Origin of the sequence: Actinomycetospora rhizophila (genome assembly GCF_042657905.1) — a bacterium.
GTDB classification, from domain to species: domain Bacteria; phylum Actinomycetota; class Actinomycetes; order Mycobacteriales; family Pseudonocardiaceae; genus Actinomycetospora; species Actinomycetospora rhizophila.
This window is the reverse complement of sequence record NZ_JBHSKG010000022.1, coordinates 1-57,671: the sequence shown is the minus strand read 5'-3', so window position 1 is coordinate 57,671 and position 57,671 is coordinate 1. Positions and strand designations below refer to the sequence as shown.

The 57,671-nt window shown below is 75.4% G+C and carries 46 protein-coding genes, 3 tRNA genes and 1 other RNA gene (1 of these 50 running past the window's edge); 37 read left to right on the top strand and 13 right to left on the bottom strand.

The window, feature by feature from the left end; translation table 11 throughout:
* The 4 genes from ACFPK1_RS28855 to ACFPK1_RS28840 form a co-directional block, all read left to right on the top strand.
* Positions 1-1,689 carry the 3' portion of an ATP-dependent helicase gene (locus ACFPK1_RS28855; RefSeq protein ID WP_378024393.1) on the top strand. It extends 1,566 nt beyond the left edge of the window, so only the last 1,689 of its 3,255 coding nucleotides appear in the window; its start codon lies beyond the left edge, outside the window; its stop codon occupies positions 1,687-1,689.
* Entirely contained in the window at positions 1,686-5,111 is a 3,426-nt protein-coding gene (locus tag ACFPK1_RS28850; RefSeq protein ID WP_378024392.1) for an ATP-dependent helicase, read from the top strand. The genes ACFPK1_RS28855 and ACFPK1_RS28850 overlap by 4 nt, the downstream gene beginning before the upstream one ends.
* Positions 5,112-5,130: 19 nt before the next feature.
* The gene (locus tag ACFPK1_RS28845; RefSeq protein ID WP_378024391.1) at positions 5,131-6,111 is read left to right on the top strand and encodes a pirin family protein; all 981 of its coding nucleotides are present in this window, start codon (positions 5,131-5,133) and stop codon (positions 6,109-6,111) included.
* Positions 6,112-6,229: 118 nt separating this feature from the next.
* Positions 6,230-7,615, top strand: a complete 1,386-nt coding sequence (locus tag ACFPK1_RS28840; protein WP_378024390.1) for an FAD-binding oxidoreductase — start codon at positions 6,230-6,232, stop codon at positions 7,613-7,615.
* A 40-nt stretch (positions 7,616-7,655) separates the two neighbouring features.
* On the opposite strand, the gene ACFPK1_RS28835 is transcribed toward ACFPK1_RS28840, so the two are convergent.
* Together ACFPK1_RS28835 and ACFPK1_RS28830 are read right to left on the bottom strand one after the other, a co-directional pair.
* A complete protein-coding gene (locus ACFPK1_RS28835) occupies positions 7,656-8,063 on the bottom strand; it encodes a DoxX family protein (protein WP_378024389.1) in 408 nt (135 codons plus the stop codon).
* Positions 8,064-8,090: 27 nt separating this feature from the next.
* Positions 8,091-9,833: a gamma-glutamyltransferase family protein gene (locus ACFPK1_RS28830; protein ID WP_378024440.1), complete on the bottom strand. Its 1,743-nt coding sequence runs from the start codon at positions 9,831-9,833 to the stop codon at positions 8,091-8,093.
* Between the two features lie 188 nt (positions 9,834-10,021).
* Here ACFPK1_RS28830 and ACFPK1_RS28825 point away from each other — a divergent pair, with 188 nt between their 5' ends.
* The 7 genes from ACFPK1_RS28825 (at position 10,022) to nudC (ending at position 17,653) form a co-directional block, all read left to right on the top strand.
* Positions 10,022-10,429: a DoxX family protein gene (locus ACFPK1_RS28825; RefSeq protein ID WP_378024388.1), complete on the top strand. Its 408-nt coding sequence runs from the start codon at positions 10,022-10,024 to the stop codon at positions 10,427-10,429.
* Positions 10,426-11,823 (top strand): M20/M25/M40 family metallo-hydrolase, encoded by a 1,398-nt coding sequence (locus tag ACFPK1_RS28820; RefSeq protein ID WP_378024387.1) that lies wholly within the window; start codon positions 10,426-10,428, stop codon positions 11,821-11,823. The genes ACFPK1_RS28825 and ACFPK1_RS28820 overlap by 4 nt, the downstream gene beginning before the upstream one ends.
* Positions 11,824-11,852: 29 nt before the next feature.
* On the top strand, positions 11,853-12,824 hold the full coding sequence (locus ACFPK1_RS28815) for an SDR family NAD(P)-dependent oxidoreductase (RefSeq protein ID WP_378024386.1): 972 nt from the start codon (positions 11,853-11,855) through the stop codon (positions 12,822-12,824).
* A gap of 324 nt (positions 12,825-13,148) precedes the next feature.
* The gene (locus ACFPK1_RS28810) at positions 13,149-13,874 is read left to right on the top strand and encodes a hypothetical protein (RefSeq protein ID WP_378024385.1); all 726 of its coding nucleotides are present in this window, start codon (positions 13,149-13,151) and stop codon (positions 13,872-13,874) included.
* Between the two features lie 10 nt (positions 13,875-13,884).
* A complete protein-coding gene (locus ACFPK1_RS28805) occupies positions 13,885-15,204 on the top strand; it encodes a M16 family metallopeptidase (protein WP_378024384.1) in 1,320 nt (439 codons plus the stop codon).
* Positions 15,201-16,580, top strand: coding sequence for a M16 family metallopeptidase (locus ACFPK1_RS28800; RefSeq protein ID WP_378024383.1), 1,380 nt, complete (start codon positions 15,201-15,203; stop codon positions 16,578-16,580). The genes ACFPK1_RS28805 and ACFPK1_RS28800 overlap by 4 nt, the downstream gene beginning before the upstream one ends.
* A complete protein-coding gene (gene nudC / locus ACFPK1_RS28795; RefSeq protein ID WP_378024382.1) occupies positions 16,577-17,653 on the top strand; it encodes an NAD(+) diphosphatase in 1,077 nt (358 codons plus the stop codon). The genes ACFPK1_RS28800 and nudC overlap by 4 nt, the downstream gene beginning before the upstream one ends.
* Before the next feature lie 68 nt (positions 17,654-17,721).
* Here the strand turns inward: nudC and ACFPK1_RS28790 are convergent, their stop codons facing one another.
* The 4 genes from ACFPK1_RS28790 to ACFPK1_RS28775 are packed head-to-tail and all read right to left on the bottom strand — an operon-like array spanning position 17,722 to position 23,151.
* A complete protein-coding gene (locus ACFPK1_RS28790; RefSeq protein ID WP_378024439.1) occupies positions 17,722-17,967 on the bottom strand; it encodes a mycoredoxin in 246 nt (81 codons plus the stop codon).
* Positions 17,968-18,001: 34 nt separating this feature from the next.
* A complete protein-coding gene (locus tag ACFPK1_RS28785; RefSeq protein WP_378024381.1) occupies positions 18,002-21,310 on the bottom strand; it encodes a proline dehydrogenase family protein in 3,309 nt (1,102 codons plus the stop codon).
* A 36-nt stretch (positions 21,311-21,346) separates the two neighbouring features.
* Positions 21,347-22,186: an ABC transporter permease gene (locus tag ACFPK1_RS28780; RefSeq protein WP_378024380.1), complete on the bottom strand. Its 840-nt coding sequence runs from the start codon at positions 22,184-22,186 to the stop codon at positions 21,347-21,349.
* On the bottom strand, positions 22,183-23,151 hold the full coding sequence (locus tag ACFPK1_RS28775; protein WP_378024379.1) for an ATP-binding cassette domain-containing protein: 969 nt from the start codon (positions 23,149-23,151) through the stop codon (positions 22,183-22,185). The genes ACFPK1_RS28780 and ACFPK1_RS28775 overlap by 4 nt, the downstream gene beginning before the upstream one ends.
* Before the next feature lie 91 nt (positions 23,152-23,242).
* Between ACFPK1_RS28775 and ACFPK1_RS28770 the strand changes: the two genes are divergently transcribed.
* The 3 genes from ACFPK1_RS28770 to ACFPK1_RS28760 all read left to right on the top strand — a co-directional run bounded on the left by ACFPK1_RS28770 (position 23,243) and on the right by ACFPK1_RS28760 (position 26,571).
* Complete coding sequence (locus ACFPK1_RS28770) at positions 23,243-25,342, top strand: ATP-dependent helicase (RefSeq protein ID WP_378024378.1); 2,100 nt, start codon at positions 23,243-23,245, stop codon at positions 25,340-25,342.
* Positions 25,343-25,869: 527 nt separating this feature from the next.
* Positions 25,870-26,070, top strand: coding sequence for a hypothetical protein (locus ACFPK1_RS28765; RefSeq protein WP_378024377.1), 201 nt, complete (start codon positions 25,870-25,872; stop codon positions 26,068-26,070).
* Between the two features lie 198 nt (positions 26,071-26,268).
* Entirely contained in the window at positions 26,269-26,571 is a 303-nt protein-coding gene (locus ACFPK1_RS28760) for a WhiB family transcriptional regulator (RefSeq protein ID WP_378024438.1), read from the top strand.
* A 171-nt stretch (positions 26,572-26,742) separates the two neighbouring features.
* Here ACFPK1_RS28760 and ACFPK1_RS28755 read toward each other — a convergent pair whose 3' ends face one another.
* The 3 genes from ACFPK1_RS28755 to ACFPK1_RS28745 form a co-directional block, all read right to left on the bottom strand.
* Entirely contained in the window at positions 26,743-28,056 is a 1,314-nt protein-coding gene (locus ACFPK1_RS28755; protein ID WP_378024376.1) for an ABC1 kinase family protein, read from the bottom strand.
* A 38-nt stretch (positions 28,057-28,094) separates the two neighbouring features.
* The gene (locus ACFPK1_RS28750) at positions 28,095-28,394 is read right to left on the bottom strand and encodes a hypothetical protein (RefSeq protein ID WP_378024375.1); all 300 of its coding nucleotides are present in this window, start codon (positions 28,392-28,394) and stop codon (positions 28,095-28,097) included.
* Positions 28,395-28,501: 107 nt separating this feature from the next.
* Complete coding sequence (locus ACFPK1_RS28745) at positions 28,502-29,467, bottom strand: hypothetical protein (protein ID WP_378024374.1); 966 nt, start codon at positions 29,465-29,467, stop codon at positions 28,502-28,504.
* A 77-nt stretch (positions 29,468-29,544) separates the two neighbouring features.
* On the opposite strand from ACFPK1_RS28745, the gene ACFPK1_RS28740 reads away from it, so the two are divergent.
* The gene (locus tag ACFPK1_RS28740; protein WP_378024373.1) at positions 29,545-30,120 is read left to right on the top strand and encodes a M48 metallopeptidase family protein; all 576 of its coding nucleotides are present in this window, start codon (positions 29,545-29,547) and stop codon (positions 30,118-30,120) included.
* Here ACFPK1_RS28740 and ACFPK1_RS28735 read toward each other — a convergent pair.
* Positions 30,117-31,565 carry a zinc-dependent metalloprotease gene (locus tag ACFPK1_RS28735; RefSeq protein ID WP_378024372.1) on the bottom strand — a complete coding sequence of 483 codons (1,449 nt, stop codon included), beginning with the start codon at positions 31,563-31,565 and terminating at the stop codon, positions 30,117-30,119. The genes ACFPK1_RS28740 and ACFPK1_RS28735 overlap by 4 nt on opposite strands.
* A gap of 161 nt (positions 31,566-31,726) precedes the next feature.
* Between ACFPK1_RS28735 and ACFPK1_RS28730 the strand changes: the two genes are divergently transcribed.
* The 4 genes from ACFPK1_RS28730 (at position 31,727) to ACFPK1_RS28715 (ending at position 36,269) form a co-directional block, all read left to right on the top strand.
* A complete protein-coding gene (locus tag ACFPK1_RS28730; RefSeq protein ID WP_378024371.1) occupies positions 31,727-32,770 on the top strand; it encodes a YlbL family protein in 1,044 nt (347 codons plus the stop codon).
* Between the two features lie 199 nt (positions 32,771-32,969).
* On the top strand, positions 32,970-35,984 hold the full coding sequence (locus ACFPK1_RS28725) for a UPF0182 family membrane protein (protein WP_378024370.1): 3,015 nt from the start codon (positions 32,970-32,972) through the stop codon (positions 35,982-35,984).
* 71 nt (positions 35,985-36,055) lie between these two features.
* Positions 36,056-36,129, top strand: a tRNA-Met gene (locus ACFPK1_RS28720).
* Positions 36,130-36,195: 66 nt separating this feature from the next.
* Positions 36,196-36,269, top strand: a tRNA-Met gene (locus tag ACFPK1_RS28715).
* Positions 36,270-36,580: 311 nt separating this feature from the next.
* Here ACFPK1_RS28715 and ACFPK1_RS28710 read toward each other — a convergent pair.
* Complete coding sequence (locus tag ACFPK1_RS28710) at positions 36,581-36,949, bottom strand: DUF952 domain-containing protein (protein ID WP_378024369.1); 369 nt, start codon at positions 36,947-36,949, stop codon at positions 36,581-36,583.
* Positions 36,946-37,503, bottom strand: a complete 558-nt coding sequence (locus ACFPK1_RS28705; RefSeq protein ID WP_378024368.1) for a GNAT family N-acetyltransferase — start codon at positions 37,501-37,503, stop codon at positions 36,946-36,948. The genes ACFPK1_RS28710 and ACFPK1_RS28705 overlap by 4 nt, the downstream gene beginning before the upstream one ends.
* A 174-nt stretch (positions 37,504-37,677) precedes the next feature.
* Here ACFPK1_RS28705 and ACFPK1_RS28700 point away from each other — a divergent pair, with 174 nt between their 5' ends.
* Both ACFPK1_RS28700 and ACFPK1_RS28695 read left to right on the top strand, forming a co-directional pair.
* The gene (locus ACFPK1_RS28700) at positions 37,678-37,962 is read left to right on the top strand and encodes a YggT family protein (RefSeq protein ID WP_133827388.1); all 285 of its coding nucleotides are present in this window, start codon (positions 37,678-37,680) and stop codon (positions 37,960-37,962) included.
* Positions 37,963-38,062: 100 nt separating this feature from the next.
* On the top strand, positions 38,063-38,662 hold the full coding sequence (locus ACFPK1_RS28695; RefSeq protein WP_378024367.1) for a class I SAM-dependent methyltransferase: 600 nt from the start codon (positions 38,063-38,065) through the stop codon (positions 38,660-38,662).
* Between the two features lies 1 nt (position 38,663).
* Here the strand turns inward: ACFPK1_RS28695 and ACFPK1_RS28690 are convergent, their stop codons facing one another.
* Positions 38,664-39,599, bottom strand: a complete 936-nt coding sequence (locus tag ACFPK1_RS28690) for an alpha/beta fold hydrolase (protein WP_378024366.1) — start codon at positions 39,597-39,599, stop codon at positions 38,664-38,666.
* Between the two features lie 75 nt (positions 39,600-39,674).
* On the opposite strand from ACFPK1_RS28690, the gene ACFPK1_RS28685 reads away from it, so the two are divergent.
* The 16 genes from ACFPK1_RS28685 to ACFPK1_RS28610 form a co-directional block, all read left to right on the top strand.
* On the top strand, positions 39,675-40,910 hold the full coding sequence (locus ACFPK1_RS28685) for a glycoside hydrolase family 3 N-terminal domain-containing protein (RefSeq protein ID WP_378024365.1): 1,236 nt from the start codon (positions 39,675-39,677) through the stop codon (positions 40,908-40,910).
* 42 nt (positions 40,911-40,952) lie between these two features.
* Positions 40,953-42,125, top strand: a complete 1,173-nt coding sequence (locus tag ACFPK1_RS28680) for an acyl-CoA dehydrogenase family protein (RefSeq protein WP_378024364.1) — start codon at positions 40,953-40,955, stop codon at positions 42,123-42,125.
* Between the two features lie 14 nt (positions 42,126-42,139).
* Positions 42,140-43,249, top strand: a complete 1,110-nt coding sequence (locus tag ACFPK1_RS28675; RefSeq protein WP_378024363.1) for an acyl-CoA dehydrogenase family protein — start codon at positions 42,140-42,142, stop codon at positions 43,247-43,249.
* A gap of 82 nt (positions 43,250-43,331) precedes the next feature.
* Positions 43,332-45,461, top strand: a complete 2,130-nt coding sequence (locus ACFPK1_RS28670; protein WP_378024362.1) for an elongation factor G — start codon at positions 43,332-43,334, stop codon at positions 45,459-45,461.
* A 54-nt stretch (positions 45,462-45,515) separates the two neighbouring features.
* A complete protein-coding gene (locus ACFPK1_RS28665; protein ID WP_378024361.1) occupies positions 45,516-46,850 on the top strand; it encodes an MFS transporter in 1,335 nt (444 codons plus the stop codon).
* Positions 46,851-46,896: 46 nt separating this feature from the next.
* Positions 46,897-48,009 carry a peptide chain release factor 2 gene (prfB, locus tag ACFPK1_RS28660; RefSeq protein ID WP_378024360.1) on the top strand — a complete coding sequence of 371 codons (1,113 nt, stop codon included), beginning with the start codon at positions 46,897-46,899 and terminating at the stop codon, positions 48,007-48,009.
* Positions 48,010-48,067: 58 nt separating this feature from the next.
* Positions 48,068-48,757 (top strand): cell division ATP-binding protein FtsE, encoded by a 690-nt coding sequence (gene ftsE / locus ACFPK1_RS28655; protein WP_378024359.1) that lies wholly within the window; start codon positions 48,068-48,070, stop codon positions 48,755-48,757.
* A gap of 1 nt (position 48,758) precedes the next feature.
* Positions 48,759-49,655: a permease-like cell division protein FtsX gene (gene ftsX / locus ACFPK1_RS28650; protein WP_378024358.1), complete on the top strand. Its 897-nt coding sequence runs from the start codon at positions 48,759-48,761 to the stop codon at positions 49,653-49,655.
* Between the two features lie 18 nt (positions 49,656-49,673).
* Positions 49,674-50,186 carry an SsrA-binding protein SmpB gene (gene smpB / locus ACFPK1_RS28645; protein WP_378024357.1) on the top strand — a complete coding sequence of 171 codons (513 nt, stop codon included), beginning with the start codon at positions 49,674-49,676 and terminating at the stop codon, positions 50,184-50,186.
* Positions 50,183-51,112, top strand: coding sequence for an amidohydrolase family protein (locus ACFPK1_RS28640; protein ID WP_378024356.1), 930 nt, complete (start codon positions 50,183-50,185; stop codon positions 51,110-51,112). The genes smpB and ACFPK1_RS28640 overlap by 4 nt, the downstream gene beginning before the upstream one ends.
* 52 nt (positions 51,113-51,164) lie before the next feature.
* Positions 51,165-51,540: a transfer-messenger RNA gene (gene ssrA / locus ACFPK1_RS28635) on the top strand.
* A gap of 189 nt (positions 51,541-51,729) precedes the next feature.
* Positions 51,730-53,097, top strand: a complete 1,368-nt coding sequence (locus ACFPK1_RS28630; protein WP_378024355.1) for a protein kinase family protein — start codon at positions 51,730-51,732, stop codon at positions 53,095-53,097.
* Between the two features lie 83 nt (positions 53,098-53,180).
* A complete protein-coding gene (locus tag ACFPK1_RS28625; protein ID WP_378024354.1) occupies positions 53,181-54,485 on the top strand; it encodes an MFS transporter in 1,305 nt (434 codons plus the stop codon).
* Complete coding sequence (locus ACFPK1_RS28620; protein WP_378024353.1) at positions 54,482-56,077, top strand: cryptochrome/photolyase family protein; 1,596 nt, start codon at positions 54,482-54,484, stop codon at positions 56,075-56,077. Before ACFPK1_RS28625 ends, ACFPK1_RS28620 begins: the two co-directional genes overlap by 4 nt.
* A gap of 62 nt (positions 56,078-56,139) precedes the next feature.
* Positions 56,140-56,212 (top strand) — tRNA-Ala (locus ACFPK1_RS28615).
* A 213-nt stretch (positions 56,213-56,425) separates the two neighbouring features.
* Positions 56,426-57,671: cbb3-type cytochrome c oxidase subunit I (locus ACFPK1_RS28610; protein WP_378024352.1), on the top strand; the 1,246-nt coding region annotated here is incomplete at its 3' end.

The window sequence follows — 57,671 nt, the reverse complement described above, 5'->3', positions numbered from 1 at the left end:
GAGAAGAACCCGCTCGCGCTGCTCAGCCCGTCGGAGGCCGCGCCGCTGGGCCGGGTCGGCGAGCTCCTCACGGCGGCCGCGACGGCCATCGACGACGAGGCCTCGGTGCCCGACGTGCTGTGGGCGGTGTGGGACCGCAGCGGCCTGCAGAAGCGCTGGGTCGCGGCCAGCGAGCGCGGCGGGGTCACGGGTGCGCAGGCCGACCGCGACCTCGACGCCGTCGTCGCCCTCGTCGAGCGCGCCGCCCGGTTCGTCGAGGACCTGCCCGGCGGCACCGTCGCCGGCTTCGTCGCGCAGGCCGACGACCAGCGGATCCGCGCCGACACCCTCGCGCCCCGCGCCCCCGACGGCGAGGCCGTCGCCCTGCTCACCGCGCACGCCTCGCGGGGACGCGAGTGGGACGTCGTCGTGATCCCCGACGTGCAGGAGGGCGTCTGGCCCGACCTGCGGCGCCGCGGCACGCTGCTCGGGGTCGAGCGGCTCGTCGACGTCGCGGCCGGCGTCCCCGACGACCCCGCGGTCTCCGCGCAGGCCCCGCTGCTCGCCGAGGAGCGCCGGCTGTTCGCGGTCGCGCTCTCGCGGGCCCGGCGCGCGGTCCACGTCAGCGCCGTGGAGGCCGAGGACGTCACGCCCTCACGCTTCCTCGACGACGTCGACGGCGGGCCTGTCACCGACGACCCGGCGGAGGCCAATCGCCCGCGCAGCCGGCCCGGGCGCGCGCTGGTCCTCGCCGAGCTGGTCGGCGAGCTGCGCCGCGCGGTCACCGACCCCGACGCCGCCCCCCGGCAGCGCGAGCGGGCCGCGGCGGGCCTCGCGCGCCTCGCCGACGCCGGCGTGCCGGGCGCCGACCCCGACGAGTGGTACGGCCTGCTCGCCCCGTCCACCGAGGCGCCGCTGCGCCCGCCCGGCCCCGTCGCGGTCAGCCCCAGCGCGGTCGAGACGATCCTGACCTGCCCGCTGCGCTGGGCGCTGCAGACCCACGGCGGCGACGACGGCGACACGCTCGCCTCGGTCACCGGGTCGCTCGTGCACGCCCTGGTCCAGCGCGCGGCCGAGGGCGCCGACGCCCGCGAGCTCGCCGAGGCCCTCGACGTGGCGTGGGCGTCGGTCGACGCGGGCGCCCCGTGGTTCTCGCGGCGCGAGCTCGCCAACACCCGCCGGATGCTCGCGAGCTTCCTCACCTGGCGCGACCAGACGCGCGCCCAGCTCACCGAGGCCGCGGTCGAGCGGGCCCTGGAGGTCGATGTGGCCGAGGGCGTCCGGGTGCGCGGGCGGGTCGACCGCCTCGAGATCGACACCCACGGCCGCCCGGTGATCATCGACGTGAAGACCGGCAAGACCCCGATCTCGAAGGCCGACGCCGAGGCGCATCCGCAGCTCGCGGTGTACCAGCTCGCCACCGCGCTCGGGGCGTTCGCCGAGACCCTCGCCGGCCCCGACCGCACCGCGGCGCGCAGCACGCCGGGCGGGGCGCGGCTGGTCTACCTCTCGCGGACCGGCGGGGCGGCCAAGGAGCGTGCCCAGGAACCGCTCGACGACGAGGGCCTGGCCGAGTGGAGAGATCACGTCAGCGCCGCCGCCCGCGCCACCGAGGGCCCGCGCTTCGTCGGGCGCGAGAACGACGCGTGCCCCCGCTGCCCGGTGCGCACCGCCTGCCCGGTGCACGTCTCGGGGAGGCAGGTCCCGTGACGGTCGTGGCGCCACCGGAACTCATCGACCCCGTCGAGCTCGCCGAGCGCCTCGGCCTGCGCCGGCCCACCGAGGAGCAGGCCGGGGTGATCGGCGCGCGGTGGGAGCCCGCGCTGGTCACCGCCGGCGCGGGGTCGGGCAAGACCGAGACGATGGCCGCGCGCGTGGTGTGGCTGGTGGCCAACGGCCTGGTGCGCCCCGAGCAGGTGCTGGGCCTGACCTTCACGCGCAAGGCCGCCGGGCAGCTCGCCGACCGGGTCCGCCGCCGGCTGCGCGTGCTGGGCAGCTCGCCCCTGCTCGACGAGCTCGACCCGACTGGCGAGCGGCGCCTCGCCGCCCGTGCCGGCGAGCCGACGATCTCGACCTACCACGCCTACGCGGGCCGCCTGCTCACCGAGCACGGCCTGCGCCTGCCCGTCGACCCGGGCGCCCGGCTGCTCTCGCCCACCGCGTCCTGGCAGCTCGCCCACCGCATCGTGTCCACCTGGGCGGCCGACCTCGACACCGACCGGGTGCCGGCCACCGTCACCGCGCTGGTCCAGGCCCTGGCGGGCGAGCTCGGCGAGCACCTCGCCGACGCGGAGTCCCTGCGGGTCCACGCGGAGCGCTTCGCCCGTGCGGTCGAGGACGCCCCGCGCGCCAAGGGGCAGAAGGCGGCGCTGCCGCAGACGCTCGCGAACAAGGTCGCCGCCCAGCGCTTCCGCGCCGCGCTGCTGCCGCTGGTCGAGGAGCTCGCCGAGCGCAAGCGCGCCGAGCGCTGCCTCGACTTCGCCGACCAGATGGCCGCCGCCGCGCGCCTCGCCGAGGGGCACGAGGAGGTCGGCGAGGCCGAGCGCGCGGCGTTCCGCGCGGTGCTGCTCGACGAGTACCAGGACACCGGGCACGCCCAGCGCGTCCTGCTGCGCTCGCTGTTCGCCGGCGGGGACGGCGACACCACGGTCACCGCGGTCGGCGACCCCTTCCAGTCGATCTACGGGTGGCGCGGGGCGAGCGCGGCCAACCTCCCGCGCTTCGTCACGGACTTCCCGCGGGTCGCCCCGGACGGTGACACGGTCGCCGCCGCCCGCCACGGCCTGCTGACGAGCTTCCGCAACCCGCCCGAGGTCCTCGCGCTGGCCAACGGCGTCGCCGAGCCCCTGCGGGCGTCGGGCGTCCCGGTCGACGAGCTGCGGCCCCGGCCCGGCGCGCCCGCGGGGGACGTGCGGGTCGCGCTGCACACCGACGTCGAGTCCGAGCGCAGGTGGGTCGCCGACGCGATCGCCGACCGCTGGCGCGCCGCCGCCGACGCCGGCACCGAGCCGCCGACCTCCGCGGTGCTGGTGCGCCGCCGCGCCGACATGAGCGCGCTGGCCGCGGCGATGCGCGCCCGCGACCTGCCCGTCGAGGTGGTCGGGCTGGGCGGGCTGCTCGACGAGCCCGAGGTCCGCGACGTGGTGTCGGCCCTGCGCCTGGTGGTCGACCCGCTCGCCGGCGGGGCCGCGGTCCGGCTGCTCACGGGCGCACGCTGGCGCATCGGCGGCGCCGACCTCGCCGCCCTGTGGCGCCGGGCGCGCGAGCTGACCGCGCCCGCCGACCACGGACCGACCGTCAGTGACGCCGTGCCCGACCCCGTCGCCGCCGCCCTGCCCGGCGAGCACGCCGAGCGCGCCGGGCTGGTCGACGCGCTCGACGACCCGGGCCCGGCGGCGCGCTACTCGGCCGCCGGGTACGAGCGCCTCCGCCACCTCGCGCACGAACTGAGCATGCTGCGCCGGCGGGTCACCGCCCCGCTGGTCGACCTCGTCGCCGACGTGGAGCGCGTGCTGCTGCTCGACGTCGAGACCGCGGCGCGGCCGGGGCCCACCGGGCGGGCGCACCTCGACGCGTTCGCCGAGGTGGTCGCCGACTTCTCCTCCGGCGCGGCGGCCTCCGGCGGCACGGCGACGGTCACCGCCCTGCTCGCCTACCTCGACGCCGCCGAGGACGCCGAGGACGGGCTGACGCCCGGCGAGGTCGACGTTGCCGACCCGGCCACCGGCGGCACGCGCGTGCAGGTGCTGACGGTGCACGCCGCCAAGGGGCTCGAATGGGAGCTGGTGGCGCTGCCGCACATCGTCGACAAGGTGTTCCCGGCCTCGAAGCGCTCGGGGTCGTGGCTGACGTCGGTGGCCTCGCTGCCGGTCGACCTGCGCGGCGACCGCCCCGACCTCCCCGAGCTCGACCTCGACGACGCCGCCGACCGCAAGGAGATCCAGGAGCGGCTCGACGCCCACGAGCGGACCTTCGACGACCGCCGGCTCGTCGAGGAGCGGCGGCTGTTCTACGTGGCGCTCACCCGCTCCGAGCGCACCCTGCTGGTCTCCGGGCACTGGTGGGGCGAGACCGGCGACACCCCGCGCGGGCCCTCCGAGCTGCTCGGCGAGGTGGGCGAGCTGGTCGCGACCGGGCGCGGCGGGGTCGTCGACGTCTGGACCGAGCCGCCCGAGGAGGGCGCCGCCAACCCGATGGCCGAGGCGGTGCACGAGGCGGCCTGGCCGATCGACCCGCTCGGCGCCCGGCGCGCGGCGGTGGACGAGGGCGCGGCGCTGGTCCGCGCCGCCCGGGCGCGGCCGGAGCCACCGGGCGGGGACGACCCCGAGGGCTGGGCCGCCGACATCGAGGTCCTGCTCGCCGAGCGCGCCGCCGCCCGCGACCGCCACGCGCGCGTGCTGCTGCCCCCGCAGCTCTCGGTGAGCCAGCTCGTCGACCTCGCCGCCGACCCGGGCGCGCTGGCCCGCCGCCTGCGCCGCCCGGTGCCGCGCCCGCCCGACCCCCGCGCGCGCCGGGGCACCGAGTTCCACGCCTGGCTGGAGCGCTGGTTCTCCGCCACGGAGCTGCTCGCGTTCGACGAGCTCCCCGGCGCCGCCGACGAGGACGCCGACGCCGCCGCCGACCCCGCCGGGGCCGCGGACGCCGCCGAGCTGCGGGAGCGGTTCACCGCCAGCCGGTGGGCGACCCGGACGCCGATCGCGGTCGAGGTGCCGTTCGAGACCGAGGTCGCGGGCACGCTGGTCCGCGGCCGCATCGACGCCGTGTTCGCCGACCCCGACGGGGGCGCGACCGTCGTCGACTGGAAGACCGGTGGGCTGCCGCGCGACGAGGCCCTCCCGGCGCTGGCGGTGCAGCTGGCGGCCTACCGACTGGCGTGGTCGTCGCTGTCGGGCCTCCCGATCGAGCTCGTCCGGGCAAAGCTGCACTACGTGCGCCACGACCGGACCGTGAGCCCTGCCGACCTGCTCGACGCCGCCGGCCTGCGCGCCCTCGTCGCCGCCGTCCCCGAGGAGGAACGCGCCCCCGAGGGCGACCCGGAGCCGCCACCGGTCGCCGCCTCGCCGTACGACGGTGACGCCGACCCCGACCGCGACGACGGCCCGCCCCCCGACGTCGACCTCGACCCGCGCTGAGCGCGGGCATCATCGAGGGGTGAGCAACACCGAGGTGGCCCCGCCCGAGGTCGTGGGCACGCCGGGGCCGACGTCCGAGGTCGAGGTCCTGACGCCCCGCGCGGTGCCGCTGGGCGGGCCGCGGGCGATGACGGTGCGCCGCACGCTGCCGCAGCGCCGGCGGTCGCTGATCGGCGCCTGGTGCTTCGTCGACCACTACGGCCCCGACGACACCGCGGCCACCGGGGGCATGGACGTCCCGCCGCACCCGCACACCGGGCTCGCGACGGTGAGCTGGCTGTTCACCGGCGAGGTCGAGCACCGCGACAGCCACGGCGTCCACGCCCTCGTGCGCCCCGGCGAGCTCAACCTCATGACCGCGGGGCACGGCATCGCGCACTCCGAGGTCAGCACCCCCGGCACGACCGTCCTGCACGGGGTGCAGCTCTGGGTGGCGCTGCCCGAGGAGGCCCGCGACGGGCCGCGGGACTTCGCCCACCACGCCCCCGAGCCGGTCGCGCTGGACGGCGGCACCGCCCGCGTCTTCCTCGGGACGCTGGCCGGGTCGAGCTCCCCGGTCGCCACCGCGACCCCGCTGCTCGGCGCGGAGCTGCTGCTCGCGCCCGGCGCGCGGGTCGAGCTGGCGGTCGACGCGACCTTCGAGCACGGCCTGCTCGTCGACCGCGGCCGCGTGCGGTTCCGGGGCCGGCCCCTCGCGCCCGGCGAGCTCGGCTACGCGCGCCCGGGGCCGTCCACCCTCGAGATCACCGCCGGTGAGGAGCCCGCCCGTCTCGTGCTGCTCGGCGGCCCGCCGTTCGGCGAGCAGATCGTCATGTGGTGGAACTTCGTCGCCCGCAGCCACGACGAGATCGTGGCATTCCGCGCGGCGTGGGAGGCGGGGGAGCGGTTCGGCGGGGTCGACGGCTACGTCGGTCGCGACGGGCGTACCGGCGCGGCCGCCCGCCTGCCCGCGCCCGCGCTGCCCCACGCCACCATCCGCCCGCGTGGCAACCCCGAGTGACGACTCGCGGGCACGCGCTGTGACGACAGGAGCACGATAACCGCTCTTGTTGCACTCTCGGTAGCTGGCTACCGTCGAACATCCGGACGGGGACGATGTTCGACCACGGAGGGTGGCCATGACGGAGCTGGGTGTCCCGGGGGCGGCGCTCGCCACCGACGCGGCGCTCGCGGCTCTGCGCGGTGCCGTCACGGGCCCGGTGTTCGGGCCGGACGACGTGGGGCTGGTGACCGAGCTCGCCGGGTTCAACCTCGCCCTCGAGCACGCGCCGCTCGCGGTGGTCGGCGCGACGAGCGCGGAGGACATCGCCGCGGCCGTGCGCTGGGCCGCCGGGCAGGGCGTGCGCGTCGGGGTCCTGGCCACCGGCCACGGCGACCTCGCCCAGCGCGGCACCCTGGCGATCACCACCCGCCGCATGGACCGGGTGCACGTGGAGCCCGCGACCCGCCGCGCGACCGTGGGGGCGGGCGTGAAGTGGGCGCGGCTGGTCGAGGCGGCGGCTCCGTACGGGCTCGCCGGGCTCAACGGGTCGTCGACCGACGTCGGCATCGCCGGCTACACCACCGGCGGCGGTGTCGGGCCGTTCGTGCGGAAGTACGGCTACGCGAGCGACCGCGTGCGCCGCGTGCGGGTGGTCACCGGCGACGGCGAGATCCGCGACGTCACCGCGGCGTCCGACCCTGAGCTCTTCGACGTGGTGCTGGGCGGGAAGGACGCCGTCGGCATCGTCGCCGAGCTCGAGTTCGCGCTGATCGAGGTCCCGCGGATGTACGGCGGCGGCCTGATGTGGGGGGCCGCCGACATCCCCGCCGTGCTGCGCGCCTGGCAGGAGTGGGCGCCGACGCTGCCCGAGGAGATGACGACCTCGGTGGCGATCCTGCGGGCGCCGGACGTCGAGTCCGTCCCGGCACCGCTGCGCGGCCGCACCCTCGCGCACCTGCGCGTGGCACACCTGGGCAGCGCCGACGAGGGGCGGGCGCTGCTGGGGCCGATGCGGGCGGTCGCGACCCCCGTGATGGACACCGTCGACGAGATGTCCTACGCCGCGATCGACGCGGTCCACATGGACCCGACCGACCCGATGCCGTTCTGGGCCGACGGGTGCTTCCTGGCCGACCTCGACGCCGACGCCGTCGACGCGGTGCTCGCCGCCGCCGGGCCGCAGCAGGAGATCCCGCTGATCCTCGTCGAGCTGCGGCACCTCGCGGGCGCCGCTGAGCGGGGCACCCGGGGCCTCGCGCCGCGCGACGCCCGGTTCATGGTCGGCGTCGTCGGGCCGCTCGTGCCCGCGCTGCGCGAGGTCGTGCCCGCGGTGGCGCGCGGCGTCGTCGAGGCGCTGACGCCGTGGGCGGCGTCGCGCACCGGCCTGAACTGGGTCAACCCGTACGCCGTCGCCGCGCGTCCGGAGCTGGCGTGGAGCCCGGTGGAGCGCCGGCGCATCGAGGCGGTGCGCCGCCGGGTCGACCCGCACGGCGTGCTGGGCGCCGTGCGCCTGGGGGTCTGAGACGCGGGGGGAGTCGGGGTGGGTGCCCGCGGGGCCGGCGTCAGCCGGCCTCGCGGTGCACCCGGAGCGCGTGGGCGATCATCGGCAGCTGCAGCGGCAGGCGCCCGAACGCCACCGCGCGCCAGGGCCAGGAGCGCCGCCGCCAGTCCCACGCCATCTGCACGTTCGCCGGGAACACCGCCACGAACAGGGCCGCCGCCGCGAGCGCGCCGAGGCGCCGGGTCCGCGGCGCGGCGACCGCCGCGCCGACCGCGAGCTCGGCGACGCCGCTCGCGTAGGTCCACGACCGCGCCGGGCCGGGCAGCCACGGCGGGACGATGGTGTCGAAGGGTGCCGGCGCGACGCCGTGCAGCACGCCCATCGTGAGCAGGCCGCCGGCGAGCACGGTCGCGGGAGACGGAGCGGAGCGGAGCTCGACCCGTCGAGAGGGTGCCGGGGAGCGGGTCATGATCCGCACCCTGGCAGAGCCGGGCGATCAGCGCCCGACCGCGTAGCCCTGCATCCCGCGCGGGTTCGCCGCGGCCCACCGCAGCCCGCGGCGCCGGTCGATGCCGACCGCCGAGAGCCGCCCCAGCGACCACGGCCCGCTGCGCGCCACCCGGTGGCCGCGACGTTCCAGCCCGGCGACGACCGCGGCCGGCATCCGGTCCTCGACCACGGCGCCCCCGGGCACCCGCCCCCGCGGCCAGAACGAGCTGGGCGACGACGTCGTGTGCAGGGCGGGCGCGTCGATGGCCTGCTGCGGGTCGTAGCCGCCGACGAGCGTGCGCAGCAGGTAGAGCAGCTGCCACTGGTCCTGCTGGTCGCCGCCGGGGGTGCCGAGCGCGGCGACCGGGCCGTCGTCGTCGAGCACCAGGGTCGGCGTCAGGGTGGTGCGCGGCTTGCGCCCCGGCGTGAGCGTGGAGGGCAGGCCCTCCTGCAGCCAGGTCATCTGCAGCCGGGTGCCCAGCGCGAACCCGAGCCCGGGGATCGTCGGGGACGACTGCAGCCACCCGCCGGACGGGGTCGCGGAGACGATGTTGCCGGCGCGGTCGACGACGTCGAGGTGGCAGGTGTCGCCCTTCGTCTCGCCGGCGAGGGTGACGGTCGGCTCGCCGATGGTGCCGTCGGCGGTGCCGGGGACGTCGCCCGCGCCGGCCACCGCGAGGTCGGCGAGCACCGGGTCGCGGCCCCCGAGGCGCCCGGGGGCCAGGTCGGATGAGGCGACGTCGGTGATGAGCGCGCGGCGCTGCGCGACGTAGTGCGGGGCGAGGAGGTCGGCGACGTCGAGGAGGTCCGCCGACTCGCCGAACCACGCCTCCCGGTCGGCGTGCGCGAGCTTCACCGCCTCGAGGACGAGGTGCGCGCCCGGGTCGCCGGCGGGGTCGAGGTCGGCGTCGTCGAACCCGTCGAGCACCGCGAGGGCGGCGAGCAGCGCCGGGCCCTGGCCCCACGCCGGGGTCTTCGCGATCCGCCGCCCGCGGAACTCGCCGACGGCCGCGTCGCACACCCGGGCCCGGTAGCCCGCCGTGTCGGCGACGGTCAGCACCCCGGCGTGGTCGGTGCCCGAGGCGTGCCGGTGGGGTGTGCGGCACGACGCGGCCGCCGCCTGCGCGACGAACCCCTCGCCCCACACGGTGCGCACCGCGTCGACGCGGGCCTCCCGGTCGGGTCCCTGCGCGGCGGCGACGAGCCGCTCGAGGGTGTCGGCCCAGTCGGGGTTGCGGAGGACGTCGCCGGCCCGGGGCACCCGGCCGCCGGGCAGCCACAGCGCGGCCGAGGTCGGCCAGTGCTCGCGGAAGAGGTCGGCGACTCCTGCGATGGTCGACGCCACGCGGGGGACCGCGGGGACCCCGTCGCGGGCGTAGCCGATCGCGGGCGCGAGGACGTCGCCGACCTCCCAGGTGCCGTGGTCGCGCAGCAGGAGCAACCAGGCGTCGACCGCGCCCGGGATCGCGGCCGCCAGCGCCCCCGAGCCCGGCACGCGGTCCAGACCCTCCGCCCGGTACGCGGCCGCGGACGCGCCGGCCGGGGCCGGGCCCTGCCCGTCGAGCACCCGCGGGGTCGGGTCGTCGGCCGTCGCGAACATGGCGGTCATGTCGCCGCCCGGGCCGTTGAGGTGGGGCTCGGTGACGTGCAGGACGAACGCGCCCGCCACGGCGGCGTCGAACGCGGTGCCGCCGCGCTCCAGCACGCCCATCGCGGTCGCCGCGGCCGCCCAGTGCGTCGCCGCGGCCATCCCGACCGTGCCCTCGAGCACCGGTCGTGTCGTGAACTCCGGAGGGGGTGTCCAGCCTGCGGGCGTCACGGGGCCAGCGAAGCCGATCAGCCCGCGGAACGGAAGTACGAAAGAGCAATCATCAAGTATTGACGTAGGACTATCGCGGCGCCCACACTGCTCCCACCACCCCGGCACCAGGAGGACAGATGACCACCGCGACCGCCCCCACGCGCACCCGCCCCGCCACGGTCGCCCTGTGGACGCTGCAGATCCTGCTCGGGCTGATGTTCATCGTCGGGTCCGGTGCCCCGAAGCTGTTCGGGGAGGCCTACGCGGTGCAGATCTTCGAGGACCTGGGCACCGGGCAGTGGCTGCGCGTCGTCGTGGGCGTCCTCGAGGTCGCCGGCGGCATCGGCCTGCTGGTGCCCCGCCTCGCCGGGCTCGCCGCCGCGTGCCTCGTGGCCCTGATGGTCGGTGCCACCGGCGCACAGCTGTTCTTCCTGTCCGAGGGCCTCTGGTACACGCCGGTGATCCTGGGCGTCCTGCTCGGCATCGTGGCCTGGGTCCGGCGCGGGGAGATCGTCCCCCGCCGCGCAGTAGCGTCTGTCGGGTGACCAGCACCGAGAACGCCGCCGTCAGCGCCCGCGCCGAGGCCTTCGTCGCCGATCTCCAGGAGTGGCTGCGCATCCCGTCGATCTCGGCCGACCCCGGCCACCACGACGACGTGGCGCGCTCGGCGGCGTGGCTGGCGGAGCGGCTGCGCGCCGAGGGCTGGCCGCAGGTCGAGGTGTGGGACGACACCGACGCCCTGCCCGCGGTTTTCGCGTCCTGGCCGGCCGCCGATCCGGGCGCGCCGACCGTGCTCGTCTACGGCCACCACGACGTCCAGCCCGCCGACCTCGCCGACGGCTGGTCTCATCAGCCGTTCGACCCGGAGGTCGTGGGCGAGGAGCTGCGCGGGCGCGGCGCCTCCGACGACAAGGGCCACCTCGCGATGGTGCGCCTCGGGGTCGCCGCGCACCTCGCGGCGACCGGCGCCGACGGGCCCGCCGTGCACCTCAAGCTCCTGGCCGAGGGCGAGGAGGAGTCCGGCTCGGCGCACCTCGCGTCCCTGCTCGCCGCGCACCACGACGCGCTGGCCTGCGACGCGATCGTCGTCACCGACACCGGGATGGTCGGCCGGGACGCGCCGACGGTCTGCACCGGCATGCGCGGCATGGTCGACACCGAGATCGTCTTCCGCGGCGCCTCGGTGGACCTGCACTCCGGGCAGTTCGGCGGCGCCGTGCCCAACCCCGTCACCGAGCTCGCCCGGCTCGTCGCCGCGCTGCACGACGACCAGGGCCGCGTGCAGGTGCCCGGGTTCTACGACGACGTCCGCCTGCCGACCGAGCGGGAGCGCGCCGCCTGGGCCGCGCTGCCCTTCGACGAGCCGGCGTGGCTCGCGCACTCCGCCGCCGGCGCCCGCGCCACCGCGGGCGAGGCGGGCTGGAGCACCTACGAGCGGCTCTGGGCCCGCCCGACCGCGGAGGTCAACGGGCTGCACGGGGGCTACGGCGGTCCCGGGCACAAGACGATCGTCCCGCACTCGGCGACCGCCAAGCTGACGTTCCGGCTGGTCGCCGACCAGGACCCGGCCCGTGTGCTCGACGGCGTCCGCGCCTTCGTCGCGGCGCACACCCCGCCCGGCATCGAGAGCGAGGTCATCGCCGGCGGCCCCGGGGTGCCGCCGCTGATCTGCGACGTCGACTCCACCCTGGTGACGACGATCCGCGAGGCCATGGGGGCCGCGCTGGGCGCCGAGGTGCTGCCCGCCCGCGAGGGCGGCAGCGGCCCCGAGGCGCTGCTGTCCACCGAGCTCGCCGCCCCGCTCGCGTTCCTCGGGGTCATGCTGCCCTCGGACCGCATCCACGCCCCCGACGAGCGCGCCGTCGTGCCGCTGCTGCTCGCGGGCGCCGAGGCGACGGCGCACCTGTGGCGACTGCTGGGCGAGCGGGGTTTGACCTAGAGCGCGCTCGAAGTCCTAGCGTCGATCGCGTGACCGCAGCAGCACAGCACCCGATCGGCTCCGGCTTCGGAACGCGCACCACCGCCGCCGAGGTCCTGGACGGCATCGACCTCACCGGCCGCCTCGCCGTCGTGACCGGCGGCTACTCGGGGCTCGGGCTGGAGGCGACGCGCGCGCTGTCGGCCGCCGGCGCGCACGTGGTCGTCCCGGCCCGGCGTCCGGACGCCGCGAAGGAGGCCCTCGACGGCCTGGACCGCGTCGAGACCGACGCCCTCGACCTCGGCGACCTGGACAGCGTGGCCGCGTTCGCCGAGCGCTTCCTCGCCTCCGGCCGCGCGATCGACATGATGATCGACAATGCCGGGATCATGGCGACGCCCGAGACCCGCGTCGGCCCCGGGTGGGAGGCGCAGTTCGCCACCAACCACCTCGGCCACTTCGCGCTGGTCAACCGCCTGTGGCCGGCCATCGCCCGGGGACGCGACGCGCGGGTCGTGTCGGTGTCCTCGCGCGGGCACCACCGCTCGCCCGTGCGGTTCGACGACCTCGACTGGCGTGCCGAGCCCTACGACAAGTGGCGCGCGTACGGCCAGGCGAAGACCGCCAACGTCCTGTTCGCCGTGCAGCTCGACGCCCTCGGCGCGGGCCAGGGGGTCCGCGCGTTCGCGCTGCACCCCGGCGGCATCCTCACCCCGCTGCAGCGCCACCTGCCGCGCGAGGAGATGGTCGGCCTGGGCTGGGTCGACGAGGACGGCCGCCCGACGGCGCAGGCGGCGGCGAACTTCAAGTCGCCGCAGGCCGGCGCGGCCACCGAGGTCTGGGCGGCCACCTCGCCGCAGCTCGCCGGGCTCGGCGGGCTCTACCTCGAGGACTGCGACGTCGCCGAGCTCGTCGGCGAGGGCGCCCCGGGCGGCGTCCGCGACTACGCCGTCGACCCCGAGGCTGCCGCGCGCCTCTGGGCCGTCTCCGCGGAGCGCACCGGCGTCGACGCCTTCGCCTGATCGTGTGACGGCCGGGTCCGCGTGTCGCGCCGGATCCGGAGATCACCCGCACGGCGGCCTCAAGGTCCCGGCGTCGTCGCTCTCCGGTGCCCCCGGCCGGGGGCGGGCGGCGACGCGCGGTGGGCCGGCGTGACCGGAACGCCGTAGCAGACCCCGGATCGGTGGTGTGGTGGATACCTCGATCGTGCGACGGCGGGGGCTGTTTGAATCCCGCCCGTGTCGTTCACGGGAACCGCGGCGAAGACGGATCTGGATCGTTCCCACCTGGTGCGGGGTGGGCGCCCCGCCGCGCGTCGATCATCGCGTCGGCGCCCGGTGCTCGGCGTGCTGCTCGCGCTCGCGATCGGTGCCGGCGTCGCCCTCTGGCTGATCCTCGCCGCGTTCCCCGTCGGCGCCCGCAGCGGGGGACCGGACGCGGGGGCCGACGCCACGCCGGCCGCCGTCGAGACGGTCGGCCCGGCGACGGTCGTCGCCACCGCCTCGTGCCTCGGGGACGACCCGCACGACACGATCGCCGTCGACGGCCCGGCCGGGCGGCGGCTGATGCCGCTCGACGGCTGCGGCACCACCGTCGGCACCCGCCTGCAGGTGCGGATGGCGTTCGTCGGCACCGAGCCGGCCGAGGGCGTGCCCGCGCGGGTGCTCGGCACCGGGTCGTCCGCCGCGCTGTCGGCCACCGAGCCCGCCGAGTCCCCGCTGACGGGCCGGCTCGCGATCATGCTCACCGGGGTCGCCGGGCTCGGGATGGCCGCGCTGCTCGTCGCCGTCGTGCGCGAGCGCGCCCGCCGGCCCGCGCCCGCGGTCCCGCGCCGGGCCGTCCGCACCGTGACGACCACGAGCGCGAGCACGACCCCGCGCCCGGCCGCGGCCCGCCGCACGACCCACCGCCCGGCCTCGCGTCCCGGGCGCTCCGCGCGCGCCGGACGCCCCGCCGCCCTCGACGTCGGGCGCCGCCAGAAGGCGGGCAGCCCGTCGCGCACCGGGCGCTCCCGCGGCCGCGGCGCGGCCGCCGGGCCGCGCCGTCCGGCCGCCGGTCCGCACCGCGATTAGGTTGGACCATGTGACCTCCAGCGTGACCGCACCGGGCCGGGCCGACAGCGCCGACCGCGGGCTGCACCGCCGCGTGCTCGACAACGGGCTGCGGGTGCTCCTCGTGCCCGACCCGGCGGCCCCCGTGGTCGGCGTCGCCGTCCACGTCGACGTCGGCTTCCGCTCCGAGCCCGAGGGGCGGACGGGGTTCGCGCACCTCTTCGAGCACCTCATGTTCCAGGGCTCGGAGAGCCTGGAGAAGCTCGCCCACTTCCGGCACGTCCAGTCGTCGGGCGGGGTGTTCAACGGCTCGACGCACCAGGACTACACGAACTACTTCGAGGTCCTGCCCTCCGCGGCGCTCGAGCGCGCGCTCTTCCTCGAGGCCGACCGCCTGCGCGCCCCGCGCCTGACGCAGGAGAACCTGCGCAACCAGGTCGACGTGGTCAAGGAGGAGATCCGCCTCAACGTGCTCAACCGGCCCTACGGCGGGTTCCCCTGGATCCTGCTGCCGCCGGTGCTCTACGACACCTACCCCAACGCCCACAACGGCTACGGGGACTTCACCGACCTCGAGCAGGCCGACCTCGACGACGCCGCCGCGTTCTTCGACGCCTACTACGCGCCGGGCAACGCCGTGCTCACCGTGGTCGGCGACCTCGACCCCGACGAGGCGGCCACGCTGGTCGAGAAGCACTTCGGCGACATCCCCGCCCGCGCCGTCCCCGCGCGCCCGAGCTTCGCCGAACCGCCACCGGACGGGGTGCGGCGCGAGGACGTCACCGACGCCCACGCCCCGCTGCCCGCGCTCGCGCTCGGCCACCGCCTGCCCGACCCGCACGCCGACCTCGACGCCTACCTCGCGCACGCGGTGCTGGCGAGCCTGCTCACCGACGGCGAGGCGGCCCGGCTGACCCAGCGCCTCGTGTACGGCGACGCGCTCGTCACCGACGTCTCGGCCTCCTGCGGGCTGATGGGCGCGCCGCTCGACGCGCGCGACCCCGACACGTTCACCGTCACCGCGGTGCACCCGGCCTCGGTCGACCCGGACCGGATCATCGCCGCGGTCGACGACGAGCTCGCCGGCCTCGCCGCCGGGGGCCCCGACCCCGAGGAGCTGCGCCGCGTCACCGCGCGGTGGGCGTCCTCGCTGCACCGGGAGCACGACCGGCTGATGAGCCGCATGCTCGCCCTCGGGGCCGCCGAGCTGGTCCAGGGCCGCGCCGAGCTCGCCGACGAGCTGCCCGGACGGATCGCCGCGATCACGCCGGAGGCCGTCGCCGCGGCCGCGGGCACGCTGCGCCCCGACGCCCGCGCCGTCCTCACGGTCACGCCGGGGGGTGCCGCATGAGCGCGCCCACCCGCCGCAGCGCCGAGGAGATCGGCAGCACGCCCACCGGACCCCGCCCGCTGCCGCCCCTGCGCCCGCAGCGCGCCGTCCCCGCCCCCGACGAGATCGACACCGTCCTCGGCTCCGGCCTGCGGGTGATCGCGGTGCGCCGCGCCGAGGTGCCGATGGTCGAGGTGCGCCTGCGCGTGCCGTTCGCCGACGTCAGCGGTGTGGAGGGCTCCGACCACCCCGCGGTCGCCGAGCTGCTCGCCACGACGATCCTCTCCGGCACGCAGCGCCGCAGTCGCGTCGGCATCGACGACGACCTGGCCGGGGTCGGCGGCGAGATCGGGTTCGCGGTCGACCCGGAGCGCCTCGCGGTGTCCGGGCACGCGCTCGCCGAGGGCCTCGACACGCTGCTCCAGGTGCTCGCCGACCTCCTGCTGCACGCGACCCACCCGGACGACGAGCTGGCCCGCGAGCGCGACCGCCTCGTCGAGCGCATCGAGATGGCGTCGGCGCAGCCCTCAATCATCGCCCGGCGGGCGCTGCAGGAGCGCCGCTACGGCACCCACCCGGTGACGCGGGAGATGCCGCGCCCGGAGGAGGTGTCCGCGGTGTCGGCCGACGCGGTGCGCGCGCTGCAGGCCTCGGCGCTGCGCCCGGGCGGCGCCGTGCTGGTGCTCGTCGGCGACCTCGACCCCACCGACGCCGTGCGCCGCGTCGAGTCGGCGCTCGCCGACTGGACGGGCGGCGACGCGGCGGGGATGCGGGCGCTGCCCGCGCTGACCGCCCGCGACCTGCTGCTGGTCGACCGGCCGGGCTCGGTGCAGTCGCAGCTGCGTCTCTCCGCGCCGGCGGTGGGCCGTACCGACCCGCGCTACGCCGCGCTGCAGCTGGCGAACCTGTCGCTCGGCGGCTACTTCTCGTCGCGCCTGGTGGAGAACCTGCGCGAGGACAAGGGCTACACCTACCACGCGTCGTCGAGCCTGGAGCTCGACCCGCACGGCGCCGCCCTGCTCGTCGAGACCGACGTCGCCTCCGAGGTCACCGCGCCCGCCCTGCTCGAGGCGCGCTACGAGCTCGGGCGCCTCGTGGTGGTGCCGCCGTCGGCCGACGAGGTCGAGTCGGCGCGGCGCTACCTCGTCGGCTCGCTGCTGATCTCGATGACGACCCAGGCGGGCTACGCGTCCACGGTCGCCTCGCTCGCCGCCCACGGTCTGGGGGCCGGCTGGATCCGCGAGCACCCCGCCCGGGTGGAGGCGGTCACCGTCGACGAGGTCGCGGCCGCCGCGGCCGAGTTCTTCGCGCCCACGAACTTCACCGGCGTGGTCGTCGCCGACGCCGCCCGCACCGCCGACGGGCTGCGGGCGCTCGGCGGGGTGGAGGTCCCGTGACCGGCACCGCCGGCCCCGACCTGCGCGCCGCGTTCCACCTGGACGCCGACCCCTCGCTCTCGCGCTCGACGGTCGACCGCCGCGAGCAGCTGCGCGTCGACCCGGACCACGCCCGGGCGCTGTGGCCCGACGCGCGGGTGGTGCGCGTCGACCCGCACGGCCGCACGCCGGTCGACCGCGGCGCCGACGGGACGATGTCGCTCGCGTTCGCGCCGACCACGATGCTCGGGGACGACATCCCTACCGGGGCGGTGCTGCTGGGCGAGGAGCGGGGCACCGCGTTCTGGGCGGTTCGCGTCCCCGACCCCTCGGAGGCGCACGGCAACGACGCGGGCTCGGGGTTCATGACCGCGGAGCAGTGGTCGCGCGCCGGCGGCAGCCCCGACCACGAGAACTGGACCGACCTGCGCAGCTCCGGGGCCGACCTCGACGCGCGCAGCGCCGGGCTCCTGACCACCGCGGTGTCGCTGCTCAACTGGCACGACCGCGCGCGGTTCTGCGCCCGCGACGGATCGGAGATGGACACGATCAAGGCGGGCTGGGCGCAGCTGTGCCGCGCGCACGCGCACGAGGAGTACCCGCGCACCGACGCGTCGATGATCTGCCTGGTGCACGACGGAGCTGATCAAGTGCTGCTCGCGCGCCAGCCGATCTGGCCGGAGGGGCGCTACTCGGTGCTCGCCGGGTTCGTGGAGGCCGGCGAGTCGCTCGAGGCGTGCGTGGCCCGCGAGTGCGCGGAGGAGGTCGGCGTGGACGTCCACACGATCTCGTACCTCGGCTCGCAGCCGTGGCCGTTCCCGCGTTCGCTCATGATCGGGTTCGCGGCCGTCGCCGACCCCGCGCAGCCGCTCAAGCTGCAGGAGGGCGAGATCGAGAACGCCCGCTGGGTGACCCGCGCCGACCTGCAGAGCGCCCTCGACGCCGGCGCCTGGTCACACCGTGACGGCGCCCCCCGGGGCGCCGCCGGCGTGGGTGGGACGAACTTCGAGGCGGGCAGCGGGCGCGAGCTCATCCTCCCCGGCGGCGTGTCCATCGCCCGCGCGATGCTCGAGGCGTGGGCCGCCGCCGGCTAGCGGCCCGGGTGTACGCAGCGAACGTGCTGTTCGCTGCCTCTACGCGTCCGAAGTCCCCGTTCGCGACGTCAGGACGCGGCCTCGACGCGGGCCAGGGTCTCCTTGACCTCGGCGAAGCTCGGGTTGGTGGCCGCGCTGCCGTCGGGGTAGACGACGGTCGGCACGGTGCGGTTGCCGCCGTTGACCTTGGTGACGATCTCGGCGGCCTCGGGCTCGCGCTCGATGTCCACCTCGTCGTAGCCGATGCCCTCGCGGTCGAGCTGCGTCTTCAGTCGACGGCAGAAGCCGCACCAGCTGGTCGTGTACATCGTCATCTGTGCCACGACCGGTGCAACACCGCGAGATCGCTCAGGCTTCCACGTGGCCGAACCGGTGACGGGTCACACTGACCGCCTGCTCGCGGAGCACCGTGAGCATCTCGCGGCGCCCGTCGGCCACCACCGGCGCGTCGAGCAGCGACGCGCCGGTCCTCGCGGCCTCGCGGCGCAGGTCGTCCGGCGCGGTCCCGACCACCCGCAGCCGCTCGCCGGGCCGCGGTGACCCGGTGTCCTCAGTGAGGGGCACGCCGGCGCACGCCGCGGCGAGCCGCACCCGCAGCACGTCACGGTCGGCGGCGTCCGGCCCGGTGACCAGCCGCAGGGAGGGCAGCGGGCGGTAGCGGAAGATGTTGGCCTCCGCGGCCAGGCCCGTCGGGTCGTGCTCGCGCGAGAACTCGTCGCGCCACGCGGCGGCGTCGGAGCCGGCGGCCGCCCGGAGCCAGGCGAGGTCGTCGGCCGAGAAGCGCGGCGCGGCCTGCGCGAGCAGCGCCGCCACCGGCGGGTCGAGCGGGGCCGACGGCAGCGCGTCGAGCGGTCCGTCGTGCCACGTCCCGAACTGCGCGACGTAGTTCGGCCCGCCGGGCTTGGCGCCCGGGCCCACGACCGACCCCTTCCACCCCCCGAACGACTGGCGCTGCACGATCGCGCCGGTGATGTGCCGGTTGACGTAGGCGTTGCCGACCTCGACGCGCTCCATCCAGTGATCGATCTCGTCCGGGTCGAGCGCGTGCAGGCCGCCGGTGAGCCCGAATCCCGTCGCGTTCTGCAGCGCGATCGCCTCGTCGAGGTCCGCCGCGTGCATGAGCCCCAGCACCGGCCCGAAGCACTCGGTGAGGTGGAACCACGAGCCCGGCGCCACCGGCTCCTTCACCCCGGGCGTCCACAGCGTCTCGCCGAGGCGGCGGGGCTCGACGAGCCAGTGCTCGCCCTCGTCGAGGCGGGTCAGCGCCCGCTCGAGCTTCCCGTCCGGCGGGCCGATGAGCGGCCCCATCGTCGTCGACGGGTCGCTGCCGTGGCCGACCCGCAGGGTGCGCACGGCGTCGGCGAGCTGGCGGTGGAAGCGCGCCCCGGCCGCGGTCCGCGTCGAGCGCACCGACCCGACCAGGATCGCCAGCGACGCCGCCGAGCACTTCTGCCCGGCGTGCCCGAAGGCGGAGCGCACGAGGTCGGCGACCGCGAGGTCGGGGTCGGCGCTCGGCGTGACCACCAGCGCGTTCTTGCCGCTGGTCTCCGCGACGAGGCGCAGGTCGGGCCGCCACGACCGGAAGAGCTCCGCGGTCTGCGACGCCCCGGTGAGCACGACGTGGTCGACGGCGGGGTGGGTCACGAGCCGCTGCCCGGCGGAACCCTCGTCGGTGTGCACCAGCTGCAGCGCGTCGGCCGGGATGCCGCCGCGGTGCAGGGCGGCGACACCGACCTCCGCGCAGGCGCGCACCTGCGGCGCCGGCTTGATGACCACCGACGCCCCGGCCGCCAGCGCCGCGACGCAGCCGCCGAGGGGGATCGCGATCGGGAAGTTCCACGGCGGGGTCACGACGACGACCCGGTCGGGCGTGAACGGCGCGCCGTCGAGCTCCTCGGCCCGGTCCGCGTAGTACGCCGCGAAGTCGATCCCCTCGGAGATCTCGGGATCGGCCTCGGCGATCGTCTTGCCGGCCTCGCCGACCATGACGGTGAGCAGGTCCCCGCGGGCCGCGCTGAGGGCCCGGGCCGCGTCGCGCAGGACGGCGGCACGTTCGGCAGCCGACCGGGCGCCCCAGGACGATGCGGCGGCGCGCTCCACGACGGCGTCGACCGCGGTCGGGTCGGTGATCTCGGGCTCATGCGCGGCCGGCGCGGGGGTGGTGATCGCCTTCAGCGCCCAGGCGCGGTTGGCGTGCAGGGAGGGGTCGGTGTCGGGCTCGTTGCGGAAGCGGTCCGGCAGCGCGGGGTCGTCGGTGAGCCGGTCCTGCGTGCGCCGCGGGGTCGCCCGCACCGCGTCGCGGTCGCGCACCGACGCCCGGAACCGGTCGGTGTACGACGCGGGCCCGGTGTCGGAGAACAGCGCGTACAGGTAGTTCTCCGGCGACGCGTTCTCCTCGAGCCGGCGCACGAGGTAGGAGACGGCGGCGTCGAAGTCGCCGGCGTGCACCACCGGCGTGTACAGCACCAGCTGCTCACGGACGTCGCGGGCGACGACGCGCGCCTGCGCGGGCGCCATGCCCTGCAGCATCTCGACGTCGAGCTGGCGCTCGGCCCCGCGCACCGCGGCGAGCTCGACGGCGAGCGCGACGTGGTGCAGGTGGTGGCTCGCGACGCCGAGGCGCAGCGCGTCGACGAGGTCGCCGCCGATCGCGCGGTCGAGCAGCCGCACGTAGTTGGCGTCGACCTCGGCCTTGGTGGTGTAGGGCGCCTGCGGCCAGTCGTGCAGGGCGGCGTCGACCTTCTCCATCGCGAGGTTCGCGCCCTTGACCAGGCGCACCTTGATCGGCGCCCCGCCCGCGGCGACCCGCCGGCGCGCGAAGGCCGCGAGCTCGGAGAGCGCGCCGAGCGCGTCGGGGAGGTAGGCCTGCAGGACGATGCCGGCGGGGAGGTCGGCGAACCCGGGGCGGTCGAGCAGGGCGGTGAACACCGCGACCGTGAGGTCGAGGTCCTTGTACTCCTCCATGTCGAGGTTCACGAACGACCCGGTGTCGCGGGCCAGCTCGAACAGCGGGGTCAGGCGCTCGACGAGCCGGTCGCGGCTGCCCTCGAGGTCCCAGGGCACCAGCTGGCTCGCCACCGACGACGCCTTCACCGACACGTAGTCGACGTCGTCGCGGCGCAGCAGCTCCATCGTCCGCGCGAGGCGCCGGTCGGCCTCGTCCTCGCCGAGCACCGCCTCGCCGAGCAGGTTGAGGTTGAGCCGGAACCCCTCCTTCTTCGCCTCGGTGAGCCGGTCCGCCAGCGCGCGCCCCTCCGCACCGACGATCAGGTGCCCGACCATGGCCTTCAGCCGCCGGCGCGCGAGCGGCACCACGACCCGGGGCAGGCGGGGCCCCGCCAGCGCCCCGGCCCGCAGCAGCGCCGCGTCGCGCCGGCCGACGAACGCCGGCAGCGGCGAGCGGCGCCCCGCGAGGCGCGCCAGCTCGCGGGCCGCGACGTCGTCGTCGGCCGGCCGGGCGACGCGGTCGACGAACCGCAGCGTGAAGTCGATCCCCGCCGGGTCGTGCACGAGCGCGGCGAGCTGCGCCGAGGGTCCGGTCGCGGTGCCCGCCGAGCCCGCCCGCGCCCACTGGTCGGCGCGGATCACCGCGCGCTCCACGACGTCGTCGGGGATCCCCCCGGCCTCGAGCGTGGTGGGCACGAGCTGCTCGGTCATGCCTCCATCGTGGCCCTCGCGGGCCGCTCGCGGGGGTCAGGTCCGCGTGCGCAGGGCCCAGACCGCGAGCGGGCCGAACACCGCGGCGAACGCGACACCCCACAGCAGCGTCGCGATCGCGTTGGCCGCCACCGGCCCGCCGACCAGCAGGCCGCGCAGCGCGTCGGCCATCCGCGTCACGGGGTTGATCGACACCCAGGCCTGCAGCCAGCCGGGCATCGTCTCGGTGGGCGCGAAGGCGTTGCTCGCGAACGTCAGCGGGAAGAGCACCGTGAACCCGTAGATCTGGACCTTCTCCGGGTCGCGGGCGAGCACCCCGAGCAGCACCGACGTCCACGAGAACGCCAGGGTGAAGGCCACGAGCAGCCCGAACGCCGCGAGCACCGCCAGCGGGCTCGTCGTGATGCGGAAGCCCAGCACCACGCCGACCGCGAGCAGCACCACCAGCGACCACAGCTGGCGCAGCACGTCGCCCAGGATGCGCCCGGACAGCGGCGCGGAGCGCGCGATCGGCAGGCTGCGGAACCGGTCGAACGTGCCCTTCTGCAGGTCGGTCGCGAGCCCGGTCGCCGTGTAGATCGTCAGGAACAGCGCGTTCTGCGCGATCAGCCCGCCGAGCGAGAACTGCAGGTACGCGTCGGTCGATCCGCCGATCGCGCCGCCGAACACGAACGTGAACAGCAGCACGAACATGATCGGCTGGATCGACAGGTCGAGCAGCTCGGACGGGTTGTGCTTGATCTGGACGATGCTGCGCCAGGCCATCGTCAGCGACTGGCTCGCCCACTGCCCCGGCGAGACGCGCCGCGAGGGCGGCGCGGTGTCGGGGCCGGTGGTGAGCGCGGGCCGCGCGGGGGCGGTGCGGTCGAGGGTCACGCGGTCTCCTGCAGCTCGTCGGTGTCCGGCGTCTCGACCGCGCGGCGGCCCGTGAGCGCGAGGAAGACCTCGTCGAGGGTCGCGCGCCGCAGCGTCAGCTCGGCGAGGCTCACCCCGACGTCGTCGAGGCGGCGGACCACGGCCGGCATCAGCGCGTCGTCGGCCGCGGGCACCGAGACCGTGCCCTGCTCGACGGTCGGCTCCGCGCCCGCCAGCTCGGCGGCGACGCCGCGCACCGCCTCGAGCTGCTCGGGCCGGCTCGGGCGCATCTGCAGCACCGCGGCGCCGGCCCGCGACTTGAGGTCGAGCGGCGTGCCCCGCGCGACCACCGTGCCCCGGTCGATGACGACGATGTCGTCGGCCAGCTGGTCGGCCTCCTCGAGGTACTGCGTGGTGAGCAGCACGGTGACGCCGTCGTCGGTGAGCCCGCGGACCATGTCCCAGAGCTCGTTGCGGCTCGCCGGGTCGAGCCCGGTGGTCGGCTCGTCGAGGAACAGGATGCGCGGGCGCCCCACCAGCGACGCCGCGAGGTCGAGGCGGCGGCGCATGCCCCCGGAGTAGGTGCGCGCGGCGCGGCCCGCCGCGTCGGTGAGCCCGAACTGGGTGAGCAGCTCGGCGGCGCGCCGCCTGGACGCCGCCCGGCTCTGCCCGAGCAGGCGGGCGATGAGCACGAGGTTCTCGGTGCCGGTGAGCGCCTCGTCGACGCCCGCGTACTGCCCGGTGAGCCCGATCAGCGTGCGCACCCGGTGGGGCTCGGCGACGACGTCGTACCCGCCGACCAGCCCCCGGCCCTCGTCCGGCGCGAGCAGGGTGGCGAGCACCCGCGTCGCGGTGGTCTTGCCCGCGCCGTTGGGCCCGAGCACGCCGAGGACGGTGCCCTCGGTGGCGGTGAAGCTGGCGCCCGCGAGCGCCGTGGTGGCGCCGAAGCGCTTGACGAGACCGTCGGCCTCGATGGCAGGTGGCACGACCTCCACAGTTCCAGAAGGGTCCGACAACGGTCATGGAGATTTCCGACCTTCGGCCCCGGCCGTCGGACCGGGTTGAGACCATGGGCCCGTGGCTGGTGACGTGACGTCCGGGCTCGACCCCGAGCAGCGCGCGGCGGTCCTGGCGCCCCGCGGCCCGGTCTGCGTGCTCGCGGGCGCGGGCACCGGCAAGACCCGCACGATCACGCGGCGCATCGCCCACCTCGTCTCGGCGGGCCACGTGCAGTCCGGGCAGGTCCTGGCCGTGACGTTCACGGCGCGGGCGGCGGGGGAGATGCGCACGCGGCTGCGCGACCTCGGTGTCGGCGGGGCCGGGCAGCCGCCGGTGCAGGCGCGCACGTTCCACGCCGCGGCGCTGCGCCAGCTGCGCTACTTCTGGCCGCGCGTGGTCGGCGGCGCGCCCTGGGAGGTGCTCGAGGGCAAGCTGCGCCTCGTCGGGCAGGCCGCCCAGCGGGCCGGGGCGCCCACCACGCGCGAGTCGTTGCGCGACCTCGCGAGCGAGATCGAGTGGGCCAAGGCCTCGCTGGTCCCGGCGTCCGACTACGCCGCCGCGGCGGGCAAGGCCGCCCGCGACGTGCCGGCGCCGGTCGAGCAGGTCACCGCGGTGTACGAGACCTACGAGGCGCTCAAGAACCGCGCCGAGGTGCTCGACTTCGACGACCTCCTGCTGCACACCGCCGCGGCGCTCGAGGAGCACCCCGAGGTCGCCCACGAGTTCCACGAGCGCTACCGCTGCTTCGTCGTCGACGAGTTCCAGGACGTCACGCCCGCCCAGCACCGGCTGCTGCGGGCCTGGACGGGCGGGCGCGACGATCTCACCGTCGTCGGCGACGCCAACCAGACGATCTACTCGTTCGCCGGCGCCAGCCCGTCGTACCTGCTCGACTTCCCGCGGGTCTTCCCCGAGGCCACGGTCGTGCGCCTGGTGCGCGACTACCGCTCCACGCCGCAGGTCGTCGCGGCCGCCAACACGGTGATCGGCGCGGCCCGCGGGCGCGCGGCCGGGTCGCGGCTGCGCCTCGAGGGCCAGCGCCCGCCCGGCCCGGACCCCGACTTCGCCGAGCACGACGACGAGCCCGCCGAGGCCGCCGCCGTCGCGACGGCCATCCGCGAGCTGGTCGACGACGGCGTGCCGCCCGCCGAGATCGCGGTGCTCTACCGCGTCAACGCGCAGTCGGAGGTCTACGAGACCGCGCTCGGCGACGCCGGCATCGCCTACCAGGTGCGCGGCGGGGAGCGGTTCTTCCAGCGCACCGAGGTGCGCACGGCCGTCGCGGCCCTGCGCACCGCCGCCTCGCGGGCGCCCGAGGACGCGCGCGGCGAGGGCATGGTCACGCTGGTGCGCGCGGTGCTCGGCGAGCAGGGGCTCACGGAGTCCGCGCCGGCCGGCGCGGCGGGGCAGGGCGCCGCGCGCCAGCGCTGGGAGTCGCTGCGCGCGCTCGCCGAGCTCGCCGAGGAGCTGGTCGCCGCGGTGCCCGACGCCGACCTCGCCGCGTTCCTCGCCGAGCTGCAGACCCGCGCGCAGGCCCAGCACCCGCCGACCGTGCAGGGCGTCACGCTCTCGTCGCTGCACGCCGCGAAGGGCCTCGAGTGGGACGCGGTGTTCCTCGTCGGCCTCACCGACGGCACGCTGCCCATCCAGCACGCCGACGGCGACGACGACGCGATCGAGGAGGAGCGCCGCCTGTTCTACGTCGGCGTCACCCGCGCGCGCGTGCACCTGCGCCTGTCGTGGGCGCTGTCGCGCAACGCCGGCGGGCGGCGGTCGCGGCGGCGCAGCCGCTTCCTCTACGGCCTCGTCCCCGAGCAGCACCCCGCCGCCCGCCAGCCGACCGGGCGCGACAACGGCGGCTCGCGGGGCAAGCCGGTGTGCCGGGTCTGCGGCAAGCCGCTGCCCGACGCCGCGTCGGCGAAGCTCGGCCGCTGCAGCACGCACCCCTCGGACATCGACGAGACGCTGCTCGAGGCCCTCAAGGTCTGGCGCTCGGCGGAGGCGAAGTCCCGCTCGGTGCCCGCCTACGTCGTGTTCACCGACGCCACGCTCATCGCGCTCGCCGAGCAGCGCCCGCACGACCCCTCGGGCCTCGTCGCGATCCCGGGCATCGGGTCGTCGAAGCTCGAGCGCTACGGCGACGACGTCCTCTCCCTGGTGCGCGAGCACGCGTCGTAGGCACGCCGGGAGATCACGAGCACGTGGTGCACCCCTGCCGGCGCGCCGAGGTGGATGACGTGCCCCTGATCACCCGCTGCGGCTCGTCGAGCACCGGCCGGGCCGACAAGATCGCCCCGGGTGCTCCGCTGACCCGATCTGACGGGGTTCCCGGAGCACCTGGAGCGATCACCGGCCCGGCCTACTGGTGACATCCCTGCCACCTGACGAGCCGGTGATCAGGAGCACCCGGTGCACCCCGCCGGCGCGCAGAGGTGAGTGACACGCCCCTGATCACGCACTCGCCGTCCCCGGTGATCAGCAGGCTGAAAGGCACACCGGAGCCGCCTCGTGGAGTGCGTTCCCGCCTGCTGATCACCCGGCACGCCTGGTCGTCCGTGCCCGGTGGAGTTCTCGGTGAGAAAACTTCTCGAAAATACGTTGCCCGGCCCACGGGGCCGCCCTACGGTCGATCACACACCGGCGCACGAGGCTGCCGGTCGGGCAGTTCGATGCTGCGTGGTGACCCAGGAAGGGGGCTCGTGACGATGGACATCGTGACTCTCGCGGGCACCGGTCGTCACGTCGCGAGCTGGCGCACGGGCACGGCGTCGTTGAACGGCGCCGCCGTCGCGTGCGAGCCGCAGGGGATGCCGAAGACGCAGCGCCCCCGCGTCGACCAGCGCGATCAGTACCTCCCGACCTTCGTCCCGCAGCGATCGTCCGCAGCCTCGCGGTGGGGTCCCTGAAGCCCAGGATCCCCACCGACACGACCCACGAGGCCGCGGACCCGCACCAGGGACCGCGGCCTTCGTCGTCTCAGCAGGACACGACTCCGCGGTCCCGGCCCCCGCCGACCCGCCCACCGGAGGTAGACCGTGTCCCCCGCCGGACTCGCCGTTCGTCCGACCGCCCTCGACACCGGAACCGACACCCCCGACGTCGACCTGTTCGACGCCCTGACCATCGTCGACGACCTCCCGTGCCGGCTCTCCGGCGAGGACCTCTGGTTCTCCGACCAGCCCGCGGACCTCGAGCGGGCGAAGGCCCTCTGCGTGGATTGCCCCATCCGGCGCACCTGCCTGGCCGGTGCCCTGGAGCGGCGGGAGTACTGCGGCGTGTGGGGCGGCGAGATCTTCGACCGGGGCGCCGTGATCGCCCGGAAGCGGCCCCGGGGCCGGCCGTCCAAGGCCGACCTCGCCCGCGACGCCGAGCTCGCCGCGGCCCGGGCCGCCGCCGGGGTCGCCTGACCCGACCCGGCACGCCGGCCCCCGCGGGAGCGAGGGTCGCCCCGGCTGCGTCCCACGCAGTCAGGGCGACCCTCGCCCCGTGACCCGGGGCCGGCCCCGGACCCCCGCGGGGGGAGAGGGGGGCCCGGTGCGCGTCGCGTGCGCACCGGGCCCCGGAGGACCGGGGCCCGGCTACGCGGAGAAGCCGGGCTGCCACTCCTCGAAGACTCCGCGGAGCGGGATCTCCGCGTCGAGCTGGCAGAGCACCGCGACCGACGCGAGCGTCACGCGGTGCACCAGCAGGTACTGCGGGGGGAGGTTCAGCCCGCGCCCGGTGGTGAACTCCGGCCGGCGCAGGTCGCCGAGCCGGTCGGCCTGCCCCCGCAGCCACGCGCGCGTGAAGTGGAACTTCTCGGTGCGCAGGGGGTCGGTGAGCGGCCCCAGGTAGGCGATCGCCTCCTCGGGACCCATGTCGACGTCCGGCAGCACGAAGTTCAGCTCGCGCAGCAGCGTCAGGAGCTCGTCGGAGCGGTCCTCGACCGCGAGGCGCAGCATCTCGCCGAGCTCGCGCGGCAGGCCGTCGGGGAGCCGCGCGACCGCCCCGAAGTCGATCACGCACAGGCGCCCGTCGGGCAGGATCTGGAAGTTGCCCGGGTGTGGGTCGGCGTGCAGCAGGCCCACCCGCGCGGGCGACGAGAAGTGGAACCGCGAGAGCAGCAGGCCGACGCGGTCGCGCTCCTCGGGCTCGCCCGACCGGATGATCGCCGACAGCGGCGTGCCGGTGACCCACTCCGAGACCATCGCCTTCGGCGCCGACGCGACCACGCGGGGCACGACGACGTCCGGGTCGCCCTCGTACGCCGCGGCGAAGGCGCGCTGGGCGTCGGCCTCGTCGCGGTAGTCGAGCTCCTCGGCCATGCGGTCGCGCAGCTCGGAGAGCAGGGGCTTGATCTCCATGCCCGGCACGAGCGGCTGCACCATGCGGCTGAAGCGCTGCAGCTGGCGCAGGTCGGCCATCACGGCCTCCTGGGCGCCGGGGTACTGCACCTTGACGGCCACGTCGCGCCCGTCGTGCCACACCGCGCGGTGCACCTGCCCGATGCTCGCCGCGGCGGCCGGGGTGTCGTCGAACTCGAGGAACCGGTCGCGCCAGCCGCGGCCGAACTGCTCGGCGAGCACGCGGTGGGTGCGCGCGGCGGGCATCGGCGGCGCCGCGGTCTGCAGGCGGGTCAGGGCCTCGCGGTAGGGCTCGGCGAGCTCGTCGGGCACCGCCGCCTCGAACACCGACAGGGCCTGGCCGAACTTCATGGCCCCGCCCTTGAGCTCCCCGAGCACGGCGAAGAGCTGCTCGGCGCCGCGGCGGGCGACGTCGGCGGAGATCTGACCCTGGTCGCCCCCGGCGAGCCGACGGCCCCAGCCCGCGGCGGTGCGGGACGCGAAGCCCAACGGCAGCGAGGCCAGCCGCGCCGACCGCTGGACCGACCGGCGGGGGATGTCATCGGTCACGCCCCCGATTCTCCCCCGTGCCGTGCGTGACGGCGCGATCAGGGCAGCGGTGGGCGCCGTGTGCCGGGCCACTCGGCCGGGCTCGTGGTGCGGGACACCGCCTCCAGCCAGCACCGCCGGTCGAGCAGCCGGTCGATCTCCCCGCGGAACAAGGACTCGAGCGCGGGGAAGCGCGGGGCCGCCAGCTCGATCCGCTGGCACAGCGCGGCGAGGTGCGCGTCGACCGACGCCAGGTCGGGGCAGCTGTAGGTCGCGCTCTCCGCCCCGAACACCGTGGTCAACGGGTCGCGCCCGCGGGTGTCGATGGGGTGAGCGGACCGGTTGGTCATCGAGAGCATCGCCGTCTCCTTCGCGGGGTCCCCTGACGGGGTGTACCCGGTACCCCGTCGACACCTCGCCGGGTGTGACGCGCGCAGCTCCGGCACGAGCACATCGGGCGACGACGTCACGCGGCCGCCGCCACGGGGCCGGCGACGGCGCGGCCGCCGAGGGCGTGGCAGCCGCACCCGGGATGACGGCGGACGGGACGACACCGCCGGGTGCCGTCGGCGGCCAGCGTGAGCACCGCGCCGCGGGACGCGGGTGCGGTGTCGTCGAGCCAGGCCAGGACCTCGGTGACCGCCAGCGCCGCGGTGGCCACGGCCGGCGCCACCGGCACGGGGTCGCGGCGCCCGACCAGCTCGGCGGCCACCCGCGCCCACGCGTCGTCGGCGTCGGCGCGCACGAGGTCGTCGCAGCGCAGGCAAGGCGTCGCCCCGGGCACCACGAGCGGCCCGACGGTGCCGGCGCCGTCGAGCGCGGCCACCGGCAGGTGCGCGCGACCCTCGAGGACGAGCCGCTGCGCGCCCACCGGGTCGGGCCGGGCGCCGTCGGCGAGCACCACGAGGTCGGCCCGCGCGGAGAGCCAGCGCCGCGAGGCCGGGGGACTAGGCGTCGCGGCGCCGGCCCGCGCCACCGCCTCTTGCGCGGCCCGCCCCGCCGGCCGGCCCACGTCGTCGGCGAGCAGCCCGGTGCCCAGGTCGTCGCGCGACACCGTGCCCCCGGCCTCGACGAGCACCCGCCCGACCCCGGCCGTCGCGAGCAGGCACGCGACCGACACCGCGATGCGCCCGGCGCCCCGGACGACCACCCGGCGTCCGGCCGGCGGCACCGCCGGGGCGGCGAGCAGCCCGGCGGCATGCAGGTGCTCGAGGAGCTCGCGCGCGGCGCCCGGGGAGGCGCCGGCGGCCACGGCGTCGGCGAGCACCCGGGCGCGCGGGCGGGTGCCGTCGAGGGTCTCGACCATGCGGACGAGCGGGGGCGTCAGCCCGTCGACGACGAGCGCGCCGGACGGGCCGGCGCCGAACTGCAGGACGTCGGCGGCCCGGTGCAGCGCGGGCAGGCGCAGACGGGGCCGGTCGGGGAGGGACACGGGGGAGGCGAGGGTCGGGAGCACACCTGGTTCGACGCACCGGAGGGCCCGTCGGATCCGCCTTCTAGGCTCGCGGTGTGGCCGATCCGCGTCCCGAGGTGGAGGTCCGCCGCAGTCGGCGCCGGAAGCGCACCGTCGACGCCCACCGCGAGGGCTCGACGGTGGTCGTCAACATCCCGGCGTCGATGTCCCGCGCCCAGGAGCGGCACTGGGTCGAGGAGATGCTGCGCCGCCTCGAGCGCGCCGACGCCCGCCGCCGGCCCGGGCGGCGGGCCGGCGACGCGGACCTCGCCGCGCGCGCCGACGCGCTGGCCGCCGCGCACCTCGACCCGATCGCGCCCGACGGGGCCTGGCCGCGCCCGGCGTCGGTGCGGTGGACGAAGCCGATGCGCACGCGGTGGGCGTCGTGCACGCCCGCCGACGCGACGATCCGGCTCAGCGAGCGGCTCCGCGAGGTCCCGGGGTGGGTGCTCGACCACGTCCTGGTGCACGAGCTCGTGCACCTGCGCGAGCCGCACCACGGCCCCGCCTTCCGGGCCGCCGAGGCCGCCTACCCGCGCAGCGAGCGCGCGATCGGCTACCTCGAGGGCCTCGCGGCGGGCGCCGGTCTGCCGATCACCGACACGGACGGTGGCGAGGCCGACGAGGACTAGCTGTCCTCGCCCTTCTCGTCGGGCTTCCCCTTGGCCTCCTGCTCGGCCTTCATCTCGGCCTCGAGGCGGGCCAGCGGGTCGTCGAGGTCGGTGAAGCTCTCGCCGCTCTTCGGGGCGGCGCCCTCCTCGGAGGGCGCGACGGAGCGGCGCTCGCCGATGAACGACGAGGGGTCGTCGAGGTCGTCGGCGGTGGGCATGAGGTCGGGGTGGGCCCACACCGCGTCGCGGCCCTCGATGCCGCGCTCGTCGGTGAGTCGGCGCCACAGGGTCGCCGCGTCGCGCAGGCGGCGCGGCCGCAGCTCGAGGCCGACCAGCGTCGCGAACGTCTGCTCGGCCGGCCCGCCGGAGGCGCGGCGGCGGCGCAGCGTCTCGCCGAGGGCGACGGCGCCGGGCAGGCGGTCGCCCACGGCGTCGGCGACGACGACGTCGACCCAGCCCTCGACCAGGGCGAGCAGCGTCTCGAGGCGCCGGAGCGCGACCTTCTGCGACTCGGTGGTCTGCGGCTCGAACATCCCGGAGCTCATGAGCTCCTGGAGCGAGGCGGGGTTGGTGGGGTCGACCTCGCGGGCGAGCTCCTCCATGCGGGAGGTGTCGATGGAGATGCCGTGCGCGAACTCCTCGACGGTGGCGAGCAGGCGCTGGCGCAGCCAGGGCACGTGCCCGAAGAGGCGCTGGTGGGCGGCCTCGCGGGCGGCGAGGAAGACGAGCACCTCGCCGGCCGGGCGGTCGAGGCCCTCGGTGAACGTGGCGATGGCGGCGGGCAGGAGCGCCGCGGTGCCCTCGGGACCGAGGGGGAGGCCGACGTCGCTGGAGGTCAGCACCTCCTTGGCCAGCTGGGCGAGGCCCTGGCCGAGCTGCGAGCCGAAGGCCATGCCGCCGACCTGCGAGATCATGCCGAGCATCGGGCCGGCCATCTGTCGGGCCTCCTCGGGCAGGCCCTCGACCCACGCGCCGGCGACGCGCTGCGCCACCGGGTCGCACAGGCGCTGCCAGGTGGGCATCGTCGTGTCGATCCACTGCGCGGGCGACCAGACGACCACCTGCGAGGCGCCCGAGGGCAGCGTCGTCGCGTCCTCGAGCCAGAGCTCGGCGAGGCGCACGGACTCCTCGGCGGCGCGCTGCTGCTCGCCGGTCGGCGCCTTCTTGCCGTCGGCGCCGAGCTGCTGGTGCGCCATCTGCGCGGCGAGCTTGTAGTTGACCGGCCCCTCGGCGCCCGGCCCCGACGACTGGCTGAGCATCTGCCCGAGCTGGGTGAGCATCTGGCCGAGCTGGCCCATGTCGAAGCCGCCGGCGCCGCCCGCACCCCCGGGCAGACCCATCCCGGGACCGAAGCCGAAGCCGCCGGCGCCCGGGCCACCCCCCTGGCCGCCGGAGCCACCGGAGCCGCCGGAGCGACGGGACTCGTCGTCGTCGGACGGTCCGAAACCGAAGGGCAGGTCACTCATGGTGTCGACGGTACGCGGACCCGCGGCTGATCGGGGGCCCGAGCACGCCGCCCGGGCACGCTCACGGCGAACACCCAGGAACGTCCCAGGAAGTGCGCAGGAAACGGACAGGGCACGTCCCCGCACGGCGGGCTCACCCCCGGTCACTACCCTGTCCGGCCGTGACCCGGTTGCGCGCGACCTTGGCGCTCGGACTCGTGCTGGCCGGGGTGCTGGGCCTCCTCGGCGCGACGGTCCGGGTGCCGTTCGTGGCGCTCGGGGACGGCCCCACGTTCGACGTGCTGGGCGTCGGTGAGGACGGCCGGACCGTCGTCGACATCACCGGGCCGGCGCCCGTCTACCCGACCAGCGGGCAGCTGCGGATGACCACCGTGGCGGTGACGACGCAGGTCACGCTCTTCGGTGCGATGGCGATGTGGGCCTCGGGCAACGAGCAGGTGCTGCCGCGCGAGTCGGTCTACCCGCCGGGACGGTCCAGCGAGCAGGTCGACCAGGAGAACACCCGCCAGTTCGCGCAGTCCGAGACCGACGCCGAGGCCGCGGCGCTGCGCTACCTCGGCTACCCGACGGCCGTGCAGGTCGGCTCGGTGCTCGACAACTCGCCCTCGGCCGGCCTGCTCGCGCCCGGCGACCGCATCGTCGCCGTCAACGGGCGGCCGGTGACGACGCCGCAGGAGGTCGTCGACGCCCTCGCGCCGACCCGGCCGGGGCAGGCGGTGACCGTGACGGTGCAGCGCGGCCCGCTCGGCGCCCCCGGCCCGCGCACCGACGTCACCGTCGTCGCGGCGGCCCGGCCGGACGGGGACCCGCGCGGCTTCCTCGGCGTCACCCCGACCAACATCGTCGACTCGCCGGTCGACGTGCGCATCAGCCTCGGCGACATCGGCGGGCCCTCCGCCGGCCTGGTGTTCGCGTCGGCGATCGTCGACAAGCTGACCCCGGGCGACATCACCGGCGGCCACGTCGTCGCCGGCACCGGCACGATCGACGCGCTGGGCCGCGTCGGCGACATCGGCGGGATCCGCTTCAAGATGGACGCGGCGCGCCACGACGGGGCCGAGGTGTTCCTCGTGCCGGCGGGCAACTGCGCCGAGGCCGTCACCGAGGCGCCGGACGGGCTGGTGCTCGCGCGCGTCGGGACCCTCGGCGAGGGGATCGCGGCCCTGGAGGCGGTCCGCGAGGGCCGCCCGCCGGTCCCGTGCTGAGGCGGGACCCGGACCGCCGACGTCCCTGGTGAGCGCCCGACCGGAGGGTCGAGCGCCGCTCCGCTCCGTCCCCGAGCAGGGCGGGAGGGATCCGGACATGCCGGGCCACGTCAACCCCACACCGTGTTCGTAGAGTGGCCACCGCACGCCCGGGTCCGCCCGACGCGTGGACGACCCCCTTTCTCAGGAGTGTGACCCCGTGGCCAACCGGCCCCCGACAGCCACCCCCCAGCTGTCGCGACGCACGAAGACGCTGCTGATCGTCGGCGTGGTGGCGCTCGTCGTGCTGCTCGGCGGGGCCCGCCTGGTCGACGTCTACGTCGACTGGGCCTGGTTCGGCGAGGTCGGGTTCCGGGGCGTCTTCACGACGATCCTGTGGACCCGCGTGCTGCAGTTCGTGTTCGCCGCCGTGCTGATGGGCGGGCTGCTCGCGCTGAACCTCGTCATCGCCTACCGGGTGCGCCCGGTGTTCGTGCCCGTCGCCGCCGCCGGCGCGGCCGAGGACCCGGTGGCCCGCTACCGCACCGTGGTGCTCGCGCGGCCGCTCTGGTTCGCCGTCGGCATCCCCGCGGTGGTCGCGCTGATCGCCGGGCTCTCCGCGCAGGCCGACTGGCAGACCTTCCAGATGTTCCTGCACGGCACGCCGTTCGGCATCGCCGACCCCGTGTTCGGCCACGACATCGCGTTCTACGTCTTCTCGCTGCCGTTCTACCGCTCGATGCTGAGCTGGCTGTTCGTCGCGATCGCGGTCAGCTTCATCGCCGCGCTCGTCGCGCACTACCTCTTCGGCGGCATCCGCCTGGCCGGGCGCAACGGCGCCGTCGCGCCGGCCGCCCGCGCGCACCTCGCGGTCCTCGCCGGCACGTTCGTCCTGCTCAAGGCCGTCGCGTACTTCTTCGACCGCTACGAGCTGCTGTTCTCCGACCGCAAGGCGGCCGAGGGCGGCGCCAACTTCTTCGGCGCCACCTACACCGACCTCAACGCCGCGATGCCGGCCAAGCTCATCCTGCTGATCATCGCCGTGATCTGCGCCGCCGCCTTCTTCTCGGCGGTCGTGCTGCGCAACCTCCAGATCCCGGCGATCGCGCTGGCCCTGCTGGTGCTGTCGAGCGTGCTGGTCGGCGCCGCCTGGCCCGCGGTGCTCGAGCAGGTCTCGGTGCGCCCGAACGCGATCGACCGCGAGGCCCAGTCGATCTCCTGGAACATCGCCGCGACCCGGCAGGCCTTCGGGCTCACCGACGTCAGCGTCGTGCCGTACGCGCCGCAGGTGGCGTCGGCGAACGGGTCGGCCGCCGCGCCGCCGCAGGACGTCGCCAACAGCCAGGCGACGCTCGACAACATCCGCATCCAGGACCCGTCGCGGCTCAACCGCACCTTCGCGGTGCAACAGCAGCTGACGAACTTCTACAGCTTCTCGCCCGACCTCGACATCGACCGCTACACGGTCAACGGCCAGCGCCAGGACTTCGTGCTGGCCGCCCGCGAGATCAACCCCGACGCCCTCATCGGCAACCAGCAGGACTGGATCAACCGCCACCTCGTCTACACGCACGGCCAGGGCCTCGTCTCGGCGCCGGCGGACCGGGTGAACGTCCCCAGCAACGCCGAGGCCAGCCAGGGCGGCCTGCCGCAGTTCGAGGTCAGCGACTCGTCCAACCCCGGGCCGTTCGGCCTGAGCCCCGACGGCGCCCGCATCTACTACGGCGAGTTCGTGGGCGGCACCGACGACTACGCGATCGTCGGCGGCAACCCCGGGTCGCCGCCGCGGGAGTACGACGGGCCCGGCCGCCCGGCCACCGCCTACACCGGCCCCGGCGGCGTGCCGGTGGGCAACTGGGCCCAGCGGCTGATCTTCGCCGCGGCCTACGGCGAGCGGAACATCCTGTTCAACGGCTCGATCGGCGAGGACTCGCGAATCCTCTACAACCGCACCCCGATCGAGCGGGTCCAGAAGGTCGCGCCGTGGCTGCGCACCGACGTCGACCCGTATCCGGCGGTCGTGGACGGCCGGATGCAGTGGATCGTCGACGGCTACACGACGCTGCCGCGCTACCCGTACGCCCAGCAGGTCGGGCTCGCCGACGCCACGGCCGACTCGCTGCGGCCCACCGGGTCGCCGGGCACGGCGGGCTACATGCGCAACTCGGTGAAGGCCACCGTCGACGCCTACAGCGGCGAGGTCCGGATCTACCAGGTCGACGACCAGGACCCGGTGCTGCGCACCTGGATGAACGTCTTCCCCGACGTCGTGCGCCCGGAGGCCGAGGTGCCGGACGCGCTGCGGGCGCACTTCCGCTACCCGGAGGACATCTTCAAGGTCCAGCGCGACCTGCTCACCCGCTACCACGTCGAGAACCCGCGCGACTTCTTCTCGACCCAGAACTTCTGGACCGTCCCCGAGGACCCGACGCGTGAGAGCAACGCGTCGATCCCGCCGTACTACCTGCTCGCGGGCGACCCGCGTCCCGGCGCGGCGCCGGACACCCAGTTCCAGATGTCGAGCACGCTGCTCGCGCTCTCGCGCCCGAACCTCTCGGCGTACCTGTCGGTGAGCTCGGAGCCCGAGAGCTACGGGCGGATGACGGTGCTGGAGCTGCCGGCGCAGCTCACCGGCGACCAGCGCGGCCCGCAGGGTCCCCAGCAGGTGCAGGCGGAGCTGCTCACCAGCAACTCGGTGAACCAGGGCCTGTTCCCGCTGCGCCAGTCGGGCACGCCGGTGCAGGTGCAGTACGGCAACCTGCTGACGCTGCCGGTCGCCGGCGGGCTGCTCTACGTGGAGCCCATCTACGTCGAGCGCAACGCCCAGACCTCGTTCCCGCAGCTGTTCGGTGTGATCGCCCGCTTCAACAACGGCGACATCGGCTACGCGCCCACGCTGCAGGGAGCCCTGCAGGCGGCCTTCCAGGGCGTGCCGCTGCCGCCGGGGCTCAACGTCCCGGGGCTGGGCGCGACCTCGCAGTCGCCCACGCCGGCGCCCGGCGCCAACACCGGGTCCGGACCGCTCCCCGGCGGGGCGCCAGGTCAGGCGCTGAGCCCGGAGCTCACCCAGGCCGTGACGGCGATGAACGACGCCCTCGACCGGCTGTCCCAGGCCCAGGCTGCCCGGGACTTCCGGGGCATCGGTGACGCGGAGGCGGCGCTCGACAGCGCGATCGCGCAGTTCCGCTCGGCCACCGGGGCCACGCCGACGACGCCGGCGAACGCCGGCGGCTGACGGACGCCCGGCGCCCACCCCCCTGCGCGGGACGGGGTGGGCGCCGGTGTACCGTTGCAGACACAACGCAGCGCGGGGTGGAGCAGCTCGGTAGCTCGCTGGGCTCATAACCCAGAGGTCACAGGTTCGAATCCTGTCCCCGCTACGACACCGACGTCGGAGTCCGCTCCGGTCGTCGGGACCCCCCGGCCCAGGGCGACGGGCCACCCGACGCGGGGTGGAGCAGCTCGGTAGCTCGCTGGGCTCATAACCCAGAGGTCACAGGTTCGAATCCTGTCCCCGCTACGCGTTCGACGGCCCCCGACCGGCTCTCCGGTCGGGGGCCGTCGTCGTTGGTGGGGTCGTCGTCCCGGGGCGGTGCCGTCGTCGGCGGGGTCGGCGTTTCGCGGGGCAGTGCGCTCGTCCGGGGCCGGCGCCGGAGATCAGGAGCACCTGGTCCACGTCGTGTCGGGTCGCGGGGTCGATGGTGTGCTCGTGATCTCTGCGGGGCGATCGAGGTCCGCCCCGCGCGCCCCGCCAGCCCCACGCGCTCGGCGACGTCCTGGGGAAGGGTGCCCCTCGCCCGTCTATCCGAGCGAAGGTGCCCTTCGCTTAGCTCAGCGAGGCTCCGCCACCGCCGGCGGCGGGCGGAAGGAGCCGTCGGGGCCCGGGAGCAGGTCGTGCACCGCCACCACGGCGTCCAGGGACAGCGGGCCGTAGACGTGCGGGAACCACGGCCCGCGGGGGTCCTCGCCGCCGCCGGCGCGCACGCCCGGTTCCCAGCGCACCGGCACGTCGAGGCGCGCGGGGTCGACGACGAGCACGACGACGTCGGCGCGGCCCGCGAACAGGCGCGTGGCGGGCAGGTGCACGGTGCCGGGGTCGGAGCAGTGCACGAACCCCACCTCGTCGAGCGAGGGCGGGCGCCGGGCCCCGTCGGCGCGCGCCGCGTCGAGCTCCGCGCGCGTGCAGAGGTGCAGGATCACGCGGTCGGGGCGTTCGCGCGGGTCGGGCGGTGGGCCTCCCAGCGCCACACCTTGATCCGCCGGGCGCCGTTCGGGCCGCTCTCGTCACGGCGGCGCGACTGCACGCGGACCAGGCCGTTGGCGGTCAGCACGCTGGCGGCGGGCGCGCGCTCGGGCAGCGTGTGGGCGACGACCGTCTGGACCGCCGGGTCGGAGAACGCGCGGGCGACCAGCGCGCGCGTCATGGCCGTCGCCCAGCCCCGGCCCTCGAAGGGCGGGAAGGTCCAGAACGCGATCTCGAGCCGGCCGCCGCGCAGGGGCCCGCTGAAACCGCAGGTGCCGACGACCTGGTGGTCCTGGGGGTCGATCGCGAGGAACGTCCGCGGGTGCATCGCCGCCGGGATGCCGCCCGCCGGGGTGTCGCAGGCGGCCGGCGCGCCGAACGAGGCGCCGTCGCCGCTCTCGCTGCGCAGCACCGCCTCCACGAGCGGCTCGACACCGACGGTGCGGAGCTCGGCCAGACCAGGTGCTCCGGGCTCCGTCAGTCGTTCGTCGACGGGCACCAGGACGACCACCGGGACCTCCGACCGTTCACGGGACAACCACCGACAGGGACGCTCGACCGTAGCCAATACGGGTGGCGCGCGGGAGCGCACCCGGGGTGTCCGGGACGGCGTCCCCGGCGGCGCCCGGTGGCCGAGCACCCGGGCCGTGCCCGGTGACCCGGACGGATCAGGCACTCTGGAGACATGGAGCTCGCCCGCATGCTGGTGTACTACGCGCTGTTCGTGCTGTGGCTGTTCATCGTGGGCCGGCTCGTGGTCGAGATCGTCCGCAGCTTCGCGCGCGACTGGCACCCGGCCGGCGGCACCGCCGCCGGGCTCGAGGTGCTCTTCATGGTGACCGACCCGCCGGTGAAGCTCCTGCGCCGCCTCATCCCGGCGGTGCGCATCGGCAACATCAGCCTCGATCTGTCGATCATGATCCTGCTGCTCGTGACGTTCATCCTCATGCGCGTCGTCGACCCCCGCTAGATACTCGTCGACGTCCGCTGCACACCGACGGCGGCTGCTGTCCACCCCGGCTCGTCCCGCAAGCGGGCGACCCACCACCGGAGCTGCCACTGTGTCCCCCGTGAGCCCCGTGCGCGACATCGTCACGTTCATCTCCTCGGCCGTCCGCTCGCCGGCCGTCATCGGCGCCGTCGCCCCCAGCGGCCGCGCCCTGTCCGACCTGCTCGCCTCCGTCGCCCCGGCCGAGGGCCGGCCCGTGGTGGTCGAGCTCGGCCCGGGCACCGGTGTCGTCAGCGCCGCCCTGCGCCGCCGCCTGCCCGAGGGCGCGCGCCACATCGCCGTCGAGATCGACCCCGGCATGGTCGAGCACCTGCGCCGCACCCGCCCGTGGCTCGAGGTGGTGCAGGGCGACGCCGCGGACCTGCAGAAGCTGCTGGCCGACGCGGGGGTCGACCGGGTCGACGCGGCGGTCAGCGGGCTGCCCTGGACGCTGTTCCCGGAGTCGGCGCAGCGGGGGATCATCGAGCAGGTCACGCGGGTGCTCGCCCCGGGCGCGGCGTTCACCACGTTCGCCTACAGCCACGTCACGCGCTTTCCCACCCAGCGCCGCTTCCGCGGGGTGCTCGAGGAGGCGTTCACCGAGGTCACGGTGACGCCGACGGTGTGGCGCAACCTGCCCCCGGCGCTGGCCTACCAGTGCCGGCACCCGCGCGGGGCGTAGCTCAGCTCGTCCGTGCCGCCACCCGCGGCCCGATGCCCGCGACCGACAGGTCGGCGGGCGCCGTGGCGTCGCAGAAGTCGGTGAGCAGCGCCGCGAAGCGGTCGGGCTCGTCGCAGTGCGGGAAGTGCCCGGCGCCGGCGAAGAGCTCGAGGCGCCCGTGCGGGACGAGCGTGGCCGCGCGCCGCGCGTGCCCGACCGGGATCACCGGGTCGCGGTCGCCCCAGACGATCATGGTCGGCAGGCCCTCGGTGAGGTAGAGCCGCTCGGTGCCGCTGACGCGCTGGCCGCCGGGCCCGATCACCGAGCGGACGGTGTCGACGAACGCGTCGAGGTGCGCCCGCTCGGTGAGCGACGCGGCGTGGCGGGCGGTCTCGCGCAGCGACACCGCCTCGGCGCCGAAGCTGGGCAGGGCGGCGGCCAGGCGCAGCCCGCGCACGCCGAGGTCGAGCACGCCCGTCGACGCGAGCACCGGGAGCACCCACTCCGCGCCGGGCAGGGAGGCGAGGCGCAGCAGCGGGCTCACCCCGCGCCCGAGCCCGCCGGACGACACCAGCACGAGCCGCGAGCACATCTCCGGGAACTGGTAGGCGAACTGCATCGCCACCCCGCCGCCGAGCGAGTGCCCGACGACGGTCACGCGCCGGTGGCCCAGCACCGCGAGCAGGTCGCGCAGCCCGTTGGCGTAGGCGCCGAGCGAGAAGTCGCCGCCCACCCCCGCCGACTCGCCGTGGCCGAGCAGCTCGGGGGCGAGCAGCAGCCGGTCGCAGCCCGAGCGCTCGAAGGACTCCAGCACCGGGGTCCAGGTCTCGGCGCTGCCGGCGATGCCGTGCACGAGCACGACGACCTCCGGATCCCCGTCCCCCGCCATCTCCGGGCAGGCCTCGACGTAGGACATCCGCTGGCCGTGCAGCGTGCGGGTCCGGCGTGTGGCGGTCATCGACGATCATCCTGTCCTGTCCGGGCCCGACGGGCAGCGAGATGCCCGCAGGCGTTCCGGCACAATCACGCCGCGATGCCCGACGCGATGCCCGACGCGATGCCCGGAGCCCGCCGTGTCCCCGTCCTCGCCACCACCGCCGTCCTGACGGCCGTGCTCGCCGCGTGCGGGGGACCGCAGCCCGCCCCGCCGGCCGCGCCCGCTCCCGCGGACACCCCGAGCGCCCGCTCCGCGGCGCCGGCGCCGGCCCCCGCCGACCCGGCCGCGGCCTGCGTCGCCCGGACCCTGGACGGTCTGGACGGCCGGGCCCGTGCCGCGCAGCTGATCATGGCCGGTGTGCCCGCCGACGGGCTCACCGGCGCCGGGCGCGCCGCGCTGGCGCAGGGCGCCGGCGGGGTGATCCTCACCGACGCCACGGGCGGCGAGGCCTCCGCCGCCCAGGTCGCGGCGACCACGCGGGCCGTGCAGCAGGCCGCGCGCGTGCCGGTGACGGTCGCCACCGACCAGGAGGGCGGCAAGGTCCAGGACCTGAAGGGCGACGGCTTCACGCGCATCCCGTCGGCGACGGTCCAGGGCGGCGACGTGGCCGGGCTGCGCGGGGACGCGCAGCGCTGGGGCCGGGAGATGTCCGAGGTCGGGGTGACGCTCGACCTCGCGCCCGTCGCCGACGTCGTCGACCCCGCCCTCGGGGAGGCGAACGAGCCGGTCGGCGCCCTCGACCGCGGGTTCGGCACCGATCCGCGCCGGGTGGCCCAGGCGGTCACCGCGTTCGTCGAGGGCCTGGACGCGGGCGGCGTCGACGCCACCCTCAAGCACTTCCCGGGCCTGGGGCGCGTGCGCGAGAACACCGACTTCGCCGGCGCCGCCGACACCCGCACGGGGGTCGACGACCCGGGCCTCGCGTCCTTCCGTGCCGGCATCGCGGCCGGCGCGCCCGTCGTGATGATGTCGTCGGCGGTCTACGAGCGGATCGACCCCGACGACCGCGCGCTGTTCTCCCGCGAGGTGATCACCGACCTGCTGCGCGGGCGCCTCGGCTTCACCGGCGTCGTCACCACCGACGACGTCGGCGCGGCCCGCGCGGTGGCCGACGTGCCGGTCGGGCAGCGGGCCGTGCGGTTCGTCGAGGCCGGCGGGGACCAGGTGCTGACGATCGAGCCGGACGACGTCGAGCCGATGGTGGACGCGCTGGTCGCGGCGGCCGACGACCCCGCGTTCGCCGACCGCGTCACCGAGAGCGCCCGCCGCATCCTGGATCTCAAGGCCGCCCGCGGGGTGCTGCGCTGCGACGAGGCTCCTACCGGCGGGTAGCCCCTCCTGCGGCCGACGGGGGCCCGTGCCAGAGTGACGCCCGTGGACCTGAGCTACACCGCGGAGGAGGAGCAGTTCCGCACCGAGCTGCGGGACTGGCTCTCGGCGAACATCCCGCCGGAGTGGGCCGAGCCCGGCTTCTGGCGCTCGCTGGACGACGACGAGTCGTTCCGGCTGCGCCGGGAGTGGGAGGCGTCGAAGACGGCCGCCGGCTTCTCCGGCATCCAGTGGCCGACCGAGTACGGCGGCCGGGGCGGGACGCCGGGCATGAAGGCGATCTACGACGAGGAGATGGTCCGCGCCCACGCGCCGCAGACCGTCAACGTCCTCGGGCTGACCTTCCTCGCGCCGACGATCATGGCGATCGGCACCCCGGAGCAGAAGGCCGAGATCATCGGGCCGATGCTGCGCAACGAGGTGATCTGGTGCCAGGGCTTCTCCGAGCCCGGCGCCGGCTCCGACCTCGCCGCGGTGGCCACGCGCGGGGTCCGCGACGGCGACGACTACGTCGTCAACGGCCAGAAGATCTGGACGACGAACGCCGTGCACGGCGACAAGATCTTCACGATCGTGCGCACCGAGCCCGGTTCCGAGCGGCACAAGGGCCTGTCGATGATGCTCATCGACATGGACCAGCCGGGCGTCGAGGCCCGCCCGCTCAAGCAGATGAGCGGGGCCAGCGAGTTCGGCGAGGTGTTCTTCACCGACGCCCGCGTCCCCGCGAAGGACTGCCTCGGCGAGATCGGGCAGGGCTGGCGCACCGCGATGCTGCTGCTCTCCTTCGAGCGCGGCGCGTCGGGCGTCGGCCAGTACACCGAGTTCCGCCGCCAGTACGACGAGATCGTCGAGCAGGCCCGGCGCTTCGGACGCTCGGACGACCCGGTGGCCCGCCAGAAGCTGGCCCACTGCCTCGTCGAGCTCGAGTGCCTGCGCTACCACGCGATGCACATCCTCACCCAGGTCGAGCAGGGCCGTGACCTGGGCTCCGAGTCGTCGATGACCAAGCTGCAGTGGTCGGAGACCTTCCAGGACCTGTGGGAGGCGTTCGACGACGTCCTCGGCCCCGAGGCCTCGCTGGAGCGCCCCCGCCCCGACGTCGACCTCGCGCCGTTCCAGGCGCAGGCGATGTGGTCGCGGTCGGTCACCATCTGGGGCGGCTCGTCCCAGGTCCAGCGCAACATCGTCGCCGAGCGCGTGCTCGGCCTGCCGCGGTAGAGGAGCCCCAGCCCGTGTTCTTCGCGCTGACCGACGAGCAGCAGGCGTTCGCGGACACCGTCCGCGACTTCGTCGCCGACCGCTTCGACCTCGACGCCGTCCGCGGCGTCGTCGAGGACCCGGACGGCGACGGCCACCCGCTGACGCTGTGGAAGGGGCTCGCCGACCAGGGCGCGCTCGCCGTCCTCGTGCCCGAGGAGCACGACGGGCTGGGCCTCGGGCTGCTCGACGCCCAGGTGATCGCCCGCGAGCTCGGGCGCGCCGTCGCCCCCGGCCCGTGGACGACGTCCGTGCTCGCCGCCGAGGCGATCCGGCTCGCCGGCTCCTCCGCCCAGCAGGCCGCGTGGCTGCCGGCCCTGGCCGCCGGGGAGACCGTCGGCACCGTCGCCCTGCGCGGCGAGGCGGGGTCGTGGGACGGGCGGGGCATCACGGTCGACGCCACCGGGGAGCGGCTGTCGGGCACGGCGTCGCCGGTCGACTACCCGCAGGTCGCCGGCCTGTTCGTGGTCGCGGCGACCGACGCCGAGGGCGCCCCCGGGCTCTACCTCGTCGAGGCCGACGCCCCGGGCCTGTCGGTGCGCGACCAGCGGACCTACGACGGCACCGCCCGGGTCGGGGCGGTCGAGCTGGCCGACACCCCGGGCGAGCTCCTCACCGGCGGCGTGCCGGCCGGTGGCCGGGCGGTCGACGCGCTGATGGCCCGCGGCGCGGTGCTCACCGCCGCGGACCTGGTCGGCGGCGCCCGCGAGGCCCTGACCCGCACCATCGACTACGACCGCGACCGCAAGCAGTTCGGCGTGCCCGTCGGCTCCTTCCAGGCCATCAAGCACACGATGGCCGACCTGCACGTGGGCGTGACGATGGCCGAGCACGCCGTGCTCTTCGCCGCCCACGCGCTGGACACCGACGACCCCGGCGCCGACATCGCGGTCGCGGTGGCCAAGGCGAAGGCCGCCGACGCCGCCTGGGCCGCCACCGGCGCGATGATCCAGTTCTTCGGCGGCATCGGCTTCACCTGGGAGCACGAGGCGCACTTCTTCTACAAGCGTGCCCGCCGCCGGGCGCCGCTGTTCGGCTCGGCGGACGAGCACCGGGAGCGTCTCGCGGCCCTGACCATGGACTGAGACCCGCCGACCCCTTGTCGTGATCTCGGTCACTCGGGTGGACTGGGCCGTCCACGAGGTCAGGACGCGCGAGGTGGTCGCCATGGGTGCAACGAAGGCGGGCGACGGCGCCCGGAGAGGACGCAACGGGCGGGCGGGGGAGCTGGCCCCGGACGACCCGGCCGCCCTGCGCTCGGTGGCGATCGTCGGCCCCATGGCCGCGGGCAAGACGACGCTGGTCGAGGAGCTGCTCGCCGCCGCGGGCGCGATCCCGCGAGCGGGCTCGGTCGCGGCCGGCACCACGGTCACCGACCACGACCCGGACGCCCGACGCCAGGGACGGTCGGTGGCGCCGGCCGTCGCGTCGCTGACCCACCGCGACGTGAAGATCAACCTCGTCGACACGCCGGGCTGCCCCGACTTCCTCGCCGAGGTCCGCGCCGGACTGCGCGCGGCGGACGCGGTCCTGTTCGTCGTCGGTACCGCGGACGCCGCCGACGGCGTGGCCGCGCCGACCTCCGCCCTGCTCGCCGAGTGCCGGCGCGCCGGGCTCCCCGCGATGCTGGTGCTCAGCCGCCTCGACCACGCGCGCGCCGACGAGGCCGCCGCGCTGGCGACGTGCCGCGAGGTGGCGGCCGGGTCGGGCGAGGTGCTCGTGCCCGTGACCCGCACCGAGCGCGGCGTCGACGGGACGCTGACGGTCCACCCGCTGCTGGCCGGCGACGACCCCACCGCCGAGGACACGGACGACCTGCGCCGCGAGCTCGTCGAGGCCCTCATCGAGCAGAGCGAGGACGAGGCGCTGCTCGACGCCTGGATCGGCGGCGAGCCGGTGTCGCTGGACGCCCTGCGCGCCGACCTCGCCACGGCCGTCGCCCGCCGCTCCCTCGTCCCCGTGGCCGGGGTCTGCGCGCCGACCGGGGCCGGGCTGGCGAGCCTGCTCGACCTCGTCGTCGACGCCGTCCCGCCGCCGACGGCCCACCGGCCGCTCCCCGCGCACGGCCCCGACGGCGCCGGGCACGCGCCCGTCGACCCCGACCCGGACGGCCCGCTCGTCGCCGAGGTCGTGCACACCGGCACCGACGCCCAGGGCAGCCGGGTCTCGCTCGTGCGCGTGTTCTCCGGGCGGCTGCGCCCGGACACCTCGCTCACCGTGTGCGCCGACCCGCTGCGCATCCCGGCCCCGCGCGAGGGTGACGACCCGACCGGTGTCGACGCCCGCGGCAGCGAGACCGTGCGCGTCAACCGGGTCTACGCCCCGCTCGGCGCGACCCTGCGCGAGATGCCGTGGTGCGTCGCGGGCGACGTGTGCGCGCTCACCCGGCTCGGCGCGGCGGCCACCGGCGACACCCTGTGCGCCGCCGAGGATCCCGTGGGGCTCGAGGGCTGGGAGCTCCCGGAGGCGCTGCTGCCGGTCGCGGTCACCGCGGCCGACCGGTCGGCGCAGGACGCGATGGCCCGCGGGCTCGCGCGCCTGGCCGCCACCGAGACCACGCTGCGCGTCGAGCGCAACGAGGACACCCACCAGATCGTGCTGTGGTGCACGGGCGAGGCCCACGCCGACGTCGTGCTCGCCCGGCTGCGGGCCTCCGGCGCGAGCGTCGAGGTCACCGACGTGGCCGTGCCCGAGCGCGAGACCGTGGCGGGGCCCGCCACCGGGCTCGGCCGGCACGTCAAGCAGTCCGGCGGGCACGGCCAGTTCGCGGTGTGCCGCATCGAGATCGAGCCGCTGCCGCGCGGGTCGGGGGTCGAGTTCGTCGACAAGATCGTCGGCGGCGTCATCCCGCGGGCCTACATCCCCGGCGTCGAGAAGGGCGTGCGCGCCCAGCTCGAGGCCGGCGTGACGCCGGGCCGGCCCGTCGTCGACGTGCGCGTGACGCTGGTGGACGGCAAGGCGCACAGCGTCGACTCCTCGGACCAGGCGTTCCAGACCGCCGGGTCGCTCGCGATCAAGGAGGCGGTGGCGGCCGCGGGCACGGTGGTCATGGAGCGGCTCTACGAGGTCGAGGTGGAGGTCGACGACGCCCAGCTCGGGGCGGTGCTCGGCGACCTCGCGTCCCGCCACGGCCGGGTCGTCGGCACCGAGCCCGGCGAGCCGGGCCACACCCGGGTGCGCGCCGAGGTGCCCGAGCAGGCGCTGCTGCGCTACGCGGTGGACCTGCGGGCCCTGACCTCGGGCACGGCGAGCTTCACCCGGCGCTTCAGCCGCTACGAGCCGGTGGCGAGCGGCTGACCCCGTCCCCCCGACCCCTTCCCCGGGGTGTGGGCGTCTGGCTACCGTCCGCGCATGACGCAGAGCCCGCCGAGCCGTCAGGGCGCCGGTCAGGACCAGCCCCACCCGGCCGCCGTCCGCCGGGTCGCCATCGCGAGCCTCGTCGGCACGACGGTCGAGTGGTACGACTTCTTCATCTACGCCAGCGCGGCGGGGCTGGTGTTCAGCCAGCTGTTCTTCACCGCGCTCGACCCGACCACCGCGCTGCTCGCCTCCTTCGCGACGATCGGTGTCAGCTTCGTGGCGCGGCCGCTGGGCGGGGTGATCGCGGGCAACCTCGGCGACAAGCTGGGCCGCAAGGGGATGCTCGTCGCCACCCTGCTGATCATGGGTGTGGCGACGACGGGTGTCGGCCTGCTGCCCACCTACGCCTCGATCGGCGTGGCCGCCCCGATCCTGCTGCTCGTGCTGCGCCTGCTGCAGGGCCTGTCGGCCGGCGGCGAGTGGGGCGGCGCGGCGCTGATGGCCGTCGAGCACGCCCCGCCCGGCCGGCGCGGCTTCTTCGGCACCTACCCGCAGGTCGGCGTGCCGATCGGGCTGATCCTCGCCAACCTCGTCTTCCTCACGGTCTCGACCTCCACCACCCGCGAGCAGTTCCTGGCCTGGGGCTGGCGCATCCCGTTCCTGCTGTCGATCGTGCTGGTCGGCGTGGGCTTCTTCGTGCGCCTCAAGGTGGACGAGAGCCCGGTGTTCGAGCACCTGCGCGACCAGCGCGCCCGCCGCTCCTCGCCGATGCTCGCCGTGCTGCGCGACCAGCCGCGCGCGCTGCTCGTCGCCATCGGGCTGTTCATCGCCAACAACATGATCGGCTACCTGCTGATCGCCTTCATCACGTCGTACGGCACCCGCGTGCTGGGCCTGTCGAGCGCGACGATGCTCACGGTGGGGATCGTCGGCGCGGTCGTCTGGGGCGTCGCGATCATGTGGAGCGGCGCCTGGTCCGACCGCGTCGGGCGGCGCCGCGTCTACCTCGTGGGCACGATCCTGCTGCTGGTCTGGTCGTTCCCGTTCTTCCTGCTCCTGGACACCGCGTCGCTGCCCTGGATGCTGCTCGCGGTCGCCGTGCTCGGCGTCGGGCTCGGGCTGACCTACGGCCCGCAGGCCGCGGCGTACGCCGAGCTCTTCCCGACCGCCGTGCGCTACAGCGGGGCCTCGTTCGCCTACGCCGTCGGGGCGGTGCTCGGCGGCGGGTTCGCCCCGCTGGTGGCCCAGGCGCTGATCGGCGCGACGGGGACCTCGCTGTCGGTGTCGGTGTACATGGTGATCGTCTGCCTCATCACGCTCGCCGCCGTCCTCGCGCTGCGCGAGGGCACGGCGGCGGAGCGGGAGGCGTTCGTCGTGGGGACCTAGCCGCCGCGTCGCGGGGTGCCCCGCACCGGGCGATTACGCTGGGGGAGTGGACGACACGACCGCGACCGAGCTGAAGGACCTCGCCGCCTCCCTGGACAGCGTCGAGGCGGCGATGGACCTCGAGGGTCTGCGGCGTGACGTGGCCGAGCTCGAGCAGCAGGTCTCCGCCCCGGACCTCTGGGACGACGTCGAGACCGCCCAGAAGCTCACCAGCGACTTCACGCACAAGCAGGCCGACCTGCGCCGCGCCGAGTCGCTGCGCTCGCGGCTCGACGACCTCGGGACGCTCTACGAGATGGCCGACGAGTCCGAGGGCTCCGACGCCGTCGAGCTGCGCGCCGAGGCCGACGGCGAGCGCGCGGCGCTCAAGGCCGACGTCGACTCCTTCGAGGTCCGCACCCTGCTCTCCGGCGAGTACGACGAGCGCGACGCGCTGGTCACGGTGCGGGCCGAGGCCGGCGGCGTCGACGCCGCCGACTTCGCCGAGATGCTCATGCGGATGTACCTGCGCTGGGCGGAGCGCCACGGCTACCCGACCGAGGTCTACGACACCTCCTACGCCGAGGAGGCCGGCATCAAGTCGGCCACCTTCAAGGTCTCGGCGCCGTACGCGTACGGCACCCTGAGCGTCGAGCAGGGCACCCACCGGCTCGTGCGCATCTCGCCGTTCGACAACCAGGGCCGCCGCCAGACGAGCTTCGCCGGCGTCGAGGTCGCGCCGGTCGTCGAGTCCACCGACCACGTCGAGATCGACGAGAAGGACCTGCGCGTCGACGTCTACCGCTCCAGCGGCCCCGGCGGGCAGGGCGTCAACACCACCGACTCGGCGGTGCGCCTGACCCACCTGCCCACCGGCATCGTCGTGTCCTGCCAGAACGAGCGCAGCCAGCTGCAGAACAAGGCGTCGGCGATGGCCGTGCTGGCGGCGAAGCTGCTGGCGCGGCGCCGCGAGGAGGAGCAGGCCCTGCTCGACTCGCTCAAGGACTCCGGCTCGAGCTGGGGCAACCAGATGCGCTCCTACGTCCTGCACCCGTACCAGATGGTCAAGGACCTGCGGACCAACCAGGAGACGTCGCAGACCAGCCAGGTGCTCGACGGCTTCATCGACGACTTCCTCGACGCCGGCATCCGCTGGCGCAAGCAGACCGAAGCGGCCTGAGACAGCCGCCGCGAGCCCCGCCCGGGGAGATCACGACGCGTCAGTAGCATCACGGCCCGTGATCCGGCTGGAGAACGTCTCGAAGGTCTACCCGACCTCCACGCGGCCGGCCCTCGACGACGTGAGCGTGGCCGTCGAGCGGGGCGAGTTCGTCTTCCTCATCGGGCCCTCCGGATCGGGCAAGTCGACGCTGCTGCGCCTGCTGCTGCGCGAGGACGTCCCGACCGGCGGCACGGTCTGGGTCGCGAACTGGAACGTCGGGCGGCTCGCGCGCCGCCGGGTGCCGCGGCTGCGCCAGCGGATGGGCTGCGTGTTCCAGGACTTCCGCCTGCTGCCGAACAAGACCGTCGCCGAGAACGTGGCGTTCGCGCTCGAGGTGATCGGCAAGCCGCGGCACACGATCCGCACGGTGGTGCCCGAGGTGCTCGACATGGTCGACCTCGGCGGCAAGGCCGACCGGATGCCCTCGGAGCTCTCGGGCGGCGAGGCGCAGCGGGTCGCGATCGCGCGGGCGTTCGTCAACCGCCCGCTGGTGCTGCTCGCCGACGAGCCCACCGGCAACCTCGACCCCGAGACCGCGGGCGGGATCATGACGCTGCTCGAGCGGATCAACCGCACCGGCACGACGGTGCTCATGGCCACCCACGACCGCCAGATCGTCGACAGCATGCGCCGCCGCGTCGTCGAGCTCTCGAGCGGCAAGCTCGCGCGCGACGACGACCGCGGCGTCTACGGGACGGTGCGCTGACGTGCTCTTCGTGTTCCGGGAGGCGCTCCTCGGGCTGCGGCGCAACCTGACGATGTCGATCGCCATGGTGATCACCACCGCGATCTCGCTGGGCCTGCTCGGCGCGGGCCTGCTCGCGGTGCGCACGATCGACCGCACCGAGGACCTCTACTACTCGCTGATCGCCGTGCAGGTCGCCCTCGACGAGCCGACCAGCGCCGACGACCCCGACTGCACCACGCCGGTGTGCCGCGACCTGCGCGCCGAGCTCGAGGGCAACCCGCTGGTGGCGGCGGTCGACTACGAGAGCCGCGACGCCGCGTTCGCCCGCTTCCAGCGGATCTACGAGGGCCAGTCGATCCTGCAGCTCGTGCGCCCGCAGAGCCTGCCCGCGACGCTGCGCGTGACCATGGCCGACCCGCTGCGCGGTACCGAGATCGTCGAGCAGTTCACGGGCCGGCCCGGGGTGCGCAACGTCGTCGACCAGCGCAGCACCGTCGCGGACCTGTTCTCGTTCCTCGGCAGCGTGCGCAACGCGACGTTCGGGCTCGCGATCGTGCAGACCCTCGCCGCCGTGCTCCTGATCTCCAACACCATCCAGCTCTCCGCGTTCACCCGGCGCACCGAGGTGGGGATCATGCGGCTGGTCGGCGCCACGCGCTGGTACACGCAGGTGCCGTTCCTCATCGAGGCGGTGATCACCGGCGTCGTCGGGGCCCTGCTCGCGACGGGCGGGCTCGTCGCGGCGAAGGCGTTCTTCCTCGACCGTCTGCTCTCCGGGCGGCTGCTGGCCAACACGATCCCGCCGATCGGGATGAGCGACGTGCTCGGTTACGTTGGACCGGTACTGGTGGTGGTCGGCACGGTGATCGCCACCGCCACGGGGTACGTGACCCTGAGGCTGTACGTCCGGCAGTAGACCCGAGGGAGGTGCGCGTTGGCCAGGACGAAGACGGCGCCGAGCAAGGCCAGCAGCAACCGTCCCGAGGAGCGGCGCAAGGTCGTCGCCACCAACCGCAAGGCCCGCTACGACTACACGGTGCTCGACGTGTACGAGGCGGGCATCGCGCTGCAGGGCACCGAGGTCAAGAGCCTGCGCGCCGGGCACGTGTCGCTCAACGACGCGTTCGCCGAGGTGCGCGACGGCGAGGTGTGGCTGCGCGGCCTGCACATCCAGGAGTACGACTTCGGCTCCTGGACCAACCACGAGCCCCGGCGGGTGCGCAAGCTGCTGCTGCACCGCTCGGAGATCGCACGGCTCGTCGGCAAGACCCGCGAGACCGGGCACACGCTGGTGCCGCTCTCGCTGTACTTCAGCGGCGGCCTGTGCAAGGTCGAGCTGGCGCTGGCGCGCGGCAAGGCGAAGCACGACAAGCGCGAGGCGATGGCCGAGCGCGACGCCAAGCGCGAGGCGGAGCGGATCGTCGGTCGGCGGATCAAGGGGTGGTGAGCCCCGCCCGGGATCCGCTCGGGACCCCGCCGGTCGACGACGCCGACATCGCGGCCTGGGTGGCCGCGACGGGCGTCGACGGCCTGGTCGACATCCACGTCCACTTCCTGCCCGACCGGATGCTGCAGAAGGTGTGGGCGTTCTTCGACGCCGCCGAGCAGAACTACGGCATGAGCTGGCCGATCCGGTACCGCGAGCCCGAGCAGACGCGCATCGACCTGCTGCGCGGGTTCGGGGTGCGCACGTTCGCGCCGCTGGTCTACCCGCACAAGCCGGACATGGCGGCGTGGCTGACGTCGTGGGCGCTGGAGTGGGCCGCGGAGGTCCCCGAGGCCGTCCCGACCGCCACGCTGTACCCCGAGGACTCCGTGACGACCTACCTCGGCGACGCGCTCGCGGCCGGGGCGCGGGCGGTCAAGGTGCACGTCCAGGTCGGCGACTTCGACCCGCGCGACCCGCGGCTCGACGCGGCGTGGGGCCTCGTCGCCGACGCGGGCGTGCCGGCGATCGTGCACTGCGGCGACGGGCCGCGGCAGGGCACCTACACGGGCATGGACGTGTTCGTCGAGGTGCTCGAGCGCCACCCGCGGCTGACCGCGGTGATCGCCCACGCCGGACTGCCGGAGTACGAGCGGACACTGCGTCTGCTCGACCGGTTCCCGAACGTCCACATCGACACGACGATGGTCGGCACGCCCTACACCGAGGCGTTCGCGCCGCTGCCCGCCGACTGGCCGGCCCGGCTGCCCGACGTCGCCGACCGGGTGGTGCTGGGCACCGACTTCCCCAACATCCCCTACGGCTACCACGAGCAGCTCGCCGCCGTCGCCGGCTGGGCGGCCGCCGACGACCGCCTCGGCCTGCCGTTCCTGCGCTCGGTGCTGCACGACGCCCCGGCCCGGCTGCTGGGTGTCCCGGTGGGATGAACCGGGCGGGGCGGGGCGTTATGATCGAGGGCCCCGCACCGCGCGGGACCGAGGGGGTGACTGGTTTCGACTCCGAGTGGTTCATCAGGAGAAGCGTGCCGAGGAAGGCGACGATGATCTCGTTAACCATGCGTCGCAAAGAAATAAGCGCCGAGAGTTCTCAGCGCGACTTCCAGCTCGCTGCCTGACAGCGAGTAGGGAAGTCTGTCGGCCCGGGTTCGTCACCGACCCGGTCGCCGGCATCAGCTAGGTGACTCACCGCCGGACCCGGTCACGGGGTCCGGTCGGGACATCTCACAGTGACTGGGATCGTCACACCGGCCCGTCCGCAGGACCGGTGGATCCGAGCAGAGACGAGGCGGACTGCGCACGGAGAAGTCCTGGTTGCTGATCGGAGGACCCGGGTTCGATTCCCGGCACCTCCACACTCCTGAGGTGGACGACGGGCCGGAGAGCACACGCTCTCCGGCCCGTCGTCGTTTCGTGGCACTGATGACCGACTTTCGGCCGGTCGGCTCTGTCCGATGGGCCGGTCGACTCAGCGTGAAGGTGGGCGCTACCGTGGGCCCCCGGTGCTCACTCGTCCGGAGGAGCACGACGCGGCGAGGGGGTGCACGGTGGCCACGGAGCCCGACGCCGACCGTCCCGCGGCCCCGGACGACGGTCCCCCGCCCGCGGGGCCGGGCTGGCCCGGGGCCGTCGACGCCGCGACGCGTGGCCTCGACGCCGTGCTCGGCCGCGAGGTCGCGATGGTCACCCTGCCGCCGGTGGGCGGCGAGGACCTCGTCGTGCGCACCGAGCAGGTCCGCCGCCTGGCCGGCCTGCACCACGCCCACCTCGTCGAGGTGTTCGACGTCGACGGCCTCACCGAGGGCTCCGAGAGCACCTTGGTGCTGCAGAGCGTCGCCGGACGCGTGCTCGAGCCGTCGGTCGACCTCGGGCGCTGGGCGCCGATCACGGTCGCCGAGGTCGGCGCGCAGGTCGCGTCCGCGCTGGCCCACGCGCACGCCCGCGGCGTCGTCCACGGCGGCATCGGGCCCGCGAGCCTGGTCCTCGGCGGCACGCCCGGCGCCCCCTACGCCTGGCTGACCGGCTTCACCGCCGCCCTGCACCCCGCGCCGCCCGAGGGGCCCGAGGCCGTCGGCGACCCCGCCCCGTCCCGCCCCGACGACGACGTCGCCGACCTCGGGCGCGCGCTCGCGGTCGTCCTCGACCCGGCCGCGCCCGCCGCTCCCGCCCTGCAACAGGCCCTCGCCGACATGGTCGACGGCCGCGTCGGGGCCCGCGGAGCCGCCGAGTCGCTGGTCCGGGTCGCCGAGGGCCTGCGGCACGTCGACGAGGACGAGACGAGCTTCGTCCCGGTCGCGCGGCCCGTCCCGGCGCCGGCCGGGGACGCGGAGGTGGCCGAGGTCACCGAGGTCACCGACGTCGTCCCGCCGCCCCGCCCGGGGCCCCGCCCCGTCGCCGTCGTCGCGCACGCCCCGCGCGGGCGTCGGCGCCGCCTGGCCGGTCGCGGTGTGCGGTTCGCGGCCCTGGGCGGTGCGGCGCTCGCGCTCGCCGCCGCCTCGGGGTTCGTGCTGTGGGGCGGGGGCGAGGACCCGGGCACGCCCCGGGAGGCCGGCCTCTCCGACCGCACGGCGCCCGCGGGGCCCGACGCCCCCGTCGCGGTCGCCCCGCCCGGCTCGTCGTCGAGCACCACGGGCGGGACCGACGACGGCGACGACGAGGGCGACGACACCCCGGTGCGCGACACCACGACGCGCAGCCCGATCACGAGCGACGTCACGACGGTGCCGGCGCCGGTCCTGCCGCCGGCGCCGCCGACCGTCCCGCCGACCGTCCCGCCGACCACCGCGCCGACGACGACGGTGCCGACCCAGCCCACCACGGGCCCGACCGAGCCCACGGAGCCGACCGAGCCCACGGGGACGACCACCACCACGCGCCCCGGCGCGCCGCGCGGGGCGACGCTCGCCGCACCCTGATCCCCGGCCGGGCGGGCCGGAGCGTGGGATAGCAGACTGCGGGGGCCGCCGACCCCGAGCGTGAAGGAGCCTCCGAGAAGGAGATGGGTGCCGCACCGGAGCGGGACCGCGCGCCCGGGGGCCCGCCCGGCGGGTCGCGGCGCGCGTCGCTTCCCTGGGAGGTCTGGGCGCTGCTCGCGGGCAGCTTCCTCGTCGCCGCCGGCTACGGGATCGTGGCGCCCGCGCTGCCCGTGTTCGCCCGCAGCTTCGGGGTGGGGGTCACGGCCGCCTCCGCGGTGGTCAGCGCCCTGCCGGTGATGCGGCTGCTGTTCGCGCCGCTCTCGGGCCGGCTCGTCGCCCGCACCGGCGAGCGCACCATGTACCTCGCCGGCCTGCTGGTCGTCGCGGCGTCCACCGGCGCGTGCGCGCTCGCCACCAGCTACACCCAGCTGCTCGTGTTCCGCGGGCTCGGCGGCATCGGGTCGACGATGTTCACGGTGTCGGCGTTCTCGCTGATGTTCCGCCTGGCTCCCGAGGGGCGCCGCGGGCAGGCGAGCGGGCTGTTCACCGGCGCGTTCCTGCTCGGCGGGGTCACCGGGCCCGCCTTCGGCGGCCTGCTCGTCGCGGTCGACCTGCGCGCCCCGTTCGTCGTCTACGCGGTGGCGCTGGTGCTCGCGACGATCGTCGTCGGGGCGCTGCTCGCGCGGTCGCGGCAGGTCGGGGTGCGGCGGGACGGCCCGCAGGAGACGCCGCTCACGCTCGGCGCCGCCGTCCGGATCCCGACCTACCGCGCGGCGCTGGTGTCGAGCCTCGCCACGGGCTGGGCGGTGCAGGGCGTGCGGGTGGCGCTCGTGCCGCTGTTCGTCGCGGTGGCGCTCGGCCGCGAACCGCTGTGGGCCGGGATCGCGCTGACCGTGTTCGCGGTCGGCGACGGCCTGGTCCTGCTCGCGACCAGCGGGCTCTCGGACCGCCGCGGCCGCCGCCCGGTGGTGGTCGCCGGGCTGGCGCTCGTCGTCGCCGGGACCGCGGCGATGGCGCTGGCGCAGCTGCCGGGGGCCCTCGGTCTCGTCGTGCTGCTCGGCGCCTCGGCGGTCGCCGGGGCGGGCGCCGGGCTGCTGCAGCCCGCCCAGGGCGCCGCCGTCGCCGATCTCGTCGGCTCCCGGCGCAGCGGCGGGCCCGCGCTCTCGGGCTTCCAGATGGCCGCCGACGTCGGCGCGATCGTGGGGCCGATCGCCGCCGGCGCCCTCGCCGAGAACGCCTCGTTCCCCGTCGCCTTCGCCCTCAGCGCCGCGATCGCGCTGGTCGCCCTGGTCGCGTGGCAGCGCCTGCCCGCCGGGCCACCTCCCGGTTCGCCCCCCGGTTCGCCGCCCGGTTCGCCGGGGGAGGACGCGGGCACCCGCCGCGCATGAGCGTTCCCGTCGGCGTCGAGGACACCTACACCGAGGCCGTGGACGCCGCCCTGGACGAGGCCGGCGCCGACCGGGACGCGCCGCTGTGGGTGTTCGGCGACCAGCTCGGCCCGGCGGTGCACGGGCTGCCGCAGCACGCCGAGCGTGACGTCGTGCTGATCGAGTCGGCGGCGGTGCTGCGGCGGCGCCGCTACCACCGCCAGAAGCTGCACCTCGTGCTCTCGGGCATGCGCCACCTCGACGCCGAGCTCGGCGACCGGGCCACGTACCACCGCACCGAGACCTACCGCGAGGCGCTCGAGAAGGTCGGGCGCCCCGTCGTCGTGCACCAGCCGACGTCGCACACGGCCGTCGAGTTCGTGGAACGGCTGCGCGCCGACGGGCTCGTCGCCGCGGTGCTGCCGCCGACGACGTTCGCCCGGCCCCGCGCCGAGTTCGAGGCCTGGGCGGCGGGCGGCACGCAGCGCAGCGGAGCTGCCGCGCCGAAGGCCGGACACGGCGACTCGTTCACGATGGAGAACTTCTACCGCAACCAGCGCCGGCGCTTCGACGTGCTGATGGAGGGCGACCGTCCCGTCGGCGGGAAGTGGAACCTCGACCACGACAACCGGGAGCCCCCGCCCAAGAAGCAGCGCACCCTCGGGGTGCCCGACCCCTGGTGGCCGACCGAGGACGGGATCGACGAGCAGGTGCGCCGCGATCTCGACGACATGGACCTGCCCACGGTCGGCGAGGACGGCCCGCGCCTGTTCGCCGTCACGCCCGACGAGGCCCGCCGGGCCCTCACGCGGTTCGTCGAGCACCGCCTCGACCCGTTCGGACCGCACGAGGACGCGATCCTCGCCGACGACCCGTGGATGGCGCACTCGCTGCTCTCGGTGCCCCAGAACCTGGGCGTGCTGCACCCGCTCGAGGCCGTCCACGCCGCCGAGGCGGCCTACCACGACGGCACCGCGCGCCTGAACTCCGTCGAGGGCTTCGTGCGCCAGATCCTCGGCTGGCGCGAGTACATCTGGCACCTGTACTGGCACTTCGGGAAGGGCTACACGAAGCGCAACGAGATGGACCACCGCAAGGCCCTCCCGACGTGGTGGACCGAGCTCGACGGCGACCGCGTCACCGCCGCCTGCCTGTCCTCGGCGCTCAACGGCGTGCGCGACCGTGGGTGGACCCACCACATCCCGCGCCTCATGGTGCTGGGCAACCACGCCCTGCAGCGCGAGTACCGCCCGAGCGCCCTGTCGGAGTGGTTCACCACGTCGTTCGTCGACGGGTTCGCCTGGGTGATGCCGCCCAACGTCGTCGGCATGAGCCAGCACGCCGACGGCGGGCAGCTCGCGACGAAGCCGTACGCGTCCGGCGGCGCCTACATCAACAAGATGTCCGACCACTGCGGCGGCTGCGCCTTCGACCCGAAGGTGCGGGTGGGGGAGAAGGCCTGCCCGTTCACGGCGGGCTACTGGCAGTTCGTGCACCGGCACCGCGGCCGGCTCGAGGGCAACCAGCGCACCGCCCGCGCCGTCGCCACCATGGACCGCCTCTCCGACCTCGACGCGGTGCTCGAGCAGGAGCACGGCCGCCGCGACTTCTGATCCATCCGGTTCGACCCCCCGCGTCGGGCGACGTCCACCGGCGTGTAACGTTGCGTCGCGTTGGGGCTGTGGCGCAGCTGGTAGCGCATCACACTGGCAGTGTGAGGGTCAGGGGTTCGAGTCCCCTCAGCTCCACCCACCACGAGGACCGTCGCCCACTGGGCGGCGGTCCTTCGTCGTTCCGGCCCGACCCGGGGCCACCCGCCCCCGCGCTGGTCTACGACGGGACGTCGTGGGAGGGTTCACCCGGCGAGCCGGGGGACCGCACGGCGGTTACGATCCCGGGGTCCGCACGAGCGGCCGACGGCCGCCGGGGTGGAGGAGACGCACCGTGAGCAGGAGGCCTTCGTGACCGCCGTCGCACCCAAGCCGATCGCGACCACGCCGTACCCGGCGCGCGAGGCGAAGCGCGGCTCGTTCGTCGGGCGGATGCTCAAGACGACGGACCCCAAGGACATCGCGATCCTGTACCTGATCACGTCGTTCGGGTTCTTCCTGATCGGCGGGCTCATGGCACTGCTGATGCGCGCCGAGCTGGCCCAGCCGGGCCTGCAGATCCTGTCGGTGGACCAGTACAACCAGCTGTTCACCATGCACGGCACGATCATGCTGCTGCTCTACGCGACGCCGATCCTGTTCGGCTTCGCCAACTACATCGTCCCGCTGCAGATCGGGGCGCCCGACGTCGCGTTCCCGCGGCTCAACGCCTTCTCGTACTGGCTGTTCCTCTTCGGCGGCATCATCGTCGTCTCCGGGTTCTTCACCCCGGACGGCGCCGCCGCGTTCGGCTGGTTCGCCTACACCCCGCTGTCCGACGTCGTGCACTCGCCGGGCCTCGGCGCCGACGTCTGGATCGTCGGCCTGGTGGTCTCCGGTCTCGGCACCATCCTCGGTGGCGTCAACTTCGTGACGACCATCGTCTGCATGCGCGCCCCGGGCATGACGATGTTCCGGATGCCGATCTTCACCTGGAACATCCTGGTGACGGTCGTGCTGGTCCTGCTCGCGTTCCCGATCCTGACCGCCGCGCTGCTCGGCCTCGCCGCCGACCGCCACCTGGGCGCCCAGCTCTTCGCGCCCGAGCACGGCGGCGTGATCCTCTGGCAGCACCTGTTCTGGTTCTTCGGGCACCCCGAGGTCTACATCGTCGCGCTGCCCTTCTTCGGCATCGTCACCGAGATCTTCCCGGTCTTCAGCCGCAAGCCGATCTTCGGGTACAAGACGCTGATCTACGCGACGCTGTCGATCGCGGCGCTGTCGGTGGCCGTGTGGGCGCACCACATGTACGCCACGGGCGCGGTCCTGCTGCCGTTCTTCTCGTTCACCACGTTCCTCATCGCGGTGCCCACCGGCATCAAGTTCTTCAACTGGATCGGCACCATGTGGCGCGGCCAGCTGACGTTCGAGACGCCGATGCTGTTCGCGATCGGGTTCCTGGTGACGTTCCTGTTCGGTGGCCTCACCGGTGTGCTGCTGGCCAGCCCGCCGCTGGACTTCCACGTGTCGGACTCGTACTTCGTGGTGGCGCACTTCCACTACGTGCTGTTCGGCACGATCGTGTTCGCCACCTACGCCGGCATCTACTTCTGGTTCC

Coding starts and splice junctions, on each gene's coding strand:
- ACFPK1_RS28840 (WP_378024390.1), top strand. CDS start 6,230: ATGACGGAGCTGGGTGTCCCGGGGGCGGCGCTCGCCACCGACGCGGCG.
- ACFPK1_RS28835 (WP_378024389.1), bottom strand. CDS start 8,063: ATGACCCGCTCCCCGGCACCCTCTCGACGGGTCGAGCTCCGCTCCGCT.
- ACFPK1_RS28830 (WP_378024440.1), bottom strand. CDS start 9,833: ATGGCCGCGGCGACGCACTGGGCGGCCGCGGCGACCGCGATGGGCGTG.
- ACFPK1_RS28825 (WP_378024388.1), top strand. CDS start 10,022: ATGACCACCGCGACCGCCCCCACGCGCACCCGCCCCGCCACGGTCGCC.
- ACFPK1_RS28800 (WP_378024383.1), top strand. CDS start 15,201: ATGAGCGCGCCCACCCGCCGCAGCGCCGAGGAGATCGGCAGCACGCCC.
- ACFPK1_RS28790 (WP_378024439.1), bottom strand. CDS start 17,967: ATGACGATGTACACGACCAGCTGGTGCGGCTTCTGCCGTCGACTGAAG.
- ACFPK1_RS28785 (WP_378024381.1), bottom strand. CDS start 21,310: ATGACCGAGCAGCTCGTGCCCACCACGCTCGAGGCCGGGGGGATCCCC.
- ACFPK1_RS28765 (WP_378024377.1), top strand. CDS start 25,870: ATGGACATCGTGACTCTCGCGGGCACCGGTCGTCACGTCGCGAGCTGG.
- ACFPK1_RS28750 (WP_378024375.1), bottom strand. CDS start 28,394: ATGCTCTCGATGACCAACCGGTCCGCTCACCCCATCGACACCCGCGGG.
- ACFPK1_RS28735 (WP_378024372.1), bottom strand. CDS start 31,565: ATGAGTGACCTGCCCTTCGGTTTCGGACCGTCCGACGACGACGAGTCC.
- ACFPK1_RS28700 (WP_133827388.1), top strand. CDS start 37,678: ATGGAGCTCGCCCGCATGCTGGTGTACTACGCGCTGTTCGTGCTGTGG.
- ACFPK1_RS28690 (WP_378024366.1), bottom strand. CDS start 39,599: ATGACCGCCACACGCCGGACCCGCACGCTGCACGGCCAGCGGATGTCC.
- ACFPK1_RS28685 (WP_378024365.1), top strand. CDS start 39,675: ATGCCCGACGCGATGCCCGACGCGATGCCCGGAGCCCGCCGTGTCCCC.
- ACFPK1_RS28670 (WP_378024362.1), top strand. CDS start 43,332: ATGGGTGCAACGAAGGCGGGCGACGGCGCCCGGAGAGGACGCAACGGG.
- ACFPK1_RS28665 (WP_378024361.1), top strand. CDS start 45,516: ATGACGCAGAGCCCGCCGAGCCGTCAGGGCGCCGGTCAGGACCAGCCC.
- ACFPK1_RS28625 (WP_378024354.1), top strand. CDS start 53,181: ATGGGTGCCGCACCGGAGCGGGACCGCGCGCCCGGGGGCCCGCCCGGC.
- ACFPK1_RS28620 (WP_378024353.1), top strand. CDS start 54,482: ATGAGCGTTCCCGTCGGCGTCGAGGACACCTACACCGAGGCCGTGGAC.